Annotated in this window: 40 protein-coding genes and 1 pseudogene; 17 read left to right on the top strand and 24 right to left on the bottom strand. The window is 45.2% G+C overall.

Annotated elements, in window-relative coordinates; genetic code table 11:
• Nucleotides 1–3,177 (top strand): Ig-like domain-containing protein (locus tag QUA47_RS01035; protein ID WP_445302473.1); only part of this gene is annotated, 3,177 nt, incomplete at its 5' end.
• 657 nt (nucleotides 3,178–3,834) lie between these two features.
• Here the strand turns inward: QUA47_RS01035 and QUA47_RS01030 are convergent.
• On the bottom strand, nucleotides 3,835–4,458 hold the full coding sequence (locus tag QUA47_RS01030; RefSeq protein ID WP_333287781.1) for a GNAT family N-acetyltransferase: 624 nt from the start codon (nucleotides 4,456–4,458) through the stop codon (nucleotides 3,835–3,837).
• Between the two features lie 1,713 nt (nucleotides 4,459–6,171).
• On the opposite strand from QUA47_RS01030, the gene QUA47_RS01025 reads away from it, so the two are divergent.
• Both QUA47_RS01025 and QUA47_RS01020 read left to right on the top strand, forming a co-directional pair.
• Entirely contained in the window at nucleotides 6,172–9,693 is a 3,522-nt protein-coding gene (locus tag QUA47_RS01025; protein WP_190663390.1) for a response regulator, read from the top strand.
• 563 nt (nucleotides 9,694–10,256) lie between these two features.
• On the top strand, nucleotides 10,257–10,727 hold the full coding sequence (locus QUA47_RS01020) for a hypothetical protein (protein ID WP_333429363.1): 471 nt from the start codon (nucleotides 10,257–10,259) through the stop codon (nucleotides 10,725–10,727).
• A gap of 219 nt (nucleotides 10,728–10,946) precedes the next feature.
• On the opposite strand, the gene pheS is transcribed toward QUA47_RS01020, so the two are convergent.
• A complete protein-coding gene (pheS, locus tag QUA47_RS01015) occupies nucleotides 10,947–11,951 on the bottom strand; it encodes a phenylalanine--tRNA ligase subunit alpha (protein ID WP_015177077.1) in 1,005 nt (334 codons plus the stop codon).
• Between the two features lie 222 nt (nucleotides 11,952–12,173).
• On the opposite strand from pheS, the gene surE reads away from it, so the two are divergent.
• Both surE and QUA47_RS01005 read left to right on the top strand, forming a co-directional pair.
• On the top strand, nucleotides 12,174–12,980 hold the full coding sequence (gene surE, locus QUA47_RS01010) for a 5'/3'-nucleotidase SurE (protein WP_333429362.1): 807 nt from the start codon (nucleotides 12,174–12,176) through the stop codon (nucleotides 12,978–12,980).
• 125 nt (nucleotides 12,981–13,105) lie between these two features.
• Nucleotides 13,106–13,504 carry a hypothetical protein gene (locus QUA47_RS01005; RefSeq protein WP_190738972.1) on the top strand — a complete coding sequence of 133 codons (399 nt, stop codon included), beginning with the start codon at nucleotides 13,106–13,108 and terminating at the stop codon, nucleotides 13,502–13,504.
• 252 nt (nucleotides 13,505–13,756) lie between these two features.
• Here the strand turns inward: QUA47_RS01005 and QUA47_RS01000 are convergent, their stop codons facing one another.
• Nucleotides 13,757–14,974 (bottom strand): LL-diaminopimelate aminotransferase, encoded by a 1,218-nt coding sequence (locus tag QUA47_RS01000; RefSeq protein WP_333429361.1) that lies wholly within the window; start codon nucleotides 14,972–14,974, stop codon nucleotides 13,757–13,759.
• A gap of 234 nt (nucleotides 14,975–15,208) precedes the next feature.
• Nucleotides 15,209–15,535: a thioredoxin domain-containing protein gene (locus tag QUA47_RS00995; protein ID WP_190663385.1), complete on the bottom strand. Its 327-nt coding sequence runs from the start codon at nucleotides 15,533–15,535 to the stop codon at nucleotides 15,209–15,211.
• A 144-nt stretch (nucleotides 15,536–15,679) separates the two neighbouring features.
• On the opposite strand from QUA47_RS00995, the gene QUA47_RS00990 reads away from it, so the two are divergent.
• Nucleotides 15,680–16,432, top strand: a complete 753-nt coding sequence (locus QUA47_RS00990) for a biotin/lipoate A/B protein ligase family protein (protein WP_333429360.1) — start codon at nucleotides 15,680–15,682, stop codon at nucleotides 16,430–16,432.
• 200 nt (nucleotides 16,433–16,632) lie between these two features.
• Here QUA47_RS00990 and QUA47_RS00985 read toward each other — a convergent pair whose 3' ends face one another.
• The 4 genes from QUA47_RS00985 to psaK form a co-directional block, all read right to left on the bottom strand.
• Nucleotides 16,633–17,415 carry a DUF928 domain-containing protein gene (locus QUA47_RS00985; RefSeq protein WP_333429359.1) on the bottom strand — a complete coding sequence of 261 codons (783 nt, stop codon included), beginning with the start codon at nucleotides 17,413–17,415 and terminating at the stop codon, nucleotides 16,633–16,635.
• Nucleotides 17,416–17,432: 17 nt separating this feature from the next.
• Nucleotides 17,433–19,409: an adenylate/guanylate cyclase domain-containing protein gene (locus tag QUA47_RS00980; protein ID WP_333429358.1), complete on the bottom strand. Its 1,977-nt coding sequence runs from the start codon at nucleotides 19,407–19,409 to the stop codon at nucleotides 17,433–17,435.
• A 70-nt stretch (nucleotides 19,410–19,479) separates the two neighbouring features.
• Complete coding sequence (locus tag QUA47_RS00975; protein ID WP_333429357.1) at nucleotides 19,480–20,676, bottom strand: site-2 protease family protein; 1,197 nt, start codon at nucleotides 20,674–20,676, stop codon at nucleotides 19,480–19,482.
• Nucleotides 20,677–20,756: 80 nt separating this feature from the next.
• Complete coding sequence (gene psaK / locus QUA47_RS00970) at nucleotides 20,757–21,041, bottom strand: photosystem I reaction center subunit PsaK (RefSeq protein WP_333047772.1); 285 nt, start codon at nucleotides 21,039–21,041, stop codon at nucleotides 20,757–20,759.
• A gap of 133 nt (nucleotides 21,042–21,174) precedes the next feature.
• Between psaK and QUA47_RS00965 the strand changes: the two genes are divergently transcribed.
• A complete protein-coding gene (locus QUA47_RS00965) occupies nucleotides 21,175–21,822 on the top strand; it encodes a phosphoribosylanthranilate isomerase (protein ID WP_333429356.1) in 648 nt (215 codons plus the stop codon).
• A 133-nt stretch (nucleotides 21,823–21,955) separates the two neighbouring features.
• Here QUA47_RS00965 and QUA47_RS00960 read toward each other — a convergent pair whose 3' ends face one another.
• Nucleotides 21,956–22,291: an acylphosphatase gene (locus QUA47_RS00960; RefSeq protein ID WP_333429355.1), complete on the bottom strand. Its 336-nt coding sequence runs from the start codon at nucleotides 22,289–22,291 to the stop codon at nucleotides 21,956–21,958.
• Nucleotides 22,292–22,350: 59 nt separating this feature from the next.
• On the opposite strand from QUA47_RS00960, the gene QUA47_RS00955 reads away from it, so the two are divergent.
• From QUA47_RS00955 to QUA47_RS00945, 3 genes are all read left to right on the top strand, one after another.
• Nucleotides 22,351–22,926, top strand: a complete 576-nt coding sequence (locus QUA47_RS00955) for a CPBP family glutamic-type intramembrane protease (RefSeq protein ID WP_333429354.1) — start codon at nucleotides 22,351–22,353, stop codon at nucleotides 22,924–22,926.
• Between the two features lie 45 nt (nucleotides 22,927–22,971).
• The gene (locus QUA47_RS00950) at nucleotides 22,972–24,306 is read left to right on the top strand and encodes a HEAT repeat domain-containing protein (RefSeq protein ID WP_333429353.1); all 1,335 of its coding nucleotides are present in this window, start codon (nucleotides 22,972–22,974) and stop codon (nucleotides 24,304–24,306) included.
• A 64-nt stretch (nucleotides 24,307–24,370) separates the two neighbouring features.
• Nucleotides 24,371–24,607 carry a hypothetical protein gene (locus QUA47_RS00945; protein ID WP_333287757.1) on the top strand — a complete coding sequence of 79 codons (237 nt, stop codon included), beginning with the start codon at nucleotides 24,371–24,373 and terminating at the stop codon, nucleotides 24,605–24,607.
• Between the two features lie 15 nt (nucleotides 24,608–24,622).
• Here QUA47_RS00945 and QUA47_RS00940 read toward each other — a convergent pair whose 3' ends face one another.
• Together QUA47_RS00940 and QUA47_RS00935 are read right to left on the bottom strand one after the other, a co-directional pair.
• Nucleotides 24,623–26,473: a BamA/TamA family outer membrane protein gene (locus QUA47_RS00940; protein ID WP_445302472.1), complete on the bottom strand. Its 1,851-nt coding sequence runs from the start codon at nucleotides 26,471–26,473 to the stop codon at nucleotides 24,623–24,625.
• 147 nt (nucleotides 26,474–26,620) lie between these two features.
• A complete protein-coding gene (locus QUA47_RS00935; RefSeq protein ID WP_006634481.1) occupies nucleotides 26,621–26,821 on the bottom strand; it encodes a hypothetical protein in 201 nt (66 codons plus the stop codon).
• Nucleotides 26,822–26,979: 158 nt separating this feature from the next.
• Between QUA47_RS00935 and QUA47_RS00930 the strand changes: the two genes are divergently transcribed.
• Both QUA47_RS00930 and QUA47_RS00925 read left to right on the top strand, forming a co-directional pair.
• The gene (locus QUA47_RS00930) at nucleotides 26,980–27,810 is read left to right on the top strand and encodes an alpha/beta hydrolase (protein ID WP_333429351.1); all 831 of its coding nucleotides are present in this window, start codon (nucleotides 26,980–26,982) and stop codon (nucleotides 27,808–27,810) included.
• A gap of 129 nt (nucleotides 27,811–27,939) precedes the next feature.
• On the top strand, nucleotides 27,940–29,421 hold the full coding sequence (locus QUA47_RS00925) for an ATP-binding protein (protein ID WP_333429350.1): 1,482 nt from the start codon (nucleotides 27,940–27,942) through the stop codon (nucleotides 29,419–29,421).
• Between the two features lie 121 nt (nucleotides 29,422–29,542).
• Here the strand turns inward: QUA47_RS00925 and QUA47_RS00920 are convergent, their stop codons facing one another.
• The 6 genes from QUA47_RS00920 to QUA47_RS00895 form a co-directional block, all read right to left on the bottom strand.
• Nucleotides 29,543–29,896: a slr1659 superfamily regulator gene (locus QUA47_RS00920; RefSeq protein ID WP_190663374.1), complete on the bottom strand. Its 354-nt coding sequence runs from the start codon at nucleotides 29,894–29,896 to the stop codon at nucleotides 29,543–29,545.
• Nucleotides 29,897–29,962: 66 nt separating this feature from the next.
• Nucleotides 29,963–30,574, bottom strand: coding sequence for a DUF6272 family protein (locus QUA47_RS00915; RefSeq protein ID WP_190663373.1), 612 nt, complete (start codon nucleotides 30,572–30,574; stop codon nucleotides 29,963–29,965).
• A gap of 31 nt (nucleotides 30,575–30,605) precedes the next feature.
• Entirely contained in the window at nucleotides 30,606–31,841 is a 1,236-nt protein-coding gene (locus QUA47_RS00910; RefSeq protein WP_333429349.1) for an adenylate/guanylate cyclase domain-containing protein, read from the bottom strand.
• A gap of 156 nt (nucleotides 31,842–31,997) precedes the next feature.
• Nucleotides 31,998–37,448, bottom strand: coding sequence for a SpoIIE family protein phosphatase (locus QUA47_RS00905; protein WP_333429348.1), 5,451 nt, complete (start codon nucleotides 37,446–37,448; stop codon nucleotides 31,998–32,000).
• 457 nt (nucleotides 37,449–37,905) lie between these two features.
• Nucleotides 37,906–38,202 (bottom strand): hypothetical protein, encoded by a 297-nt coding sequence (locus QUA47_RS00900; protein WP_333429347.1) that lies wholly within the window; start codon nucleotides 38,200–38,202, stop codon nucleotides 37,906–37,908.
• Between the two features lie 54 nt (nucleotides 38,203–38,256).
• A complete protein-coding gene (locus QUA47_RS00895; RefSeq protein ID WP_333429346.1) occupies nucleotides 38,257–38,403 on the bottom strand; it encodes a hypothetical protein in 147 nt (48 codons plus the stop codon).
• Between the two features lie 222 nt (nucleotides 38,404–38,625).
• Here QUA47_RS00895 and QUA47_RS00890 point away from each other — a divergent pair, with 222 nt between their 5' ends.
• Nucleotides 38,626–39,852 (top strand): IS4 family transposase, encoded by a 1,227-nt coding sequence (locus tag QUA47_RS00890; protein ID WP_333429345.1) that lies wholly within the window; start codon nucleotides 38,626–38,628, stop codon nucleotides 39,850–39,852.
• 173 nt (nucleotides 39,853–40,025) lie between these two features.
• Here the strand turns inward: QUA47_RS00890 and QUA47_RS00885 are convergent, their stop codons facing one another.
• The 4 genes from QUA47_RS00885 to QUA47_RS00870 all read right to left on the bottom strand — a co-directional run bounded on the left by QUA47_RS00885 (nucleotide 40,026) and on the right by QUA47_RS00870 (nucleotide 43,380).
• Nucleotides 40,026–40,334 carry a hypothetical protein gene (locus QUA47_RS00885; protein WP_333429344.1) on the bottom strand — a complete coding sequence of 103 codons (309 nt, stop codon included), beginning with the start codon at nucleotides 40,332–40,334 and terminating at the stop codon, nucleotides 40,026–40,028.
• 39 nt (nucleotides 40,335–40,373) lie between these two features.
• Nucleotides 40,374–40,730, bottom strand: a complete 357-nt coding sequence (locus QUA47_RS00880; protein WP_333429343.1) for a hypothetical protein — start codon at nucleotides 40,728–40,730, stop codon at nucleotides 40,374–40,376.
• A 169-nt stretch (nucleotides 40,731–40,899) separates the two neighbouring features.
• On the bottom strand, nucleotides 40,900–43,026 hold the full coding sequence (locus QUA47_RS00875; RefSeq protein WP_333429342.1) for a SpoIIE family protein phosphatase: 2,127 nt from the start codon (nucleotides 43,024–43,026) through the stop codon (nucleotides 40,900–40,902).
• A 150-nt stretch (nucleotides 43,027–43,176) separates the two neighbouring features.
• A complete protein-coding gene (locus tag QUA47_RS00870; RefSeq protein ID WP_333429439.1) occupies nucleotides 43,177–43,380 on the bottom strand; it encodes an SDR family NAD(P)-dependent oxidoreductase in 204 nt (67 codons plus the stop codon).
• Between the two features lie 310 nt (nucleotides 43,381–43,690).
• Here QUA47_RS00870 and QUA47_RS00865 point away from each other — a divergent pair, with 310 nt between their 5' ends.
• Complete coding sequence (locus tag QUA47_RS00865) at nucleotides 43,691–44,050, top strand: VOC family protein (protein ID WP_333429341.1); 360 nt, start codon at nucleotides 43,691–43,693, stop codon at nucleotides 44,048–44,050.
• 3 nt (nucleotides 44,051–44,053) lie between these two features.
• Nucleotides 44,054–45,334, top strand: a complete 1,281-nt coding sequence (locus QUA47_RS00860) for a recombinase family protein (RefSeq protein ID WP_333429340.1) — start codon at nucleotides 44,054–44,056, stop codon at nucleotides 45,332–45,334.
• 49 nt (nucleotides 45,335–45,383) lie between these two features.
• On the opposite strand, the gene QUA47_RS00855 is transcribed toward QUA47_RS00860, so the two are convergent.
• The 3 genes from QUA47_RS00855 to QUA47_RS00845 all read right to left on the bottom strand — a co-directional run bounded on the left by QUA47_RS00855 (nucleotide 45,384) and on the right by QUA47_RS00845 (nucleotide 52,124).
• Nucleotides 45,384–46,601, bottom strand: a complete 1,218-nt coding sequence (locus QUA47_RS00855; RefSeq protein ID WP_333429339.1) for an adenylate/guanylate cyclase domain-containing protein — start codon at nucleotides 46,599–46,601, stop codon at nucleotides 45,384–45,386.
• A gap of 175 nt (nucleotides 46,602–46,776) precedes the next feature.
• Nucleotides 46,777–50,475 carry a GAF domain-containing protein gene (locus QUA47_RS00850; protein WP_333429338.1) on the bottom strand — a complete coding sequence of 1,233 codons (3,699 nt, stop codon included), beginning with the start codon at nucleotides 50,473–50,475 and terminating at the stop codon, nucleotides 46,777–46,779.
• Between the two features lie 107 nt (nucleotides 50,476–50,582).
• A complete protein-coding gene (locus tag QUA47_RS00845; RefSeq protein WP_333429337.1) occupies nucleotides 50,583–52,124 on the bottom strand; it encodes an ATP-binding protein in 1,542 nt (513 codons plus the stop codon).
• A gap of 590 nt (nucleotides 52,125–52,714) precedes the next feature.
• On the opposite strand from QUA47_RS00845, the gene QUA47_RS00840 reads away from it, so the two are divergent.
• Entirely contained in the window at nucleotides 52,715–54,037 is a 1,323-nt protein-coding gene (locus tag QUA47_RS00840; protein ID WP_333429336.1) for an AAA-like domain-containing protein, read from the top strand.
• Between the two features lie 115 nt (nucleotides 54,038–54,152).
• Nucleotides 54,153–54,602: pseudogene (locus QUA47_RS00835) on the top strand (AAA-like domain-containing protein); the annotation flags it as partial.
• Nucleotides 54,603–54,660 lie beyond the last annotated feature (58 nt).

The following is a 54,660-nucleotide window of genomic DNA, read 5'->3' as shown; positions in this document are numbered from 1 at the left end:
CCAGCGGCCCAAGGAATCCTGTTTTTAGGAGATCCAGCCAACGGCGGAGTAGCCGTGACACCGGGTCAAGTTTTGACACCGGAACAAATAGGACAACTGTTTTTCCAATCCACAGGTAGCTTTACCGGTGCCAATTTTACCTACAGCGCCACAGATAACAGCGGCGCAGTTAGCCCCCCAGCTAACGCGAATCTCGGTTTAACAGGAACGACACCCCCGCCGACTCCAGCACCAGTACCAACGCCCACTCCCACACCATTACCAATACCGATTCCAGCACCAACACCAACTCCAACACCAACTCCCACACCGACTCCCAACGAACCGCCAGCAGCCAACAATACTAACCTCACCCTAGAGCCCAACAGCACCGCGCAAATTCCGGGATTGGGAAAAAGTGACCCCGATGGGTCGATCGCCTCTTACACCATCAACACCCTGCCGCCAGCGGCCCAAGGAGTCCTGTTTTTAGGAGATCCAGCCAACGGTGGTGTACCAGTCACACCAGGTCAAGTCCTGACACCGGAACAGCTAGGACAACTATTTTTCCAATCCACAGGTAGGTTTACCGGAGCAACTTTCAGCTACAGCGCCACAGATAGCAACGGCGCTACCAGTTCCCTGGCTACCGCTACTCTCGGTTCCACAGGAGCAACTCCCACACCAAATCCCCTAAACTTACCGCCAGTAACCAACAATGCTAATTTCACGGTAGACCCCAACAGCAGCGCGCGGGTGCCGCGATTGGGAGGAAGTGACCCCGATGGGTCGATCGTCTCTTACACCATCAACACCCTGCCCCCAGCAGACCAAGCCGTCCTGTTTTTAGGAGATCCAGCCAACGGCGGCGTACCAGTCACACCAGGCCAAGTCCTGACTCCAGAACAGTTACAGCAACTATTTTTCCAATCCACAGGTAGCTTTACCGGTGCCAATTTTACCTACAGCGCCACAGACAACAGCGGCGCCACCAGTCCCGCTGTCGCTACTGTTGCGGCCATACTTCCAACTGACAACCAACCACCAGTTGCCAACAATGCGAACTCCAGCCTAGGGCCCAACAGCAGCCAGTTAGTCACCGGATTGGGAGGCAGCGACCCCGACGGGTCGATCGTCTCTTACACGATCAACACCCCCCCCTCACCAGACCAAGCAGTCCTGTTTTTAGGAGATCCAGCCAACGGTGGTTTACCAGTGACACCAGCCCAAGTCCTGACTCCTCAACAGTTGCAGCAACTATTTTTCTTCACGACAGGTAACTTTACAGGAGCCAATTTCACCTACAGCGCCACAGACAACAGCGGCGCCACCAGTCCCGCACCCGCTACTGTTGTCGCTATCTTGCGGCCGGTTGCGCCAACTCCCACACCAACGCCGGCATCCCCGATCCTCTCAAATCCGATCGGAGAACCAGCTACCGACTGTTTGTGTCAGCCCATTATTGAAAAACCGGGAATTAACTTTGCGCCCCCGCAGCAACCACCCGCAGTTGGATTTGTCCGGCCTATTTCACAATTTTCAGAGGGACAAACCACCAAAGGAACCGGCGGCGATGACTTCATCGTAGACACCAAAGGCAACCAAAAAATTGTCGGTTTTGAAGGCAACGACCTGCTTTTAGGTGAAGACGGCGCGGACGAAATTTACGGCAACGAAGACAATGACACGATTTTTGGGGGCATTGACACCGATATTGTTTACGGAGACGAGGGCAACGATATCGTATTCGCAGGCAAACAGAACGACTGGATTGCCGGCGACTTAGGCTCTGACAACCTGTTTGGAGATCGAGGTGCGGATACGATTCTCGGAGACACCGGCCAGAACAACTCCCAGAGTCCTGAGGATGCTCGCGATTTGATTTTTGGAGGCGAGGGTGCAGACCTCATTAACGGCAACGAGGGCGACGATACCATCCATACCGGCAAAGGTGACGATATTGCCCTTGGAGGTAAAGAAAATGACCTGATTTGGGGCGAACTCGGCTCCGATACGTTGTTTGGTGGCATCGGCTCCGACAGCTTGTTTGGGGGCATCCGCGATCGAAGAGCCAGCGACTCCCAGGGACGCGATTTGCTGTACGGAGGCTTCGGTAACGACTTCCTCAACGGCCAACAAGCCAACGATACGCTGGTTGCAGGCAAAGATAACGATCGCGCTTACGGAGGTAAAGGCAATGACATCATCTACGGTCAATTAGGCTCCGATACCCTCTACGGCGGCGAAGGAGCTGATACTCTGCTCGGCGACAGTGGCAGTTCCCAGTCCATCGGGGATCTCGGCGAACAAGACTTAATCTTTGCCGACGGCGGCAACGACATCATCGGCGGCGGCCACGGTAATGATACCGTGCAAGCAGGTAAAGGCAATGATTGTGTTTGGGGTGGCAAAGATAATGACCTGATTTGGGGCGAACTCGGCTCAGATACCCTTGTGGGCGACAGCGGCGACGACACCATGTACGGCGGTGCTCGAAGTCGAGCTAATGATGTTGGCGGTCAGGACTTGCTCTTTGGGGGCATCGGTGCTGATGTGCTGTTCGGCGATGAGGGTGACGATACCATCAGTGGCGGTCAAGACAACGACTTGATTTACGGCGGTAAAGCTAACGACCTCATACACGGAGATCTGGGCGACGACTTGATTTACGGCGGTGACGGCAGCGATGAACTCTGCGGTGGCGAGGGTAACGATACCATCTATGGCGATCGGGCTGATAACCGGGCTTTGTCGGTGGGCGCAAACGACCAGCAAGACTGCATCAACGGCGGTGACGGCGATGACTTGCTTTACGGCAACGAAGGCCAAGATACTATCAACGGAGATGCGGGCAGCGATACCCTGATTGGTGGTAAAGATAACGACCTGCTCAATGGGGGCGCTGGAGACGATTGGTTGTTTGGCGACTTGGGCGACGATACTTTAATTGGAGGTATTGGGAGGGATGGATTTGTGTTGAATGGTGAGGGCGGCACTGATACTGTGATTAACTTCGAGGTAGGCGTCGATAAGTTTGTTTTGAGTGGTGGGGTGAGTTTCCAGCAGTTGCAATTTAGCGCCACTCCCAACGGTACGTTGCTGCGAGTAGCAGGAACCGATCGGATTTTAGCAAATCTGGTTGGGGTTAACGGGGCGATCGGCTCCTCGGATTTCCTACCAAATCTCTCTGAACTCTAGAATTGGCGGCGAAAGCCTCCTGTTCTGGCGAACAAAACGCCGCAGCAGATCAGAACTTCTGCGGCGTTCCTCACAACACTCAATCCGGATTAGAAACTTTATAGCACTCGACGCTTGAAACCGCTCTTACACTTGCCTTTCGTCCCTCTCTAAAATGCTAAAAAATAAAGGTGTATTCAAGCCTGATTTGGTATAATATCCAATCTGTTAGCCTCGGGATTATTCATAAATCTATTATTTTTATCGGCCTGAAATAGCGTCAATCCCTTGTTAGATACGGTTAAAAAATTATATTTTTTTCACCGCATATACAGGCAGATAAACACACATTAACGCAGATTAGTTATATCAATTTCTGTTGCACCATCCGTGATTCTGGACGGGTTTTTACGCCCGACGAGGCTACCGGAGTTGATATAACTGTGTATGGGGTTTTTCAGGTGTTCCCAGGTACACAAGGGTTGGTAGCTCAAGTGTTTACTATCAACTAATTTTAGTGTGTTGTGCGATCGGGCTTAAGAGCAAACTAAAATTCATCACTAATTCCCGATTCCCATTCTATTGATTCACAATTCGGAAGTTAAAGATACACGGATAGCTGTTTTTTCCTTTTTCCTGTTTCGCCCCAATTCCCCACGATCAATTCAAATACTTAACTTAGGATAGCGAAATCTGCTTGCGTAAAAACAGGCGGCGCGGCTGGCCGAACAGCCTACCAGTCAAATTCCAATCCACCTGTTGCAAGCGATAGCCGGCCTGATAGTACAACTGTCGCGCCGGGTGATTATTTTCCAGAACGTGGAGGTAAATCTCAGAAAATCCCCATTCTCTGGCTGTCTCCTCGCAGTTGCTGAGCAGTTGTTGAGCAACGCCCTGTCGCCGATAGTCCGGGTGAACGGCTAAATTCGACAAATAAGGATAGTCAGAACTCGGTATTTGCCAAGGAAAGCGAGAACGCAGAGCCATTTCTACTGTTCCTGCCATGCGCTGAGATCGGTGCGATCTATAATTCTGCGTTCCCTCCTCGCGCGAGACTAGCTCAGCAACCAGACAAATGTAATGTTCTGCCTTAGAACGCAATCGATTTTTTAAATCTTCGTAAATGCCCAAACGCAACACCGGATACACCCATTCTACAAACCCCTCGCGAGAGTGAAAGCTCATGGCTAAAATATCAGCTAGCTGGGTTAAGTCGTTGGGTGCAGCGACCCGGATCGAAAAACCAGAAAGTCCGGGAGTTTGTTGTTGGTGAGATGGTGAGGAAAAAAATGAAGGATTCACAATGCCAGGCCACTATATTAATTTTTTTACGCGGGTTTCTAAGCTACCATCTTAGAAAATTCACTGATGTTATACTGCTATTCTAACGTAACTTATAGGCATAATTTATTAGCCATATTAAATTACATTTATTGTGCTTGACTTTAAGGAGTATGTGAGGTAAATGGAAAATTTTTAGCATTTAATACTCGAGTTATGAAAAAATAAAACTCATCCCCTAATACTAGATTGGTGGATAAGCTATTTGGCCTTTAAATTGAAGCTTGATCCCTGGCTTTCGACCGGCATCACAAGAGTTTAAGTAAACAGTAGCTTACAAATTAAATGCGCGACAGCTTAGCGGGCAAGGTATTAAAAACAATCACAAAGGTTTTAACGTCAGGTTCCCGGAATCTTACCGCTCTCTGCTTACGGAAATACCCGAGCGAATATAATTTATCCGTCAGGCGGTAGTTGAAAAACTCAACGACTAGATCTGACTAACACCGGGCGCGCTGGGGCGTCGGATGTTCCCCGCCGCCCCCCGGGCTGGCACCCCAGCTTTCAGCAGTTGTGGGCAATCCATCGCCCGCCCCCGAGCGAACCGGCCTTACCTGTTGAGCTAGTGGGTACTTTTCCAACCTCCAATTTAAATTTGGATGCCTGGAAACAGTCTGCAGGGGTTTTCCCCGTCGGTTCGATACTCTGCTGCGCGCGAGCGAGACCTTCAAAACCTCGATCGAGCTGATTGACCCCGCCCAACAACCGATATCCGCCACCGACACTGGTCGTGGAGAGATCAAAATTTTAGACTCTAGTTCAAGCTCCGCGATTCATCTGTGGAGTAAATCTAAAATCTAAAATCTAAAATCTAAAATCGACCGATCGGTTTCCACAGAGTACATCCCTAGCTAAGATTAACAGATGGATGCTCGAGCTTGCGGTGTTTCGCCGCAGTAATTGGCTTGTCGAAGGTCTGCAGGAGGCACAAAAAATGCCGAGATCGGGGAAAAAAGTGCAAGTCTAACTAAAATGGTACAGCAATTGCGTCACTCCCACAGACACCTCTGTGGTCTGTCAGCCACCCCCGAATATCAGTCAGGGGCTCGGCGCCGGATTGTGGTCGGTATCCTTGGCTGACTGTTAAAGTTGCTGTTACTTGTGGGAAAAAACACAGGCGAAGATGTTGGTTGTCTATTGTATCTTGCTGCGGGCAGCTTTCACATACCAAATAAAACAGTCCCAGGAGCCAGGACAAAACATAAAATTGGCAAATCAACTCACAATCAGGACGGTTATTCCTATGTATTCTGAGATATCCAGACGGCAGTTAAAATGGCCAGATTAGTGTTTGCTCTCCTGCTGCATAAAGGTAAGGGGTGAAATAAAATTATCGGGAGACGAGTTTATGTGAATATCATTAAATAATAAAATTGGGGTGCACGACAGATAACTGTGGCTCAGAAGAATTCCGCATTGAAAACCCAGACATCAAAAATCAAGGTTGATGCTTGCCTCGCACACTCACAACAACTTCAAATCCACGAATTATTGTGATACCATTTTCCCAAAATAATGGCACTGTCGGCAAAATCCCAACCCTTATGTCATCAGTCATTCGCAATCGAAAATCCAAAATCGAAAATGGTATGACTTCAGCAATTTAAATCGGCGAATTCTTCCTTTGATCAGACTTATTAAATCGAACAGCCCCGGGGCACAGGAGAACGGTGCATGAATTCCCAAGAAAATCCTAAGCTAAAAATTCTGATCGTCGATGACGAACCGGATAACCTCGACTTGCTTTACCGCACCTTCCATCGAGACTACAAAGTGCTCAGAGCCGAATCTGGCCCCGCTGCTCTCGAAATTTTGGCAAAAGAGGGAGAAGTGGCGGTGATTATCTCGGATCAGCGAATGCCCAAAATGAGCGGTACGGAGTTTCTCAGCCTGACGGCGGCTCAGTACCCCGACGTGATCCGAATTATTTTAACTGGCTATACGGATGTTGAAGATTTAGTTGAAGCTATTAACGCTGGCAAAGTATTCAAATACGTTACCAAGCCTTGGGATGCTCAAGAGCTGATAAATCTTGTCAGTCAAGCTGTTGAGACTCACAATCTTCTGAAAACGCGCACCAATGAACTGCGCCGTGCTTTGAGCCAAGAATCGCTGCTTTATGCCGTTACCAATACTATCCGATCGGCTCTCAATTACCAGCAAATGCTGCAAAGAATTGTGGAAAGTGTCGGGCAGATGTTTGAGGTGAGTTGCTGTCTGCTGCGGCCGTTCCAAGACGGCCGAGTGGCTGATGAGTGGTTCGTTTACCAGAAGGCAGAAACTAAAGAGTTGGGGGGCGATGAGGAAGCGATGCCCGGAGATGCTTCTGCTGCCGAACTCTCCCCAGATTTGCTGCCGGATTTGGTTTGGGAAACTCTGGATGTGGAGGTGATTCAAGATGCCCAAACTGACGATCGAGTTTTAAACTGGGATAATCAGCAGCGACAGCAGGCTTACGAAGCTGCGAATATTCGATCGAGCTTGATCGTACCCCTGTTTTACAAAATGGAACTGATGGCAGTCTTGGCGCTGCACCAGTTCGATCGACCGCGCCAGTGGCAAGACCACGAGGTACAGTTGGTAATTACGGTGGCAGACCAAGCGGCTTTGGCGCTTTCTCAAGCCCGGGCTTACGAACAGGTGCGGGCGCTGGCCAAGCGCGAGGCATTAGTCAATACTATTACTACGGCAATTCGATCGAGTCTCGATCCCCAAAATATTTTTGCAGCCATTACTCAACAACTCGGCCAAGCTTTGCAAGTTGACGGCTGCGCCCTATCTCTGTGGACAGAAGATGATGAATACGTCCAATGCGTGGGGCTATACGACACAAATAGAGATACGGTGGCTGTAGAAGAGGGTTTTAACCCTCCAGAGGTAGTTGCGAACCCTCTTGGCCCTGAGACGATTTCTGCCGATGCTGTTGGCAACGCTCCCGCCTGGGTTTTTGCCCATCCTTCCCTGCCACAGTCTTTGGTGCCGATTCGGGGCAATCCGGTGTTGCTGCAAGTTATGGTATCAAAAGAGCCGGTGGCGATCGAAGATCTCGACGAACACCCCGAGTTAAATGTTACAGAACTGCAAGTTCGATCGCCAGCCCGCGCCCTGTTAGTCGTTCCCTTACTCTCAGAAGGCAAAATCATCGGCAGCATTTCCCTGCGCCAAAATCACAGCATCCGCCGCTGGAACATCTCAGACATTGACCTGGCTCAAATAGTCGCAACTCAAGCGGCTCTAGCCGTGCAGCAGTCGCGCCTCTACCAGACTACCAGACAGCAGGCAGAACGGCTTCTGGAAGCCGATCGGCTCAAAACCGAATTTTTCCAAAATATCTCCCACGAGTTCCGCACGCCTCTAACTCTCACAATCGGCCCTCTGGAATCAGCTTGCGGCCGCAAAGAAGACTTGCCCTACGAACAAGCCGTAATCGCTTTGCGTAATTCCCGCCGCCTGCTGCGCTTGGTAAATCAACTGCTGGACTTGCAGCGCCTCGATGCCGGACGGATGCAGCCGAGTTTTCGCCCCTGCGATTTAGTCGGTTTCTGTTACTCTACCGCAGAGTCATTCCGGGCCTACTGCGAGAAAAAAGGACTGCAGTTAATTACCCAACTGCAAGAATGTCCTTTACTTTATTTGGATCTTGAAAGATTTGACAAAGTTATTTACAACCTGCTGTCAAATGCTGTCAAATTCACCCCAGAAGGCGGAACTATCACCCTGAAAGTTGAATCTGCCGGCGCTCACTGCTTGTTGCAAGTAAAAGACACTGGTATCGGCATTCGCACGGAACAAATTCCCTATTTATTCGAGCGGTTTCACCAAGCCGAAGGTTCAGCTAGCCGTTCCTATGAAGGCAGCGGCTTAGGTTTGGCACTTGTCAAAGAATTAGTCGAACTCCACGGCGGTCAAATTTCAGTTGAGTCAGTTTACGGCGAAGGCACTACTTTTACAGTTTGGCTCCACTTCGGTTCGACTCACTTACCCCCGGAACAGGTACTAGAAATACCAGCAGAGTTTCACTCATCCAAAGCTGCGGTGGAACTGGCAGATGTGGAGGCGGATTTGTCGGAAAATGAGGCAGAAGATCATAACTTTGAGGCGCTCGAACCGGTCAGATCGGAAACGGTAGTGGGAACGGTTTTGGTGGTTGACGACAATCCCGATTTGCGCTTTTATGTGTCGGCAATTCTGCGAGAGTCCGGCTTTGCAGTTTTGCTCGCCCGCAATGGACAAGAAGGATTTGCCGTGGCAAAAAAACGCCGCCCTAATTTAATTGTAACGGATTTGATGATGCCTTTGATCTCGGGTTTGGATTTGATTCGGATGATTCGAGAGGATGAGGAATTGCAGGGAACTCCGGTAATTTTGCTGACTGCTAAAGCCGACGAAGATACTCGAATTGAAGGAGTAGAACGGGGTGCTGATGCTTATTTGTCGAAGCCTTTTAACGATCGAGAATTGTTGGCGGAAGTGCGGAATTTGCTCGCCCTCAAACAAAACGAGCGCCGAGTGCAGGAGTTGAACAGTTATTTAACTGAGTCGGTGCTGCGCCGATTTTTACCGCCGGCGATGGTGAAGGCTGCAGCGGCTGGAGATTTGGCCCTGGATTTGCGCCCGGAACCGCGATTGATTACTATTTTGTTTAGCGATATTGTCGGTTTTACTCAAATGGCAAATACGCTGCGCTCGCGCCGGGTAGCTGAGCTTTTGAATGAATATTTGGCGGCAATGACTAAGGCTATTTTTGACAGTGGCGGTACGGTGGACAAGTTTGTTGGAGATGCGGTAATGGCTTTCTTTGGTGCGCCGGAGGAACTAACGCCTAACGAGCAAGTACGTCGCGCTGTGGCTGCTGCGGGGCAAATGCTGCGAGCTCTCAAGGAGCTTAACAAGGGCTGGTTGGAGCAGGGAATTGTTGGGGAAAATGGCGTGCCTCCGGTGCGGTTTCGCTGCGGAATTCACCAGGGTACTGCGGTGGTGGGAATGTTTGGCGGCCCCGATCGAGCGGATTATACTGCGATCGGGCCGAGCGTGAATATTGCCGCCCGCTTGCAAGAGGTGACGGAACCAAACACGGTGCTAATTTCGGCGGCGGTGGCAGATTATGTTGAGGAAAATCGCATTGTTAAATATAAGCCTTTGAAACTAAAGGGAATTGATGAAACGGTATTGACTTTTTTACTAAATTGTGATTAGTCATTTGAAGTATTATATGTTGATCTCCCACGCACAATTTTGGGAACAACCTATTCCTAAATAAGTAGATGAGCGGCAAAATATCTATGTAGTCCAAAGCGATAGTCACTCCGTGAAACGCTCTTTAGAAGCGATATTTTATGCAAACAATCGCCCGATTGATGATAGCTTGATAGTGGGTGACATACTAAAGTTTATTTGCACCTACTTACTGGCCGTAAACAATGTGTTAAATTTAACTTGAATCACGCTAGTTAATGTTTCTTTACACAAACATAGTTTTTTCCGCCTACATACTTAAGCGCACGGATCTGCGCTCCGGCTGTGGAGTCAATTGTTTAATCTTTAATCTTTAATCGACTCACCAAAGTTCAAGCTTCCTAATGGCGGCTGGGGAGTCAACTCTAAAACCTAAAATCTAAAATCTAAAATCTAAAATCTAAAAGTGACTGAAATTCCTTGCTTGAATCTATCAAAAGAGTGAACTTTTTTAACCGCTCGCCGGCGGATAACCTCTATCTAGAGAACGGTTACGCCGATCGCTCTGATCGAGTAAAAATAGAATGTCATTTCTTTTGTATTCTATGAAACTGAATTATTTTACGAAACGGCTTTCGACTTTAGGGCGCTTGATGGCTGCAACTGTGCTTTGCGTGTCAGCGATGGCCTTCGTTTGGTCTGGTGCGTTCTTCTCGAACACCGCAGCAATGGCTTCTCCTGCTGTAAACTCGATGGCAGCAGACGCAGATGCGGGCGATGCGGTTCAAGAAAAAGCCAGCAAAGATGCTGGACGAGCCAAGAACTTCATCCGAGATACAGAAGAGAAGGTTAAGGAAACTGCCAAGACAAATGCTGCTAAAGTCGATCGCTCATCGGAGGATGGTAGTGTAGTAGAGCGCAAAGCTAAGAAAGATGCGGCCACAATTGAGAAAAGAGCATCGGAAGATTCAGCTCGGACTCAGAAAGCAGTAGATAATACCAAGAATGCTGTCGAGAGCGCTGTTGACAGCATCAAGGGTGTTTTTGGCAAGTAGACAATAAATAAGTAGGTAAGCGCAAAAAAACAATAATATCTTGCAGGGGCTTGTAGGGGCGGCTTTAGGGCTTATCTACAGTAAGGGTGAGTCGATCGTTGCAGAACCCGCCCTCTCCCCAAGTAATGTTTATTTGTACTTACTTACTTCAAACTGAAAGATTGATGTACATTGACCAAGACCTCTAGACGGCTGGTGTAAGCGACCCCAAGCCATTGTTTAAAATTGCCGCAAAAAGCGCAAGTCGCTAGCATAAACCCGGCGAATATCGTCGATTTCATAAAGTACCATTGCGAACCGCTCGACACCAAAACCGGCCGCAAACCCAGTATATTTTTCTGGATCTAAACCGACTCCTTTAAGAACATTCGGATCGACAGTTCCGCAGCCCAAAACTTCCAGCCATTTGCCGTTCCACTGCAAATCAACTTCGGCAGAAGGTTCCGTAAACGGAAAGTAACTCGTGCGGAAACGGATAGGCAAATCTTGCCCGAACATTTGCCGCAAAAACTCTTTAATTGTGCCTTTCAAGTCAGTAAATGTCAGACCTTCATCAATTGCTAATAGTTCAATTTGGTGGAAGACTGCTGCGTGAGTAGCATCGACAGTATCGCGGCGGTAAACGCGGCCGGGAGAGACAATCCGAATCGGCGGTTTGTGCTGTTCCATGTAGCGAATTTGCACTGATGATGTCTGAGTCCGCAGCAAGTCGCCGCCTGGTAGGTAAAATGTATCTTGCATATCCCGCGCCGGATGGTCTGGCGGTGTGTTCAGCGCCTCGAAGTTATAATAATCTGTTTCCATTTCCGGGCCGTTGGCGACGGTGTAGCCGAGGCCGACAAAGATATCGAGAGCGCGGTCTATGACGGCGTTTAAGGGGTGAACGCGACCTTGGGGGCGAAAAATCCCCGGCATGGTAACATCGATGGTTTCTGAGGCGAGTTTGGCTTGGATTTGGGCGGTTTGGAGGGCGGCGCGCTTGTCTTCTAAATCGGCTTGCAGGGCTTCTTTGACTGTATTGGCGATCGCACCTACTTTGGGTCGCTGGTCTGGCGACAGTTTGCCCATCATGCCTAAAATTTGAGAAAGTTGGCCTTTTTTGCCGAGGTAGCCGACGCGCAACTGTTCGAGTTGTTCGAGGGTATTGGCAGTGGCGATCGCACTTTTGGACTCTTGACCGAGGGTTTCTAGTTGAGTTTCAATGTCGCTTAGCTGGACAGTCATTTTGATTTTAGATTTTAGATTTTAGATTTTAGATTGATGGCTGTTTTGGGCCAAGTTGAGTTTAGCGCAATTTTGGCTCTTCAGCTTGTTGATTTTAGATTTTAGATTTTAGATTTTAGATTTTCGCCAGTTACGGATAATTTGTAATAGGTAATTCGATGTTAGAGCGATCGCCGTAGTTGAATCTAGTTTAGTATTGTTATAAGGCCTATAAAAATTTCAATGAAACTTTTAATTAGCAACGACGACGGCATCTTTGCACAAGGCATCCGCAGCCTCGCCAACGCTCTCGCCGACGCTGGCCACGACGTGAGCGTAGTTTGTCCCGACAGAGAGCGCTCCGCTACCGGCCACGGCCTTACCCTGCACCAACCCATCCGCGCCGAGATTGTCGAATCTATTTTTGATCCTGCAGTCCAAGCTTGGGCCTGTTCGGGCACTCCCGCCGACTGCGTGAAACTTGCTTTGTGGGCTTTACTTGACAAACCGCCGGATTTTGTTCTTTCCGGTATCAACCACGGGCCCAATCTAGGCACGGATATCATCTGTTCGGGTACGGTTTCGGCAGCAATGGAGGGAATTATGGAAGGCATTCCCAGCATTGCTTTTAGCCTCGCCAGCTTTACTTCGCAGGAATTTGGGCCGGCGGTGGATTTCGCTGTCACCTTGCTGGCACAGTTGGAAAAACAGCCAATGGCGAAACCGATGCTGTTGAATGTCAACATACCAGCAGTCCCACAAGCAGAAATTACCGGAGTTGCGATCGCCCGTCAAGGCATTCGCCGCTATTTCGACATATTTCAAAAGCGCACCGATCCGCGCGGCAAAACTTATTATTGGCTGGCTGGGGAATTGTTAGAAGATGTAGAAGAAATCGCCGATTCGGCGGTGCCGCACGATATTCCTACGGACGTACAAGCTATCCGCGACAACAGAATAACGGTAACTCCTTTGCAATATAATCTCACCTGTGCTCCAGACTTGCACTCGTTGCGGGATTGGCAAGTTGAAGGTTTTCCCAAGCAGTGAGCTCCGATCGACCCGATCGGAGCGGTAAACTAGGAATTAAGGAAAAGTGCCTCTAAAGGTCTATGCCTTAGGCGTTAACACAGGCTCCCCATTAGTTATTGGTTTTTTACTCAAGAAAAACAGTTATGAACGCTCCCACCTATAACACTCATTCTGTCACTTGCCCGATCTGCAACCGTTCCAGCGTCGTAGGCCCAGTCGGGATGGTCAGTGGACTATTCACTTGTCCCCACTGCCATTCTCATATGGTAATTAGCTGGAGCGGTCATTTTGTGCGCGATCCTTTTAGTCTCAAACAACTGACGGTGGGAAAGATGCTCAGGCGCGAGAGCAGACCGTTAGCTCGCCTTCAGCGGGACTTTGGGCTGGGTAAGCCTTTTCCGCTGATTGCAATTTTGGGCAGTGTGGTGTTTTTCGGGTGTGCGCTAGCCGCTACGGAACAATCGCTACCCCGAGAGAATTCACTTCAAGGACTTTTAGAGTGGGTGAGCGGAACTGGTAATTCCCAAGATGTCTCACGTTAACATTTCTTAAAAGAAATTGTGACAGATACTGCGTGCAAATATCTATTCCTTTAGGTAGAAATCACACTATTTTAGCAATTGCATCCATCTTGAGCTACGGGTAAGCACTTAAACGCCGTGTCCTTCATCCTGTGCCCAAAAACTTCAAAACCCCAGTGCGGCAGGGGTTTTAACCCCTGCCTCAAAGCTCAAGTCTGGTGGGCTTAAGTCTCACGAGGGTGTTTCGAGTTAAGTTGACACATATCACTTTGCTCAATTTAGAAACTCAGCAATTTTTCTAACTGCTGTTTCCAAAATTGCTGGCGACTCGACTAAGGCAAATCGCACGTAGCCTTCTCCTGATTTCCCGAAACCGGCACCGGGGGAAGCTGCGACTCCTGTACTCTGTACTAGCTGAGTGCAAAATTTCACGGAATCTTGGGCCCAAGGTTCCGGCAGTTTCGCCCAGACGTACATGGTGGCGGGGGGTACGGGTACTTGCCAGCCGATGCCCTGTAGCGCGTTTACAAAGGCATCCCGCCGTTTTCTGAAGGTTTCTACGCTGGTTCTGACGGTATCTTGAGGGCCGGTTAATGCGGAGATCGCTCCGTTCAAAATCCCTCGGTATTGGTTGAAGTCCACTGCGGCTTTTACCTGCCGCAGCGCTGCAATTAGTTCGGAATTGCCGATCGCGTATCCGACTCGAAAACCTCCCATACTGTAGGATTTGGATAGTGTAAAAAACTCGATCGCCACACTCTTATCTCGATCCGCCTGAAATATTGACGGCGCCATCAATTTTCGATATTCTTCCTCGTTACCAGGCTCTGCCTCTATGAGAGAATTGCGATCGTCAAACACCAAATCCACATAAGGGAAATCGTGAACTAAAACAAGTTGATGTTCCCGACAAAAAGCCACAGCTTTCTCAAAAAAAGCAACCGGGGCGATCGCAGTTGTAGGATTGTGAGGATAGCTCAAAACCATCATCTTCGACTGAGCCAGCACTGCTGCCGGAATATCTTCAAATATCGGCAAAAACGCATTTTCTGCTAATAGCGGCATCGGATAAATTTGACCGCCGGCTAAATGCACACCGCCTGCGTGGGAAGGATAGCCCGGATCGAGCAACAAAGCAAAATCTCCCGGGTTGAGTACAGCTAAAGGCATATGCGCCGTGCCTTCTTGGGAACCAATTAACGGCAGCACTTCTGTTTCTGGATTGACTGCAATCCCAAATTTTTGCTCGTACCAAATAGCTGCTGCTTCCCGAAAATCTCTTGTGCCGTTAAATAGCAAATAGCCGTGAGTGCTGGTGTCGGACAGAGAATGTGCGATCGCATCTGTAATGTGAGCAGCCGCCGGCAAATCCGAAGAACCCAGAGACAAGTCAATCACATTTTGCCCCGCTGCTCTAGCTTGAGCTTTTGCCCGATCCATATCGGCAAATACATTAAATTGCAGTGGATCTAAACGTTTAGCAAATTGCATATTTTCTGTATTTTTGGGGAATTTTAAGGAATATTTTTATACTAGCTAAATTATTATTTTTTATATTGCATTTTTCTTGAGTTTGTGAATTATTTCTTTTGACTAACCGCAGAGACCGCAGAGGGCGTAGAGTCAAAAAGGAATATCGAGGATAAAAGAGAGATATTAAAAAAATATTTGCGATTGCTATAATTGTAAGTTGGGAGTTGGAAACTCCCGAATCATTTCCAAAGTTTATAAGTGAGCGTCGAGCAAACCGATCAAAGTTTGTTTAGTAATAGCTCCCTCGTGAGAAAGCACTACTTCGGCATTTTTAAAGAGCCTGAGAGCTGGGACTCCTTCTACTTTATACTGCTTGACAGTATTAGGATTGGGGTCAATTTCCATTTTAACCACTTTCAGCCGATCGCTGTAGTTGGCAGCCACCCAGTCTACCGAAGGCGCGATCAGTTTGCAAGGCCCGCACCAAGTAGCCCAAAAATAGGCAAGCACTGGTTGCTCAGCTTTCAGGACTTCTGTTTCAAATTTTTCGTCGTTAATGACAATTACACTGTTACTCATGGTTCTGCGATTATTTTTTCTATTTATTTCTAAAGCACCGGCGGGCGTGAAACTTGCACCAACTTAGAAGACAGGCCCAAAAAACTGTTACTAATTTTAAAACATTCTGCGAATTATTGAGTAGAAACTCAGGACTCGGGACGGATGGCTAATTCTGTTTGGCGTTTAATTCCACTGCTGTCGGCGTCTGGTAGCGTGCAGATGGCGATCGACCAATGGCTGCTGGAACAGCATCTAGCGGGCAAACATCCGCCAACTCTGCGATTTTACACTTGGCAACCGGCGGCAATTTCCTTGGGCTACCACCAGCGCAGGTGGCCGGAGTTTTGGCAGCATTTGTCTTGGCAGGGAATGCCTGTGGAGTTGGTGAGGAGGCCCAGCGGCGGCCGCGCCGTACTTCACCAAGGGGATTTAACTTATGCAGTTGTGGCATCGGGATTTGCCAGCAGCCGTATGAAAGCTTATCAGACTATTTGCGAGTTTTTGATTGAGGGTTGGAGGGCGATGGGTTTGGATTTGCAATACGGGGAAGCTGGAAGGGGTTATATTCACAATCCGAATTGTTTTGGTACTGCGACGGGTGCGGATTTAGTTACACTTGATGGCTGCAAGTTAATTGGTAGCGCGCAATTGCGACGGGGTGATGCTATTTTGCAGCACGGTTCGATGCGTTTGCAGCCGGATGTTAGTTTGTTTTCTCAAGTGTTTGGGGAGGAATTAATTCCTGTGCAATTACCTCTATCTGAAGGGGGAAATGATTTGATTGCAACTGTAATTGATGTTTTGAGTGCGGCGGCTTGTCGCTGTTTTGAGATTGATTTGGAGGTGCAGCCGCTGTCGGATCAGGAATGGCATGATATTTTGAAATTAACAAGTAATAAGCTGTTTGACATTTAATCTGCATATTTGGGGGCGGGCTTTCCGGCAACTTTTCGGAACAGCCATCTTGGCTGTTCTACAATAAAAATTATTGGTTGGGGAACGACCATATTGGCTGTTACTAATACAATTTAAAAACTGGTCACTTATTGTATTAAAACTTTTCTGGCCCGTTGCTGTAACGCCACCAGAAAAGTTAAATTTAAATGCAGTACAGCTTATGGTTGTGGCTTAGTTTGAACGATCGGCTCTTTGGCAATTTTGCCCAAGGTCACTGAATCCAGCAAGCTTTCCCAATCAGCCTTGAGCGCTGTATCATTAGGCTGATCGCGGCGAGCGGCAGCTAGGGTGCTGAGGGCATCTAGCCAAATCCCATTTTCAGCATAAATAACGGTTTTCTGGCGCGGATCTGCCTGATCTAATTGACGGCGGATATCTGCACTGATTTCAACTCGCCGTACAGTACCGCTTTCGATCTGATCGCTCGATCTGTCTTGAGAGTCGCAAATCACTGTAAAATTCCAAGTGTAACTTTTGCCTACTTCTAAGGGTGGCACATTTTGGCTAGCGGGGATACTAACCCCGATCACCCCTGATAAATTGCTAATTGTGACATCCTGTTTATAAATCGGGTTGCCGTTTTGATCTTGTAGGATAAATTCGGCTAATTCTGCCTCTGTTTGAGGCAAGTAGAAAAAGAAAGTTGGATAGTCGGAAACAGTCCGTCCGATCTTATTTTTAGGCACTAAGGCTGTGAGACCTAGCTGACTAATGCTCGCGCAGCCACCGCGCACAGGCCGTCTCGGTTGAGTGGGGGGCCGATCATCTATATCTTCAGTAGGCTGAATGAAGCGCGGCCCTCCCGGTACAGTGGGTGGCTTGCCATCTACTTCTGGAATAGGCTGTCCCACAACTGCTAATTGGGAAGCATTAAGTGTTGCTATCAATACTATTGAGCCAACTGAGGTCAGAGTGATGAGAAACTTGGTAACTTTTTTCATATTGACTCCATGAATTTTTAGGGATAGATTCTCTCTTTTTCTTTCTTTTTTCTTCCCAAAATCCGGTAGACATTAACTTTTCGTTCCCTGCCTTTTAAAGGCAAAGGTCCCCAAGATTCTACCTCAAATTTGTCTGCCAGATGCAGAAAGGTTTCTTCTGCAATCAATATCCGGCAAGTGTCCTCTTGCCGCTCCTTTTCGCAGCTTTCTAGCCGAGAAGCAATATTTACACTGTCGCCGATCACTCCATATTCTAAACGGGTTGTGCCTCCCAGACTACCCACCATCACAGGCCCTGTAAAGATTCCTACTCGCATTTTTGCGGTCGGTAAACCGCGCGCGAGCCAATTTTGATTCATTTCTGGCAAGCGGGAACTGATGGCTAAAGCGCAAGATACGGCAAGGCGAGCATCTTCGGCAATTTCTTCTGGAGTGGTGCGGGGAATGGGTACGCCAAATACTGCCAGCATTCCATCTCCGGTAAATTTATTAATCACGCCTTGATGTTCTTGGACTTCTTGCGCCATTGCTGATAAATACTCATTTAACCAACTCATTACCACTTCTGGTGGTAGTTTTTCGGAGATTGTACTAAAACCCTGCAAGTCGGTGAGGATGATCGTAGCAGTAACTTTTTGCCCTGGCAATAACCCTGATTCGAGCAGATGGACGCGCTCTTTCCACAAGGCATTTGCGATCGCAGGTGATGTTTGTTGTCCTAATAACTTCATCACAATCCCTTGCTGCTGCCTCGATTGCTCGTATTTATAGGTGACTGCGACTCCTGCGGTGATTAAAAGTGCCATAGCAGGGGAAATTAGAGGTATCCACCCCTGTTGCATGAAGAGGAAAAAGGTGAATCCGAATAATGAGCCGCAAGCTACGATCGCGATCGCAATCAAATTCAGGGATTTTTCTAGTCGCCAAGCTAAACCGCCGCCCACTACACTCCAAACAGCGATCCAGAGAATTTCTTGCCATTCTTCCCAATACCAAAATAGCCCTTTGCCGTCTAAAACTGCACTGAGAACTTGGCTGGTGGCTGATGCGTGAATTAATACCCCAGGCGTCGGGATATTACCGTTTTTAGTAGCGCTGTAAGGGGTAGAAAAAATATCTTTTACAGTTGGGGCTGTAACGCCGATTAAGACTATTTTACCCTTCACCAATTTAGGCTCAACTTTGCGCTGCAAAACTTGAGTTAGTGTCACGCTCTTTGCTATTTTTTCCGCAGAGCGGTAATTGAGTAGAACTTGATAGCCTTGGGCATTAATGTTTTGATAACCTCCTGAGTTCGAGCGCAATTTTGAAAATACTATTTTATTTGCCTGGATTTCTTTTTTTTCTGTTAATTTAGAATCTATTTTTTTGCTATCTAAATAGGCAAAAGCTAGCCGCATTGATAATGAAGTCATTGTCGTTTTACCATTCTTGGCAAACATCAAATTGCGACGCACTATACCGTCGGGATCGAAGACTAAATCGTTAAATCCTACCCGCTTCTCTGGTATGTTAGGATTTGGTGGCACTTGCTGGTACTTTGATTGGCCAAGGAAGGTAATCGGAAATACTTTTGAGTTTTTAAATTGAGTTGCTAATTCTGCATTCCCCGGCTCGTAGGGAATGTCGCGAATTATATCGATGCCAATAGCTGTGGGTTCAAGACGCGCTATTTCTGCGATCGCTTTTGCTAAAGTGCGATCGGAAATTGGCCATTTTTCAATAGTATTAATATCCTGCTCTGTGACTTCAACTATTAGCAACCTGGGGTCAGGGCCCGGATCGGGCCGCAACTGCACCATGAGGTCGTAAGCATTTAATTCTAGTGGCTGCAACCCGCCTAAATGCCGCACTCCCAATAGAGTTCCGGTCACGACAATCCAGATAATAGCAAGAGGTTGCAAGTCAGCGAAGGGGAAGGAATGAGTTAAGTTGTTCCAACTCCACCCTCTCTCCTTCCACTGACGATGAAATTGATGAAAGAATTTGGGCATATTAATAATTGTTGGTTTCAACAATCTAACATTGGCGTGTTCCTAAATGCCCCTTACTGATGCCAAAATTTTAGTGTTCTTGTGCGGTTTTGGCGATCGCACTTAACTGCAATCCCTGCGGATAGCTGTTTTCTTCTTTGCTGCGCTTGATGTCAGCCATTGAAATCTGGGGTTTGAGGTATTTTGCTAAAACTTTAACCACGTCGCCCCGATCGATCGTCCCCGCTACTGAACCAATCGGCGAGAGGACGATGATTCGGGGGAGTTGACGGGCTTCCATGCTGTTAATTACTTCTGCGATGGATGCTTTTTCGGAAACTGTGGGGGTTTTTCCGAGGGGTTTCAAAATGTTGTGCAAAGTCTGAATTGGCCATTGACTGCGTTCTGTGAAGCGGATATCGTCGATCGACACTAAGCCCAAATCCCGGCCGTTGGTCGCAGCAATGTAAAATGGAAACGGATTGACTTCTAACAAATAGCGATCGGCAAATTCTCGCAAAGTCAAATCTGCATCTACAACTCGAAACTCGCGGCTCATCGCATCGCTGGCTTTTATTTTAACCAAGGCTTCTTGCAGTGAAGTCAATCTGCTATAAGCAGTGGCATTGCGAATGCCAAACCAGCCGATCAGCGCCATCCACAAGCCGCCGTAGTCGCGCGCTAAAAAGCATAGGCTCAGACCCAAAGCAACAGCAAGCCAACCTAAAACTTGTCCTGTTTTTGCCGCCCAGCGAACGCCGGTAAATCGAGAGCCGGTGATTTTCCAAATTGCTGCTTTTAAAACTTGTCCTCCATCCAAAGGCAGACCGGGAATTAAGTTAAATAATCCCAAAACAAGATTGATTAGTGCTACCCTTTCGGTGACAATTGCCAGCAAACTTTTTGGGGGAAGAACTTGAGAACCCAAACCGAGGATTAAAAACAGCGAAAAGCTGACTAGAGGACCGGCAATGGCTACTTGAAAAGCTTGACCGGGAGTTTTTGATTCCGAGTCGATTGATGCCATTCCACCAAATAAAAATAAGGTAATAGAATTAACTTTAATACCTTGCGATATCGCCGCCAAGCTGTGTCCGAGTTCGTGCAAGAGCACGGAAGCAAACAGCAGCAGAGCTATTGCCAACCCCCCACTCCAGGACAGCGCATGCCCCCACACACGGTAACTGCTGGCGTATTCGCGGGTTACTAAGGCTAAAATTATAAACCACGAATAATCTATAAGTAGGGGGATGCCAAATAAAGAGCCGATTCGCCAACCTGTCTGCATGAAGTTTCCTGGGAAAGGAGAGCAAGAAAGAGTTTCTATTATATCTTTTCTACCCCTTGCCTTTGCCTTTCCCCTGATTTTTACAGAACTCCGGCGTTACCCAAGCCCAAGATTACTCCGGCTCCCAGCAAGTGGCCGAAGCTGGCTGTTGCCAGCAATTCTGGTACGCCGAAGCCTTTGAACATTCCAGGGAGTGCAACGGGTAAAGCTGGACCCTTGCCTCGGTTTTGCTTGGAGATGCCGTAGTAGCCGATCGTGATCGCCAGCAAATTACATAAAATCATTGTCAGTCCTACCATTGGCGACCACTCGGGTGTTGAGGGAGCGGTAGATTGTACGGCTAACAGCAAAGATGAGTTGATCACGTTTTTATCTCCTGATTTCACAGATAAATTGATTTCCACGATTATAAAAAGCGGTTTGCATTAAACTAAGATTTGTTTTAATAGTTAACAATTCGTTGATATTTTGATACAACTGCGGAACCGAGGAGGAAGAGTGCGGGTTAAAATTTGCGGAATCACTAAATTAGACCAAGGAATTGCGATCGCCCGCTTGGGAGCCCAAGCTTTGGGATTTATCTGCGTGCCGGCTTCCCCGCGCTATGTCAGCCCAGAAACAATTCGCCTGATTGTCGAGCAGTTGCCGGAAAAAGTCGATCGCATCGGCGTTTTTGCCAACACCACAATAGAAAATATCTGTCAAGTAGCGGCAGAGTCAAATTTAAGCGGGGTGCAGTTGCATGGAGATGAAACAGCGGAATATTGCGATCGACTGCGGGAGTTTTTGCCGGGAATTGAAATTATCAAAGCCCTGAGAGTTAAGACTCCTGAAACTTTAGCCACCGCTGCTGTTTATGCTGTTCGTGTCGATACTTTACTGCTGGATGCTTACCATCCAGAGCAATTGGGCGGTACGGGAAAAACGATCGACTGGAGGATGTTATCAGAGTTTAGACCGCAGTGTCCTTGGCTGCTGGCGGGCGGTTTAACACCTGATAATATTTTAAATGCAATTGATAGCGCGATCGGCAATAACTTCAACGGTGTTGACCTTTCTAGCGGCGTAGAAATAGCGCCGGGAGATAAAGATTTGACCAAAGTTGCTCAGTTGTTTGCTAATTTAAGTCAACTTGCTCATCATTGATAAATTGGCAATACCAAATTCGCGCTTTTTATGCGATTCATTCTTTAGTCTGCCTGAGCGAAGCCTGCCTTATACAAGGCAGACATCGTTTCTACAGTAGCAATTTCAACCGCAGATTATTCCCTTTATTGTTTTATCGGCGGATCTCAAAAGTGCGTGAAGCAGAGCTATCTTCCCGCAGGGGTTCGGTGAAGGGTAGGGAATCGCCCTCCGGGTCTTCGTATTCCAAAACCAACTCACTAACCGTAGCACCGGTGGGGCCGCGGCGGCACCAACTAATCATTTCTTCCACAGCTTTTTGGTCGCCTTCAAAGACAGCCTCGACGCGCCCATCGGGGAGATTTCTTACCCAGCCGCCCAGGCCGAAATACTTTGCTTGATTCCTCGTTGAATATCGGTATCCTACTCCTTGAACTAATCCGGAAACAAAAACGCGGACTCTGACGGGCGGCAATGATTGGTTTTGCATAATAAACGGCTCAACTTACTGCTAACATCTGTTTGAAAATTTTAAGGATCAGTTTGATTATGTTAAATTTTAGTGCGATTCCCTTCGGGATAGCTCCGCTTCACGCATTGCCGGGATTCCTGATACGCCGCGTCACCCAAGCTTTTTCAACTATTCCCGATTTCACTGATTGGCTGGTTGCAGCTATGCTCGCGCTGGTTTACACTTCGATCGCTCTTTCCGTGGGTTTTTGGTCGGGATTTCTAAAAGTAGACGTGCAAACCTCTCGGCGTACAATTGTGGGAGTGCTCATTGGCTGTTTGTTAAGTCCGGGCATCACCGAGGAATTATTGTTCCGCGTGTTAATGCTGCCACATCCGTTAGAGAATGCTTCTGGCTTAATGCTGTGGTTTTGGGGATGCGCGAGTTTGGCGGTTTTTGTAGTTTACCACCCGCTGAACGCGCTGACTTTTTACCCGGTTGGTCGATCGACCTTTATGAATCCAGTGTTTTTGCTACTGGCGGCAATTTTGGGAGTTGCGTGCTCCATCGCATACCTGCAAAGCGGTTCTATCTGGCCTGCGGTGGCGGTTCACTGGGTGGCAGTGACAGGCTGGCTGTTGCTACTGGGCGGTTACAGGAGGCTGTATGGTTAAATGTAAAAAGTCCAGCATCACTATTTTGTCGGGAGGATCTCAGTTGTGGGTATCATAGGAGCGATCGTAGGTTTTTTGGCAGGGGTAGCAGTTGCTTACTGGTTAGTGGAAAAGCGCTTAAACAAGCAAAAACAAGAATACTTGCAGCAAACTAGCAGAATTAGTGAAGAAATAGAATTAGCTCAGATGTCTCGGGTGCGACAAGCTGTCGAATCTCAGCAACAAGAACGCGAAAATCAGCTTAGAAAAGCTACTATCGAACACGAAAATTTACTCAGACAAGTTACTACCCAATACGAAAACCAGCTCAAACAAGTTGCAGCTCAATATGAAAATCAGCTCCAACAAGTTCGGGCAGAACGTGACAGTCAGCTCCAACAAGTTTTGGCCGAACGCGACACTCAGGTCCAACCAGTTGCCAGCGTAGACGAGTACGAGCTGCGGCGACAAATCAGCGAGGAATTAGAAGCCGCTAACAATGCTAGGATGCAGCAAAATATCCAATCTTTGCAAGCAGAACACGAACATCATTTACTCAGAGTTGCTGACGAATTGCATATAAATTATCAAGCTCAGATGGAGCAACATTTGCAAAACCTGCAAGATGAACACGAAATTCGATTGAGGCAAATTGCCGAGGAATATGAGAACCGAGAGGTTGAGATGCAGTTAAATATGGAGGCTTTGCAAGAGCAATACGAGAGTCAGTTGCAAGCCGCTCACGAGCAGTTGAGAGAGCACGAAGCTCAGATGCAAGCTACTATCAGGTCTTTGCAAGAGCAGTACGAGAGTAATGTACAACAACAAGAAGTCCCCGAGGAGCAGTTCAGTCAGTTAAATCCCACAGAATTTGGAGATTATTTACCACAAGAAGAAGTTTGGCAGGAACAGTCAAGTGAGTTAAATCAAACAGAAGTTCAAGAAGAGTTAAATTACACAGATTTTTCGGAACCACAACCAATTGATTTACATCAACCAGCAGTCGAACAGCAGGTTCCAATTACCAGACAAGCACCAAGCTATTCCCTACCGCAGTTGATGGGATGTGTTCAAAGTCAGGACAAAGAAACCCGCAAGTTTGCAGCGTCTGCTTTAGGTAAAATGGCTGCTGCTAATGCTGTGAGAGCCGAAGGTCAGCGAGCAATAGAAACCTTGGGAAAATTAGCTCAAGATATTCAGCCGGAGGTGCGCCAAGCTGCTGTGGAAGCACTAGCAATGATTAAGTCTGAAAAAGTGATTCCGCTGCTACAAAAAGCTTTGCGAGATATAGATAGCGGTGTGGCTAAATCGGCAAGTGCTGCGCTCAATAAGTTTAAGTTTTATCCGCGCACTCCGGCGGCTAAGCCGAAAACTGTTGATGTAAAGAAACCAAAGCGTTAAGCATTTACGAGCCTAAATAAATATAGCAATTGTCAATTGCCTACAACACAGTAGGGATACAACATTGTTGTGTCCTTACCGAGGTGCTGTATTTCACTCAATTTCGATTACTACCACAAACTTTGGAGGTTGGGTTGAGCAAAGAAATCCAACTCAATTATTCGATCGACAACTAGCCCAATCCTTAGCAGCAATTACCGACACCCCGCCAGCCGAGGCCGATAGGTTTGATGATGCCCTGGTAACGGCTTTGGCGGCAATTGAGTCGCGCAAAATCTGTTTAAGATTGTGGTTTAACTGATCTGTTGCACTATTCTTAAAATCGCTGCTTTGTACCGAGTATAAATTTGAGGTCGCCAGAGTCGCTAACACCCACATCTAAGCGAATTAATCCAAAGCGCGATCGCACCCTCACACCCACCCCAACACCCGCCCCAGTCCCCGGTTTGTCCCTGACTACCGCCGGTTTTCCGAGTACGCTATCTCCTGTGCCCAAATCCGACGCAAAATCAACAAATAGCACGCCGCCGACATCCCTGCCGACCGGAAACCGATATTCGCCGGAAGCTAAAAAATAACTCCGACCACTGCCAATATCCCCGCTATCGTAACCCCGCACGGAATTGCGACCGCCGAGGCGAAAAGCTTCTGTTGGTGGCAAATCTCCGATTACCGTACCCCCTTGCAAGTTAAAAGCCAGCATTTCGGGCAAGGCTTCGGACTCGCTGATGCCCAACAAAGTTACTGGCACATACTGTATATAATTCGCTAACAGCCTGTTACTCACAATGTTACCTCGCCCCAGAGGTATCGACTGCTCGGTGCTGAGGCTGAGAATCGAGCCTCTGGTTGGGTCGAAGGGATTGTCCCGCCGATCGAGCATCGCACCAAAGGAAACAGTGTATAACTCGTCAACGCCGCTGCCACTGAATGTGAGAGGATTGCCGAGTTCGTCGCGGCGGGCGATATTTAAGTTGCGATCGCGCGTGCTGATATTTGTATAATTCAGTCCCAAAGTCCCTCGCCAATCGCCCAAAGGTCTGGTAAACCTGAGATTTCCCCCCACCCGAATTTCCCGAACTCGGTTCCCGTTGGGCAAATCAATATCTTTGTTGAAAATTTCCGAGATTCTGCGATCGCCAAAAGCTCTCACACTGTATCCCAAACGGTCTTCGGCGGCAACGTAAGGGCTGACAAACTCGACATCGTACTGGATACCTCGGAGGCTGGGTTCAAGTTCCACCGCTAGCCGCTGCGGGTTTCGGCCGAAAGTTCGATCGGTATATGAAAGAGGAACAGCAACGCCAACATCATCACTAAGACTGGCACTCACGCTAAAAGAGCGAGCCGATCGCTCTTGAACGTTGTAGATTACATTAACATCCGTGCCAACTTCTTCGATCGAAACCGTCACTTTGTCAAACAATCCCAATTGCTGCAACTGCTGCAAATCCGATCGTACAACTTCCCGGCTGTAGTTATCCCCCGCCTTGAGTTTGAGTTCGCCTCGGATAAAATCTTCCGAAATTCTGCCCTCAACCGGATTCCCTTTTTTATCAACAGCTTCGCCTCGGGAATTGACAAAGCGAATTTTCACCTCTGCAACGTAAACGCCTTCAGCATTGCCCGCTTGACTGATTTGTAGATCACCGCCTAGCTGTCGGGCGTTGCTGTTTGCTGCTTCGGGGATTTCGGCTTGTGCCGCGACCGTCGCCGGAGTTTTTAACAGAGATGTAAAATCTTTATTGTGGCTGGACTTGAGAGAGAGAGAGCCCCTAGGGGATAGCTGGGCCGCGCTTAGTTCTCCAGAAGCTGCAAGCTCATCCGATGCCTGCAAATCCTGCACAGTTGGGTTCACCTGAGATGTTGCACCATTCTCAATCAGCTTTTTATGAACAGGCAAGATGCCTGTTCCGCAAAACAATTCATCTCTTGTGGAACGGGCATCTTGCCCGTTCTTGAGAATGGTGCCAGATGTGAGACTCACCTCATCCTCCTGCCTCTGTGTCCTTGTGGGACAGGCGTCTCGCGTGTCAATTTCTGGGGTTCCCTCTCTAAACTCCGCCTCAGTCGGTGCGGCACTCGGATCGATCGCCCGCGCTGCCAATTCGCCGCCAGCCAGCGCAGCCAAAGTCAAAAATGCAATAATCGGAATTCGCATAGACATTAAATTTAAAGCACACCCAACGCATATTACCCAAAACCGGGCCCCCTGCATAATTAGCCGAAAAGAAACCCGGTATTTTTGAGGCTACCGGGTTTCTGGGATTCTGAAAGGTGGGAAAGTTCGATCGCGGGCGATCGTTAAATTTGTTTAAATAGCTTGTCGAGAAACTCGTTTCTCAAAATGAGCCTGGGTCTGCTGCAACAGTTGTTCGCGACTGTCCTTAGCGGTGGTAATGGTAGGGAGCAAGTTGCGAGCTTGTAACGTCATGTGAAGCTGTAGGTGTGCTACGTACTCACTGACATCTTCCCGAAGAGAGCAAGCCGGGTACTGTTTTAAAGTAGAGTTCAAAGTGTTCTCCTGCTTTGAGTTTGTAGTATTTTCTAATAATCATAGAGAATATCACGGTCTATTTCTAAGTGCGTACTCCGTAATGAAGTTTAACGTTTGGACTGCTTTTTTGTTACAATTCTTTACAAAGATTTCTTACCTATCAGGAGTCGATCCCCATGCAGTCTCAAGCACTTGTAGGACAAATGCACACATTAAGTACATTTGTCAATAGCACTACCCAAACAGCCGCCTACCTGGACATCGGGTGCGGCCGACCCTTATTGATGCTGCATGGTTTCTTCGGAGAAAAGACTTGCTGGCTGCCATTAATTGAGTTATTGCAATCTCAGTTTCGGTGCATCAGTTTAGATATGTTAGGTTTTGGAGAATCCAGCAAACCAGAAATCCGCTATGACGTAGCTGTAGAAGTTGATTTGGTCCGGCAAGTTGTAGAACAACTAAATATTGAACCTTGCTGCATTATCGGACATTCTTTTGGCGGTTGGGTAGCATCTGCATATTCCCTCAAATATCCTAATTCTGTTAGCAGTTTAGTGTTAGCAGCACCGGCAGGTATTCGGGACGACACTTTTTGTGGTCAATATGATGCTTTGCGGCCGCTGTTGTGGGAAACCCCAGCCGTGGATTGGGCCTTGCAGTTGGCAAAACCTTTTGCTAGTTTAGCTGGAAAAAGTGAGAAATTGCGGCAAATTTCCGGGTGGCGCAGGGAGTTAATGTCTCAACCAGTAGCAAGGTCATTTTTAATGAGCCGGATGCGGCCAGAAGATGCAGTTGATACAGTAGAAAAAGAAATTCACCAATTGCAAGTTCCTACCTTAGTCATCGCAGCAGATAGTGACGAAACAATTCCTTTATGGCACTGTCAAACCTACGCTAACGAGATACCGGGGGCCGAGTTAGCAATTATTCCCAATGCTGCTCACGGCTTGCCGCAAACTCAAGCTCAAATCATGGCGAAGTTGATTTGTAATTTTTTGAATAATTAAGAAAAACTGTGCAACAAGCCGAATCATAAAAATTGTGATACTCGACCCTACAAAATAATTGTGTTTTAGTATACTACTTTAGTAATAAATACAGAATATATTGCTTAGTGTATTGTACAATTTTTTATTATGGCTCTTAAATCTTGTGTCCGCAGGAGCTACAGACATTTAGTGGAGTCGGGGGTATTACCAATGGCGGCAATGAAGAACTATTTTAATCTGGAAGAAATTACGACAGCCAGAAAAATTAGTGCTGCGGTAATTAATATTAGCGGCCGTCAGCGAATGCTTTCCCAACGAACGGCTTTTTTTTGCATGAGGTTAGTGTGTTCTCAGAATGGGGTAGAAAAAGCCAAATTGCGGGGAAATTTGTTAGAGGCGATCGAGCTTATGGAAAAATCGCACCGCGACTTAATTAATATTGGCAGCAGCATCAACTTAGGCAGTCCCCCTTCAGCCACCCTCAAGGCAATGTATTTTGAGCCGCCGCTGTATTTAGACAAACAAGTGCGCGCATATATCGATCGAATAAAAGCATTCGTGCAAGTTCCTGATGCCGAACTCATGCTGGAAAATCCCCATCTGCTGTACATTATCGAAGCAGCGGGCGGCGACTTGCTAGAAGCTTTCGATGCCGTGGTGAGTCAATACCAGCAAGAAAGCGAAATAGAACAATTTGAAATCGACCTCAAACAGGTTGAACTTTATCAAGAAAGTTGTGCTGCTACCGCGAAAGCAGAAGCTCAAGCTGCCGAGATCGATCGCGCACTTTACGAACTCAAACAAACTCAAGCTCAACTCCTCCACAGCGAAAAAATGTCTTCGCTGGGGGCGCTAATGGCTAGTATAGTCCACGAAATTAATAACCCAGTTAGTTTTATTTACGGCAACTTGAGCCATGCTGCAATTTATACTCAAGATTTGTTGCACCTGCTGTGTCTCTATCAAGAATGCTATCCCAATCCCTGTCCCGAAATCACAGCTAAAATCGAAGAGATAGATCTTGATTTTCTAGTTGAAGACTTGCCTAAAGTTATCTCTTCCATGCAAATGGGTTCCAATCGCATTCGCGAAATTGTCAAATCTATGGGCAACTTTTCGCGAACCGATAACAGTAACATGACCATGTGCGATTTGCACGACAGCATTGACAGCACCGTGTTAATTTTGCGAAACCGTCTCAATTCTCAAATAGACCGTCGCGACATTCAAGTACTTAAAAATTATGGAAAATTGCCTCCTGTAGAGTGTTATTCGGGACAGCTCAATCAAGTATTTATGAATCTAATTACCAACGCGATCGATGCTTTGGACGAGGCATCACAAAATCAGCCCTATGCTGCGCTAAAAATTTTGATCACCACAGAATTAGCTGGGCAAGATCGCGTGAGAGTGCGGATTGCTGACACGGGAACCGGAATGACACCACAGATAAAAGAGCGAATGTTCGAGCAGTTTTTCACCACCAAGGAAGTTGGTAAAGGTACCGGTTTAGGATTGTCTATTGTCTACAAAATCTTAGTAGAAAATCACCGAGGATCGCTTCGGTGCGAGTCGGAACCTTGCAAGGGAACCGAGTTTATCCTTGAACTGCCGATCCAGCAAACTTAAGCAATTTACTAACCATCCAAATTTATCTATGTTAAGTGTGGCACGGGCGTCCCGCCTGTGTTAACTGTGTGTGGCACGGGCGTCCCGCCTATGTTAACTGTACTTAAAATTTACACATATCCTAGCCTAGTTCTAGCTTCAAACTTGGCAACAGCTTTTCTAAATTTCTGAGAGATTTCTGTTGCCAAGGAATATCATTTGAACCCAATACCAAAAGTTGAATCGTTTTCTTTTTCCGGACGCTAATGACAAATTTAGACAGCATACTGATACCAGAACTGTTAACAAATTCCAATTGTTTTAGGTTCAAGGTAATAGTAGGAGGTTCGCCCTTGGCGACCTCATCTAACAATTCGGCTATTGGTGCATACTCTGCTGGACCGCTCAGGCTGAGTTCGCCTTGGAAAGTGACTGTGACTGATTCTGCATCGTACTGAATGCTGTAATCTTCACCTTTAATTTCTTGAATGCCCATTGTGATTTTGTGTCCTGACTAAAATATTGCAATCGCACAAGAGAGTAAATATTGAAATGCTAGAAACTAGACCCTAATTTGAACCACAGTCGTAACAATGATGGTATCACTATCTGGTCTGCGATCGAATTTCCAACCTATCTTAGCTGAATAGTCATTAATCATCGTCAGCAATCCCAATCCCGATGTGTCGTCACTTTCCGATTCCGCATTCTTTTCAAGCTGCTGCAAATAAAGTTCATTTGGATCGGAATCCATAATTTCTTGAATAAACTCCTTCAACTTACTTGCCCCTTGTGGATTCACACTATTACTGGCAAAAATTACCGCCGTTACCTCTATTTCACCAATAAAATGTATACCAAATCTGACCTTGTAATTAGCATCATCGTTGTTAAATTTTATCGCATTTTCTAACAGTTCGTTGGCTACGTAGCTCACAGCTCCCTTGCTTTCTTTTATCCGTTTCTCGCTGCTAGCATCCTCCTCATCCACCGGTAGAAAGCTAGACAAATAATCGGCTACAAAATGAGCTGAAAGCCTGTTATTGCGCCAGCGCTGTTTGATGGGGCGAGAACTGGGGGTAAATGTAAGTTCTAGGCAGTCGTGTTCAGGAGGAAATTCTTCAATGAATTCTCCAAATATTTGTGTCATTGTTTTTAAGCTTCCAGATGTCATGATTTCTCTCCCTCCAATAGATGTATTAATGTCACTTCTGGGTGAATTTCCACACGCCATCCCAGTTAGCAGGAATACTATTTTCTAACAGCGATTGGATGCGTTTTAGGTAAAGTTGACTGGGCTTGTCATCTGGATTTAGGGCTACTATTTGTTCAAAACAAGCTCTGGCCTTAGCAAAATTTCCCTGACAATATTCTTGGAGTCCCTCCTCAAATATAGGCAAAGTGTGAATTTTGAGCGATCGCACTGGTTCTACTTCAACATCTAACACCTCACAAACTGTAATGGCTTCTTGTCTACCTTTGACAATAGCCCGATCCAAAAAACGGATATGATACTTTTCGGGTTGACTCAAACGTTGTACCACATCTCCAGAAATTAATAAAGATACGCCATAATACTTAGTCAAACCTTCCAGACGAGCGGTGAGATTGACATGATCGGAGAGCGCATCTGCTTGCATCCGATTCGCGTCTCCAATAATCCCAACCATCGTATCACCCACATGGATACCAATGCCAATCTTCAGCGGTATATCCCCATTTATTTTACGGCTGTGATTGTATTTCTGCAACTGCTCCAATTTCACAATTCCTGCCTGAATAGCATCATCCACGCCATCAGGAAAAACTGCCATCACTCCATCTCCAATATACTTGACAATAAAACCGTTGTGCTTACGGATTTCGGGACTAATTTGCTGTAAATAGTTATTGATGAAGTCAAAGTTTTCTTGAGGAGTCATTTGCTCCGCCATCGTGGTGAACGAACGCATATCGGAAAACATAATTGCCATCTCTTTGCTCACGTGATCTCCAAGCTGGAAATCAACCATGCTCTGCTTGCCGAGAAATTGGAGAAATTCATCGGGAACGAAACGTCCGTAAGCCTGCAAAAGTTTCTCTAATTCTTGTTCCCGCGCTTTCACTGTTTGCACCATATGGGAAAATACCTGTGCCAGTTCTCCCAGTGCATCACTGCGCGCTGCCACATCTGACAATATCTGGGGTTGAAAACTATTGTTTTTTACAGCAATAGCTGCATCTATAACCTTTTTTACCTGCTCGATGTAAGTCTGCATCTCTCGGTTTTTATGACGGATCTGGTTTTCCAGATCGGTGGAGTGTTGTGTAATAATTTCTACTAAGGTTTCATAGCTATTTTTTTCATCCTCGACTTCCTCAAGTTTTTGGCTCAACTCCTGTAGCTGGATATGGAGTTCTTCGGGAGATTTAGATGGTGCTAAATTTATTTTTGGTTTCATAATTTATACTTCCGAATCTGGAAGCGCAAAATTGTTTGACTTCCTCGCTATAAATTATTATAACTTACAGGCGCGGAACTCGAAATCCTGTTTCTGCTTCGATGCTTGAGCACTAAATCCAAGACCTCTTGTAGACACCGGGTTGGCGACCGTCAATCATAAATTCTGCACAATATTTCCCTGTTGCTTCAATACTAGCAAAGTAATGTCATCAAAAACCTTTTGTTTTCCAATAAATTTTCGCAAATCATCGATGGTGGCTTCCTTGATTTGTTCTGCGCTCAAATGCCAGTTTTGAGAAACCACTTCACAGAGTCTTTCAATACCGTAGAATTTTTTGTGCATATTCCTAGCTTCGGGGATGCCGTCAGTATAAAGCACCACCCCGTCCCCCGGTTCTAAGTCTACTAAAACATGACTAATCCAACCGGAAATATCCTCATCTAAGCCGATCGGAAATCCCAAATTTATTGTGTCTATCCGCTGGATTTGACCGCCTTTCCTGACCACAATAGTTTCCTCGTGTTGACCGCTGATACTAATTGTGCTATCGGCGTAGTTGAGCAAAGCTAGGGTCATATTTTTGTCCGAGTTCATCCGCTGGATATTTTTATAAATAGTGCGGTTGAGGGTATCTAAAAAGCGAACGGGCTCTATTTCTTGAACTTCTTTCAAAGCGCGAACAGCAGCTTGAGTCATTACCATCAAAATTCCGCTTTCTAGTCCGTGTCCGGTGACATCACCAATGCAGAGCGTAACCACCCCGTCAGTACAAAGTACGTCGTAGTAATCGCCACCAACTTCATCTGCTGGTTCCATAAAGCCAGCGATATCTAACTCTGCAATTGCAGCTAATTCCGCAGGTTTGGGCAGAATTAACTGCTGCATTTGTTTGAGGATATCGAGTTCGGCACTCATCCGCAGATTTTCGTTTTTGAGGCGTTGGTTGAGGGCAGAAATTGCCTGATTCGCTTGGGCTAGTTGGGCTGTACGTTCTTCAACTTTATCTTCTAGAGTTTGATATAGCAGAGCATTCTCCAGCGAAATTGCTGCTTGGGAAGAGAGAATTTTTAAGACTTCCAACCTGTCAGGAGTAAATGCACCTGGGGCGAGACTATTTTCTAAGTACAAAATGCCGATCGCTTTACCTTGGTTAACTATGGGAGTACACAATACAGATTTAGGTTGGTGCTGAATAATGTAGGGGTCAGCCGCAAAGATGTTTTCAGTAGCAATATCATTAATTACCAAGGTTTCTCTGGTACGCCAGACGTAGTTAATGGCAGTGATGGGAAGATTTTGACTTTGAGAAAGGGGAATATTGGGTAAATAGCAGCGCTCGTCTAAGCATTTAGCAACAATCGATAATTGGCTAGCTCTTTCTAAGATGATAGAGCCTTTTGAGGCTCCCGCATTTTGGGTCAAAATTCCGATCAAAGTTGATAGCAATTCCTCGACGTTTATTTCTCCAGATATGGCTTGAGAAGCTTTAATAACTGTTGCCAGATCCAGCATATTGCCAATATTATTGCCCGTAGAGGTGAGGGGTTCGACTAGAGTTTGATCGATTGTATCTGCCGCATACAAACTTGTTTTCTGTTCGAGAACCTGGTAGAGTAATTGGGGATATTTTTGTTCTAAATCATGAATTTTTGCTGGAGATCCCCAGCGAGCATAAGCGTAGTAAGCGTCCGTTAGATAGACGCGGGCAATTTTATATTTGCCTAATTCAAGGTAGAATTTAGCTGCCAATTCACCTGCTAGTGCTTCTTCTTGGAGGTATTGGTTTTCTTTTGCCGTAGCAATGGCGCGATCGTACAAATCCATTGCTTCGAGCCTGTGTCCCAATACTCGTGCTATTTCTGCGGCTACTAAGTCATACTTGTGCTGATAATTCATGGGTGCATGGAATGCCCAAGTTTGCATTTTTTCCTGATTGGCTGCAACTTGGTTCAAGTATTGTTCTTGAGCGCTCGAATCAGCATGGGGATACAGTGCCACCAGGGCGAGGGAATGGTAAAAATTGTACTGGGGAACCATCATCAACGAGCCGACACCCGCGACATATTGCTCTGCTAGCTGGGCATTTTCCACAGCCCGATCGCGATCGCCAAACAAATAATTCACAACCAATTTAGCAAAATAAACCCCAAAGAGGGAAGAGACATTATTTGCTGCCAGCAAAACTGGTAACATTTCATCTTCATTAAAACTCTCGCCAACTAACCGACAATTGTCCTCAGCTAATCCTTGTAAGTTAAATGTAAGTTGTCGCCATATTTTAGTATAATAAGTCTGATATTCTTGTTGGTAATTCAGCATTAGCTCGAGATACTGCTCGTATTTTGTATCTACCGCTCTTAAGTTTTCACCGCTAAAAAAGCTGTAGATGCAAAGATACATAGCCGAATAGCAAGCATACTCGATATCGCCAGTTTCTAAACCGCTTTGGACTGCTGATACCAAAGACGCTATGCTCGATCGACTGGGTTCTTTCCAATGTCTCACGCAAGCATTGTACACCATCAGAACTTTCGAGTGAAATTCTTGGGATGGGAATTTATCTAATACCTGCAAAGATAGTTTGCCGTATTGATAGCCTAATTCAATTTCTCCGATTACTTCACAGATTAAACTGCAACAAGCATAGGCATAACTAGCCGGCGCAGAGTTCCCATATTTGCTACAAATATGTGCCATTGTAAACACAACGGCTGGGTAAAGTTCTGGACTAGCTAGATAAGCGGCAGAAGCGATCGAACATAAAATCCTCAAAGCAGCAATTTTATAAGGATTATTAATTTGAGGCAAATTAGCTAAGGCAGATATCTCTACTTTAGTAGGAAGTTCTGTTTCCAAAGAAACACCCAGCATTCCCAAAACTTGCAATCCAGTATCTACTGCCGATTTCATCTGATTTTGAGCAATATAAGACTGAATTTGCGCTTCGTAAACTCTGAATTGATCGAGGAGATTGTGCGCTCGACATAGAACTATTTCCGCCAGTTGGTGCGACAAATCGAAATTGGTATTCAAATATTCGGCTTCAACCGCTTCTACATAAAGATCGATCGTCAAGTCGTATAAATTTGTCCAGCTATCATCGGCTAGCAGTTTTCTGCCGATCCTTAAATAATCCACAGCAGCAGCATAAGCTGTAGAATTTTTAGCTTTACATCCCGCAATTAAGTTCAAGGAAGCTAGTTGATTTCTTTCGGTGCGATCGACAATTAATTCCACTCCAATATTCAAGTGGTTGACAATATCAAATATCCGATCTTCTTTTTCATCATCTGGGGTATTCCTCAACAACAATCTGCCAATTTTTAGGTGAGTTGACTGTTTTGCCTCATCGGGAATCAAAGAATAAGAAGCTTGTTGAACGCGATCGTGCAAAAATTTGTAACTGGGCAATTGACAATCGGCAACAGCTAATGGTGCAGACTCCCCATCACCTGCAAAAAATTTGTAAACTTCACTTTGCGGTAAAATTAGACCTTCTTGCAATGCTTTCCATAAATCAGCCGCAGTGTCTATTTGAGATTTTTCACAAACAACAGCTAAGGTTTCTAAATCAAATTGACTGCCAATACAAGCAGCTATTTTTAAAATGTTTTGAGTATTTAGCGGCAATTTTTGCAATTGATTAGCCATAAATTCGACGACATCATCGCTGACTGCCACTTCTCTAATTTTAGCAATATCGCACTGCCACCCCCCCCTTTCTCCCCCATCCAACGGGGTAAAATCGAAATAGATTAACTTATCTTCATGCAGCTTTCTGAGAAATTGATTGCTAAAAAAAGGATTGCCTTTAGTTTTTTGAAAAATCAATTCTGTTAAAGAAATCGAGCGATAGGGCGGACAACTTAAAGCATCAGCAACTAGACGATTTAAGTCAATTTTTGAAAGTGGCGCGAGAGTAATTTGATTAATTATAGGGGCTGGGCGATCGATACTGCGATTTGGTAGATTGCGAATCTCTGATAAAGTCAGCATTAATGGATGAACGCTGGAAACTTCATTATCTCGATAAGCGCCAATTAGCAGCAAATGTTGACCTTCTGATTCGCCGAGCAACAATTGCATTAGTTTCAGAGATGCTGCATCTGCCCATTGCAAATCATCTAAGAAGATCACTAAGGGGTGATTTTTGGTAGCAAAGACACGAATGAACTTTTGAAATAACAGATTGAAACAAATTTGTGCAGGATTGGGTTCTAATTCCTGGACAGCAGGTTGCTTGCCAATCAGCAGTTCTAATTCTGGGATAACATCAATAATTACCTGAGCCTTATCGCCTAAAGCGGACAAGATTTGGGCTTGCCACTGCTGAACTTGAGTAACACTTTCTGTCAGTAATTGCTGCAGGAAACTTTGCAAAGCTTGTACCCATGCTGAGAATGGAATATCGCGCCTGAATTGATCGAATTTCCCTTTGATAAAGTATCCCCGCTGCTGGACGATTGGCTTGTGAACTTCGTTCACCACAGCGGTTTTGCCAATCCCGGAAAAGCCTGCTACCAACATGATTTCGGTAGTAGCTCTAGGGGGGAATTTCTGAGGCTCTCGGCTGCTACTAGGGGAAACCTCCAAATCGGCGGCTGCGGAATTTTCTTGGGGACAGGCGACGCGGTGGAAGGCTGCTAATAGAGCCAAAACTTCGGTTTCTCTGCCGTAAAGTTTTTCGGGAATGACAAAGCGTTCGGGAATGTCTCTGCTTCCTAATTCAAACAGTTGAATAGTGCCACGCTCTGAGTATTCTTTTAAGCATTTTTCTAAATCGTGTTTGATGCCACCAACTGTTTGATAGCGTGCTTCGGCTGTTTTCGCCATCAGTTTGAGCACTATGTCATTCAATACTTGGGGGATGGCAGGATTGAGGGCGATGGGGTGAATTGGCTGGCGAGCAATGTGAGAGTGAACCAATTCCATCGGCTCGTTAGATTGGAATGGCAATTGTCCTGTCAACAGTTCGTAAAAAGTTACTCCAAGCGAGTAAAAATCGGTGCGGTAGTCAATCCCACGATTCATTCTTCCAGTTTGTTCGGGAGACATATAAGCTAATGTCCCTTCTAAGATGTTGGGATTTTTAATTTCTGGATTTTCTCGAGGCAAAAGCGAGGAAATACTAAAGTCTATTATTTTAACTTCTTGAGTTGTAGGGTTAATTATAATGTTCTGGGGTTTGATATCTTTGTGAATAACTTTGTTGTTATATATTGATTCTAAACAAGAGCAAATTTTCAGGGCAATTTCTAAAAAATTTTCTATGGTATTGGTAATTTTGTCCTTGAGGTTCCAAGTCTCATTGGTGATGTATTCGGCTAGAGAAATTCCGCCAAAATCCTCCATCACTAAGGCAAAACCGTTACGGTATACTTCCAGACTTAAGTGTTTGACAATACCGGAATTTTCAATATTTTTGGCAATGGTGTACTGATTGCGAAACTGCACCAGTTCGCTGAAAGTGGGATACTCTGATTTGAGCAGTTTGATGACGACTGGTTGATTGTCTGATTCAGAAAAACCTCGGTAAACCAAGGTTCTAGAGCCTGAGTAGAGTTGTTCGATCGCCCGGTAGCCCGGAATTGATATCAGGGTCATAGTTACTATAGTAAATCTTAAAGGAAGAAGGCAAAAATCGATGGAGCGATGCAATTGGGGGCAATGGTTTCAGCGATTCAGAACGTACTTACCACCGCTCAGGTTGCTAAATCCTAGTAAGCTTTTAGTTTAAGGAATATAAAAAAGTTTGCGGTCTTTAGTGATTAGTTTACTACAGCCGGCAAGGTTTAGGGAAGATTTGACCAAAAAACAATGATCGAGCCCTAACCGATCGCGAATCACATCAATTGTGTTAAAAACCTTTGAAGCGCTTGCTTCGTAAGATCGATCGCCTGGTAAAGTCACATTTGGGATATTCAGGTTCCTGTTGGTTGAATTCCGGACAAATTTCTTGGTACATCGCTATTTTTTTATTGTCTGAAATAGAGTTAGGGAAATTTGCGTTTGGGTTCTTGATTACTGCTGGGAATGGCGGGTATAGTTCGTCTTGCTGGACTCATGGCTGGTCGTAGAAAGCTTTGATGGCTGGTAGCGCTCGCTGGGGTGGCGTACCGCTATCTAAATCTTCGCTAAAAGCAATCCAGAGTTTGGTATCAACGCTGCTCATGTAGTCGATAAACTTGACAGCATTAGCCTGAGAATCTTGATTGTTACATCGAGAATAATTCACAGCTAAATTATCAGCAAAAACCAATGGTTTAAGTTCCCGAGCATAGGGATTTCGTGTTGCACAAAGAGGTAGCTTTTGGGTATCGGACAAGCGGATATAAAAAGAATTTTCCCAAAAGCCCATAAAGCTGCTGGCTCCTGCTAAAAAGTCCTGGTATCCCGCGTTGGGATGTTGATTTTAGTAGTTGTTGACACAGGCATTTGTACCATTGACTGCACATTCCGAAGAGATTTCTACTAAATTGTTCATTACCTGCGGATCGAGCGATTTTTCCAAAGCTTCTGTCACTTGCTCAAACCCAAACAAGTCTGTATAGCCATCCAAATAAAAGCCGATCGCATTCCAGTCACTGTTAAAATTGGCAATTCATCGCGGTTTTACGGCTGGTTTGTGAGATAATTAATTAATTTCGGCACGTATTTAACCTGCAAAATATCCCGGTCTCGCCCGAATAAAAAATACGAACATAGCAAACTCAATACGGTTCAGTTAAGGCTAAAATAGTGGTAAAATAGGTAGGGTGTCCAAAAAGGGAGAGCAAGTAAGGTGCATCTCAAAGAATTCTCATTAGTATCTCCCAAAATCCCAAGTAGGGAGATATTCAAAGCAATAGAAATGGCGATTCCTGCAAGTGCAATCGAACAGGCGATTACTAAAACAAAGGTTGAAGAGAAACGTCATCGTGCCCTGCCAGCACAACTGGTAGTGTGTCTGGTAATAGCAATGAGTCTGTGGTCAAAAGATTCAATGCGGGATGTCTTAAAAAATTTAATTGATGGTCTTAATGAAGCATGGGTGAAAATTGGTAAATATTGGCGGTTTCCCTGTAAATCGGCAATTACTCAAGCCAGACAAAGATTAGGAGCGGGCGTGATGAGACAGTTGTTTCATTCCTTAGTGCGACCAATGGCTACAGTTGAAACAGTAGGAGCTTTTATTAGCGAACTCAGGGTCGTAGTGATAGATGGAACCTGCTTAGATCTCCCAGATAGTGATGAAAATGCCCGGGTTTTTGGTCGTCCGGGAAGTCGTCCAGGTACAAAAGCAGCGTTTCCGAAAGCTAGATTAGTTATTTTATTAGAGGCGGGAACACATTTAATATTTGACGCCTTAATGTGTCCATATAAAATGGGAGAAAGAGTAAGAGCGTTAAAGTTGTTACGCTCAGTAACGCCGGGAATGCTATTGATGTGGGATAGAGGTTTACATTCTTATGCGATGGTAGAAGCCACAGTCAGTAAAGGTTGTGAGTATTTGGGGCGAATTCCATGCAACGTTAAATTCTTAAACGAAACACAATTAGATGATGGTTCGTATGTGAGTTGGATTCATCCATCCGGCAAATTAAGAAAAAAAGGATTTCAGCCCATACAGGTAAGAGTAATTGAATACATGATTGAGGCTCCCGAACGCCCAGAAGCACAAAGTAGATATCGTTTAATTACGAGCTTATTGTCAGCAGAAAAATTTCCAGCGCACTTACTTGCCCGTGAATATCATCAACGTTGGGAAGTGGAGAATACGATTGATGAACTGAAAGTACATTTATTAGGACGAAAAACTCATATTCGTTCTCAAAGACCAAAGGAGGTGGTACAAGAAATTTATGGTTTACTACTAGGACATTGGGCTGTACGGTCATTAATTTTTCAAGCAGCAAGCAACGCCAGCATTTCACCCTTGCGTCTTTCTTTTACTGGAACATTACGAGTTGTTCGTCGTGCGCTCCCCAAATTTCAGCGGTTACAACCACAAGAACTTCCCTTTTTTTGAGTTGGTTAACTGGGGAAGTTATCGCTCAAATTATACCGGAAAGAGTTCAGAGAAACAACCCAAGAGTTGTCAAAAAGCCTGTTTCAAAATTTCGCTCTAAACAAGTTAAACACAGAGGTACTGGAATCATAATGAATCCTCCTGTATTTATTGTTTTAAGCACTGCATAGCCCTTAACTGAACCGTATTGATAGCAAACTCGGAAAACCGTAGAGTTGATTTTTGTAAGTTGATGCTTCTAGGTCTACTTGCCAAAAGTTTGAAGTTGATATTGCTGGAGAAGCTGGAAGAATCAAATGATTATCGACTGCATCACCTAACATTAAGGTATCAAGTTCAACTAAATCAAATCCCTTTTGACCCAGAAGATTCGGTAAAGTGCTGTAGGTATAGGTGTCATATTCTAATTCTTGAGTCATTACTGCATTGAGCAAAATTTGGGGATTTTTCTGTTGCAACTCATTAACAATCCGCTGTACCATCGGCTGAAAATTTGCTTCTGGCGTTGTCGGTAAATAGGGCTACAACAATACCGATAAAGTCTGCTGGACTTGATCGGTGAAAGATAAATAGCGATCGCGACTATTTGCGGTGACGTTCAGATTGTCCGCATTGTATCCCGCACACTCCACGCGATCGATCTTTTGCGTCGAAAAATCCTGTGGGTTGAGTGCAAGAGTTTCGCCTTGTGAGAGGGCGATCGTCTGTGTATTTTGGTTAACCGTGTGGCGAATCTCGCCAGCAGCATAACAGGTAATTGGCTGGTTAGTAGAATTGTGAAGGGAAATCTGACCTGCTGCATTAGCAACTCCGGGAAACAGAGTTATTACTGCGATAGTTAAGAAGATTGACAGTAGTCGAAAGATGCTGTTTGTCATTTATTTATAGAGCAGAATAGAGCTTTAATTACTAAGGCGGTATCTCCAGCATTTTATAAAATTTTATTCATATATTTTTTACGAAAAACACAGCCGTTTATACTGCTAAATATCGGTTTTTAGAAAAGCAGCTATCTGTGAATAAAGCAAGAATCCCAACAGACAAAACTTAATCTTTTTTCTTGATAACAAGCAAGGTAATGTCATCAAATACTTTTTGTTTTCCAATAAATTGTCGCCAATCATCGATGGCGGCTTCCTTAATTTGTTCTGCGCTTAAATGCCAGTTTTGAGAAACAATTTCACAGAGTCTTTCCATACCGTAGAATTTTTTATGTATGTTTCTAGCTTCGGGGATGCCGTCCGTATAAAGCACCACGCCGTCCCCAGGTTCTAAGTCTACTAAAACATGGCTGATCCAATCGGAAATATTCTCATCTAACCCGAGCGGAAATCCTAAATTTATGGTGTCTATCCGCTGGATTTGACCACCTTTCCTGACCACAATAGTTTCCTCATGTTGACCGCTGATACTAATTGTGCAATCCGCATAGTTGAGCAAAGCTAGTGTCATATTTTTGTCGGAGTTCATGCGCTGGACATTTTTATAAATAGTGCGGTTGAGGGTATCTAAAAAACGCACCGGGTTGGATTCTTGCATTTCCTGAAGAGTGCGGACAGCAGCTTGAGTCATCACCATCAAAATGCCGCTTTCTAATCCGTGTCCGGTGACATCACCAATGCAAATCGTGACAACCCCGTTCGTACAAAGTACGTCGTAGTAATCACCGCCTACTTCCGAGGCTGGCTCCATAAATCCCGCAATATCTAAATCTTCAATGGCTGCAAGTTCAGCAGGTTTTGGCAGAATCAACTGCTGCATTTGTTTGAGCATATCGAGCTCGGAGCTCATGCGGAGGTTTTCCGCTTTCAGGCGCTGGTTGAGAGCAGCAATTTGTTTAGTGGCTGTAGCGAGTTCAGAGGTACGTTCTTTGACTTTATATTCTAGCGTTTCAAAGGATTCTTGCTGTTGTCTCGCCATGCTGTTAAAGGAATTTGTTAAGGTTTCAATTTCCCAAATCCGACTGGAATCAACGTTCTGGTTGAGAGCACCACCTGCTAGATATTGTGAAGCTTGAGCAATTTTATTCAGGGGGCGAGTAATCCAGCTAGCGGTGAAAATACCCACTCCAACAGAGACAACTAGAGCCACAATACACAGCAAAATGGTGTGGCGAGTGTTAGCATAAATTTGCGCCATAAAGTCGGCTTCAGGAACTACTACTACAATCAGCCAATTGAGACCGTACTTGTCAGTTAGCGGAGAAACTTGGATGAATTGCCGCTCACCGTTCAGCTTAAAGTCAAGTTGAACAGTTTGATGGATGTCTTCCAAACGCTTGAAGCGATCGAGCAGCTCAAACACACTTTGACGCATCAGCGGGTTGCTGCTTTCCTGTGCTTTGATCCGCTTTGTATCTTTGCCTGTTCCCACCGAAAGAGGCTGTTCTTTAACCGAGGTGGCTATTAATTCACCCTGGGGTTCAATGATAAATACTTGACCGGAATTACCCACCCTTAAGGTTTGCAGGAAGTGGCGAATTTGATCGAGTCCCATCTGGCAAGTCAGCAGGCCAATTAGTTGGCCTTTGGCATCGTAATAGGGTAGACTCGCATTAATTTGCAGCGTACCATAACCAAAATTAATATAAACTTCACTCCAAGCTGCCTGTTTCTTCTCGACAACAACTCTGTAAAAAGGGCGCGTGCGAACGTCGTAATTGGGCGTGGTTTTGTCAATTTTTGTCGGGTTTCCATCAGCGTCAAGGTTGTAAAATATCAAGTCGCCACTCCCGGGAATTAGTTGCTGGGCAAGCTGAGGTTGTTCAAGTCCAACCAGCCGATTTACCCAACCCACACGCAGGTACTGACCTTTTTCGTTGGCAATTCCCGCGTAACCGATCGAATTAAATTGCAGAACTTGTTTCCAAAAATAGGGTCGAGCTTGCTCTAAATCGTCAAAGTTCAACACCCCCAGACGTAAAGCATCGTAATTGATCTGATTCACGAGTGGCGGATCTTCCAGATAGGTTTGGACACGTTCGTAAACTCTCGCACTCACTTCCTGCCGCAACTGATTAACAATATCGTTGACTATCTGCTCTCCGTTTCTGTAAGAGAGATAGCCAACGCAGCCAACAGCAGCCAAAATTTGGAGTACAAAGGGAACTACCAAGACATTGCGGAGACGGAATTTGCCCGATCTGGAGCCGATCGCACTTTTTTCTGAAACCATTGTTAAAAACACTCCCAGCGGGCAGTTTACAGTAGGTTGATTAAATTTTCAAATGCTGCCCTAAATCGGAATAACGACGCCGCGAACATCGTCGGCAGCTTCCGAACCAAAAAAGTAAATTACTTGAGCTAGAGATTCAGGTTTCACCCATTAGTGAGCCTTTTCCGAACCCATTAACGATGGATTTGTCGGAGTATCAATCACACGGGGGAGGACAGTATTAGCAGTGATATTAGTACCTTTTGTTTCATCTGCGAGCGCCTTTGTGAGCGCCACCATTCCAGCTTTAGCAGCACAGTAAGCCACCCATTGCCCAATCGGCTGTTCGCCCCCACGCGAAGCGACAGTCACAATCCCCCCATTCCGCCAGTCAAAAATACTTGTTTGCTATTCATGATTTATAAGTAAGTAGGTACAAATAAATATAACATGGGGAGAGTGCGGGTTTTGCAGTAGTAAACTCGCTGCTGCCATAGATTCTAACTAAACGCGCCCCTACAATTTCCGATTTTATATTCAGGTTTTTTCCGATGACCTATTTACCTTTTTGGATAGGTTAAGAGCCAGTGACAATGTTATCATATGCAAAACTGAACAAACATCAACCAATCTGCGTTCATCAGCCTGCATCAGCGGTTAAAATAAAAAAAAATACCAAACAAAAATGAAAATTACTCAATCCCTGCACAGCGCCATACTCATCTCCAACCTGGAAAAATCCCAACACTTTTACAGCACCGTACTAAGACTGCCAAAAATCGATCGAGACTTAAAATTTCCCGGAATCTGGTATCAAATCGGCGACTTCCAGCTCCACTTAATTTTAGGTGCAACAATTATCCCAGATGCCGTAGACCATGCCAAATGGGGACGCAACCGACATCTAGCATTTTCTGTTGCTAACTTAGAGGCAGCCAAACAGCAGTTAATCGCTCACAATTGCCCGTTCCAAATGAGCGCGTCAGGTCGAGCGGCATTATTTACCCAAGATCCCGACGGCAACATCATCGAACTCAGCGAGTAACAGATGAAAATCATCGCTTATTCTTACACCGAACCGCTACTGGAAGCAGCACCCGCACCGGAAATTTGGGGTCAAGAAGTCGATCGCACCTATCAAGACTTAGGAGGGCGGCAACAACTTCAGCAACTCCTCAAAGACTGCCAAACAGAACCAGTCAAATACTTATTAATTCAGCGCTTTGAAGAACTCGGCGACACTGTACAGCAAGTGTGTTCGCACCTCTGGCAACTCGAAAACCTCGGCGTCGAAATCATCGTACAAGCAGAAACAGAACCGCGAAACCGCAAAAACTTGCTGCAAATACTCGCAGAAATCCAGCGCAGCCAACACAGCCGGAGTATTCGCAAAGGACACGCGCGCAACCGCATCAAATCCCGCATTCCACCGGGTAAGGCTCCCTACGGCTACCGGCGCGGCAAAGATTGTTATACGATCGATAAAACCACCGCCCCCACCGTCAAAGACTTTTTTGAACACTTTTTAATTTACGGTTCCTTGCGAGGTTCCGTGCGGTATTTAGCCAAGAAATACAACAAAAAAATTTCTGTAAGTACCGGCCGCCGCTGGCTGACAAATCCCGCCTACCGAGGCGATTTGGAATATCAAAACGGCCAAGTAATTTCTAACACCCACGTCCCGATTATTTCCAGAGAAGAAGCTGCCCAAATAGACAGGTTACTGCGCCGCAACCGCTGCCTTTCTCCTCGCAGCGCTAGCGCCCCACGTTCCCTCGCAGGTTTAGCAATTTGTGCAGAATGCAAATCGCCCATGACAGTTGCCAAAGTCACCTCCTACCGCAAAGAAAAAGAATACCTTTATTTGCGACCGATTAACTGTCCAAAACAGCCTAAATGTAGCGGCCTTTCCTACGATGAAGTATTGCAATTAACCATCGCCGGTATTTGTCGGGATTTACCCGATGCTGTTGCTGGGTTGCAAATGCCGAATATGAATGGAGTTAAAGCAGGAATTGTCAGGGCGATCGCATCAAAACAAGAAATCCTAGAGCAACTTCCCGCCCTGATTGACAGCGGCATTTTAGACACGGAAACGGCAGAGTTTAGATCCTACAAAATCCGCACCGAAATTGCAGAACTGCAAAGCAAATTAGCGCAACTACCCCCAGTAAATTTGCGAGAAACTGCCCAAACAGTTTCCTTTCCCCAATTTTGGCTCGATTTATCAGAATCAGAACGCAGGTTTTACTTTCGAGAATTTATCGATCGCATTGAAATCGTCCGGGAAAATACAAATTGGAAACTGCAAATTATTTTCATTTTTTAAGGATTAGCTCGACGTTCATCCGTAGCTCCTAGGTTAGATGCCCGACTTTTTAAAGAAGTGGAATATTTGGGTAATCTATTAGTTCGCTAGGAGTGGAATTCGTTTGAGAAACATCGGTTTCTACCGCTGAATTATCTTTTTTACCTTTTAGCCAATAGACAGTCATCTCTCCTTTTCCTTTAACCGCGATCGCACCTCTTTCCTCAAATAAATACCGCTCTTTTAACAGTGCGTAAATAGCCGTAGTAACTTGAATATATCCCGGTAATCCTTGACATTCCATCCGAGAAGCAACATTAACCGTATCTCCCCACAAGTCATAGATAAATTTTTTAGTGCCAATTACTCCAGCAACTACGGGCCCTGTATGAATGCCAATCCGAATTTGAAAGGGTTCGCCTCTGTCAGTTTGAAAATCAGCGATCGCTTTTTGCATATCCAAAGCCATATTCGCGATCGCTTCTACATGATCTGCCCTCGGCACAGGCAACCCACCCGCTACCATATAAGCATCTCCAATTGTTTTAATTTTTTCCAAACCGTGTTTTTCAGTTAGTTGGTCAAACCTGGAAAAAATCTGGTTCAGTACATTTACCAATTCTAGAGGTAACATTCTAGCAGCAATAGACGTAAAATCGACAATATCGGCAAAAAGCACTGTTGCTGAATCAAACCTCTGGGCAGGAGAACCCTCGCCCTTTTTCAAATTTTCAACAATCGCGGCTGGTAAAATATTCAGCAATAAATGATCCGACTTTGTTTGAGCAAGCCGTAAAGCTACCTCCACCCCCTGCCGATCTTTAATTTCGTTTTGCAAACGTTCGACAAGTTCTTGGTATTGCTTTGTTTGCTCTTGAAGTAACTGTTGTTGATTTTGAATTGTTAACTGATTTGCCACTCGTGCCAATACTTCTTTAGCGTGAAAAGGTTTAGTAATATAGTCAACTCCTCCCACCTCAAAGGCTTTCACCTTATCTAAAACGTCATCTAAGGCGCTTAAGAAAATCACGGGAATAGACCTGGTTTTTGGTGAAGCTTTCAACTTTGCACATACCTCATATCCATTCATGTCTGGCATCATCACGTCCAGCAAAATTAGAGTTGGCGGAAACTCCAGCACTGTAGCGATCGCCCTTTGACCGTTCAGCGCTTTACGAACCTGATACCCTTGTTCGGTCAAAATTGTAGATAAAAGCCGCACGTTATCGGGCTTATCATCAACTACTAAAATGTTGGCTTGAATGGTAGGATATTGATTGCTTTCCATGCGAGGGTTCACGGTTGTTTTTTAAGCTCAAAGATATTAACCCTTAATAATTCGCTCTCCATCCAAACGCAACAGTATAAATTTTGATTTTTTCTCCTACAATAGAGAGGGCAGGGAGAGGTTGCGGGGGTTAAGGTTAAGTCTTTTTTAAATAGGAGATGCTCCTAAGTAGAGATTAGTTGGAAACTGGTACTCTAATCGTCGTAAGTGCTGATTGCGCTAGCTCTATAATATCGTCAAACAGGAAATCCTCCACTAAAGTAGTTAAAACTTGTGCCGCTACAGCAAATTCTCTAGGCAATTCCTCAATCAACTTGATAATTTTATTGTCGCAACATTCATGAGCAGCCTGAGATATCTTCTCGACCCACTCATGAGGCATTTGACCGAGTTGTGACTCGACAGATTGATTGCTAGTCACTCCGCTAATTTCGCTTTCCTTTTCTAGCGGTGCATCAACAGATTCCTCGTAAATGTAGCGCACTCCTAAAAATTTTTCCATCTTCGCAAATAATATCTTTGCCTCGAAGGGTTTACGCATGAAATCATCGCAGCCTGCTCCTAAAATAGTTTGTCGTTCCTCTTCAAAAGCGCTAGCAGTAAGAGCAACTATTACAGTTTGTTTTCCGAGAGGATGAGCTTTAATTTTTCTGGTGGCTTCATAGCCATCCATGACAGGCATCTGCATATCCATCCAGATCAGGTGCGGTTGCCAATCTTCCCATACCGCAATAGCTTCTTGACCATCTCTAGCTTCTCGCACGAGGATGCCTAGTGGTGACAATAATCTTTCTATTACTAGGCAGTTATCGGCGCGATCGTCAACAACCAAAATCCGGTATTCTGGTTGATTCGGGGCTAAACCCATGACTTTTTTCTGCGGTTTAAGGATGTTAATCTCGCTTGCAGTGGCCAGGTTAATTTGAATATCAAATGCAAACTTACTTCCCAACTCTGGTGTACTGCTGACAGTAATATCTCCTCCCATCATTTGTACAAATTTGCGGCTAATTGGTAAACCTAATCCAGTCCCCTGTTGAGATTTTTGGCCGGTTTTTGTTTGCTCAAAAGGTTCAAATAACTTATTCATTTCTTCTGCGGCAATGCCAAGGCCGGTATCTTCAATTTCAAACTGAAGGCGTAACAATTCCGGGTGAAGGTCATGCGCGTCTGCACAATCACAGTCCGCCAAGTTTTTGGAATGATTAAAACCAGTGCACCATCCGGGTTTTCTTTGTATAGCTGCGGTTTCAACCGCTAAGCTTTCGCAATGTTCACAACCCGCGCCGATAAGTTTTGTTTGTGTGTCCGAAAACTCTGCGGTTTCAGCCCCTAAACTTTCTTCTACCTTCTTTTTAACTCGCAAAGTAACGCTACCAATCTCTGTAAACTTGAGCGCATTTCCTACAAGATTAATCAAAATTTGGCGCAATTTACCTTCATCTCCACTAACAAAGTCCGGTACACCGTCACCCACTTCAAGATTTAGCTGCAATTTCTTAGATTTAGCTTTTAAGCGAAACATTTCTTCTAAGGTTTTTAGCAAGCGCATTAAATTAAAACTGCTTTCATTAAGCTGACTTCGGCCGGCTTCAATTTTGGACATTTCCAAAATGTCATTAATTAGGGCAAGCAAGTGTTCACCGGCGCGATTAATAATTTCTAGGTGCTGTTGGTGTTGATTGTTGAGAGATGGATCGCGCACCATCACCTGACTAAATCCGAGAATTGCATTCAGGGGAGTCCGCAGTTCGTGGCTCATAGAAGAAAGGAATTCGCTCTTGGCGCGGTTAGCTGTATCAGCAGCTACGACAGCTTTTTGTAATGCTATTTCTGCTAATTTGCGTTCCGCAATTTCTGTTTTGGCTTGTTCAAAAAGGGTGCATTGCTGGATAGCAATTGTTAGCTGCACGGAAATTTGCTTGAGAGATTCTATCTCTGAAGAGTTCCAATGCCTATGACTGCGGCAGTGATGAGCAATGAGTAGCCCCCACAGTTTTTCACCTTGCAAAAGGGGAACCACGAGGTTAGCTTTAATTTCAAACTCGCTCAGTAAATTAACGTGGCACTCTGAAATACCTGCCGTGTAAATATTGTCGATCGCGCGAATGTGTCCCTGCTCGTAAAAAGAGACGTAGCCTTCTCGAAAGCAAGGGTCATTAATGTCAATTCCCAAAATTGGCATCGTACCGACGGCTACCGACTCGACGGCTACCACTCCACTCCAATCTGGGTTAAATCGGTAAATAATAGTCCTGTCTGTGGACAAAAACTGGCGGACTTCTTCCACAGCCATTCTCAGCACTTCTTCTAAGTTAAGAGAGGAACGAATTCGCTCTTGAATGGAATTCACGAGCCGCTCCCTTTTTACTTGTTGCTGCAAAGCTGCTTCCGCCTGTTTGCGAGCAGTAATATCTACTCCATAACCAACGCACTCCACAGGTATGCCAGCAGCATTTTTGACTAACTTGATCTCATCGTATATCCAGCGATAACTACCGTCTTTGTGCCGTTCGCGGTATTCGTAAGAAATCGTTTCTTTTTCCAAAAGTTGAGCGAATGAAGTAGCAACAATTTCTCTATCTTCTGGGTGAACCAGGCTGTGCCAATCAAGGGAACCATCAAGAAATTCTCGCGCTTCGTAACCAATCATTGAAACAATATTATCGCTGACAAATGTTACGTCATAATTTCCCCCTAATTTGCAGCTAAAAATCACCGCCGGAGTAGTCGCCAGCAAATATTGCAAGCGTTCGGTGACAGAGCGCAAGTTTAACTCAGCTTGCTTGCGATCGCGAGCTTCCATTGCTAAAGCTGCAATCTGTGCCACATAGCTAGCGAAGCTTTGTTCGTCGAGCGTCCAATTCCTCGTCGTTCCCTGATGTTCTAAACAAATTACACCCGCAAGTTGTCCTTGATGGCTAATAGGAACATCTAGCATCGACGAGATGTTTAAAGGCATCAAATAAGATTCGCTAAATTCTCGGGTGCGCGGATCGGTTTTGGCATCAACCGCTGCGAGTACCTGTTCTGTATTCAAAGCTTGGAAATAGCTAGGATAGTCAGCAACTTTCAGTTCTACACCCTCGCTGTGTTGATTGGCCGTCAGTTCGTAGAGTTCGGCACACCACATTATGGATTTATTTTGCTTATAAAACCAAATACTTCCCCGATCGACATTCAGGGTACGGGTTGCCATTTGTGTAATTTCTCTCAACGCCTCGCTGATATTTCCCTCGTATATACTAGAATTTTTGGCTAATTCTAGCAATCCATTTTGTTGTTCTGTTAACCTAGTTTCTCGTTCGCGCAAAGCAGATTCAGCAGCTATTCTTTCTCTAATTTCCGCTTCTAAATAACCGTTGATTTCTCTCAACTCTGCGGTGCGCTCTTGCACTTTCATTTCTAAGTCATCATAAGCACAGCGCAAAGCTAATTCTGCATCTTCACGCACGGCGATTTCACACTGCAACTTGCGATTTATTGCCTCTAATTCTTGTGGGGTTTTTAAAGATAAAAACTGTGGCAATAGTGTTACCATCGAGGCGGCTGTGTAGCAGGAAACCAGTGCAGTAATTCCTTTCTCAATTCCCGACAGCCAATAGGCAGAATGCCACAAGGTCCAAATTTCTAGCAAGTGACCCGTGCCGCAGAGAATGATAAATGCACCGAATAAAGCGAATATTCCTAAAAAAGGAACATCGCGCCGCTTGAAGATAAAATAAATTAGCATCGCCGGAATTGAATAGTAGGCGATCGCGATTAAAAAGTCCCCAGTTACGTGCAGCCACACTAAAGGCGTTTGCCAAAGATAGCAATGGCCGTGAGGCATATACTGAGTTGGGGAAAAGATATTTTTGAGTGCTTCCCACATAATATTTGCTATTTGCAGATAATGTTGATGTGAACGATGAGTAAGCTAGGAAAAAAAGTAAAATAGATTCAAAATTGTAGCGGGATGCGGAATGAGTTATTAACGCCTCAACCCAGCTTGTTCATAACAACTTGCTTGTGAGCCAGGTGGCAATCGCATTGGCCAAGTTGCGATTGCAAAGGAATTTCAATGATAAACTCAGTACCTCTCCCAACCTCGGAAGTGCAGCGCAAATAACCTTCATGGGCTTGAATAATCTGATAAGAAATTGCCAAACCCAGGCCGGTACCAGAACCGATAGGTTTCGTCGTATAAAACGGATCGTAAATTTTAGCGATCGCGTCATAGTCTATGCCCGTGCCATTATCAGCAATGCGAATTTGCACCCACTTGCCATCAACTAAAAGCGTGCGGATACGAATTGTTAGCAGGTGGCAATAGGTATATTGGAAGTGTTCATAGAAATTATTTTCCCAATAGCCTTTAGGGGAATCCCCCTGCTGTGCAATCTGTTCTAAAGCATCAATAGCATTAGATAAAATGTTCATAAATACTTGGTTAATCTGTCCAGCATAGCATTCCAATAGTGGCAACTCTCCATACTCTTTAATCACTTGAATCGGCGGACGATTTGTTTGTTCTTTCAAGCGGTGCTGCAAAATCATTAAAGTGCTATCGAGTCCTTCATGAATATTTACCTTTTTCATGTCGGCTTCGTCTAACCGGGAGAAATTGCGTAAAGATTTAACAATGTCCTTAATTCGTTCTGCTCCTATTTTAAGCGAACCAAAAAGTTTTTGCAGGTCTTTTAAAATAAAATCGAGTTCGATAGTGTGAATCTTGTCTGCAATTTCCGGCGCCGGATTGGGGTAATAAACTTGATAAGCCTGAATCAATCCCAAAATATCTTTAATGTATTCCTCAGCCGGAATCAAATTGCCATAAATGAAGTTAACAGGGTTATTGATTTCGTGAGCAACCCCAGCTACCATTTGCCCCAAAGAAGACATTTTTTCAGTTTGCACGAGTTGAGTTTGGGCTTCTTTGAGTTGTTGCAGAGTTTCCTCTAGCTGCTGAGTTCGTTCAAGTAGTTTCGCTTCCGAGTGCCGCAAGGAATTTTCAGCCAAAGAGCGATCGCGATTTTCCTGTTGCAAAAGTTCATTGGTTAATTCTAAAGCGATCGTCCTCTCCATCACCCGTTTTTCCAATTCTAGCATTAATTCCGAGAGTGCTTCTTGAGCTTGTTTGCGATCGCCAATCTCATTTTGTAAAGCTAAATTTGCCACCGCTAATTGAGCGGGACTGGGGATAGCCAAAATTTTTGGGATTAGTTCCACCAGCACTGCTGCTGTAGATAGCGAAATCAGCGCTGTAATCCCTTTAAGAAAACCCGAGAACCAATAATTAGGATGCCACAGCGTCCATATTTCCATAATATGGGTAATACCGCAGCAGATAATAAAAGAGCCAAACAGCATGAAAACCCAGTCAAAAGGCACATCTTTTCGCTTTTGGACAATATAAATGAGGGTCAGGGGTATCAAAAAATAAGCGACGGCTATCAAACCATCGGACAAAACGTGTAGCCCTACTAATCCAGGCTTCCACAAGTAGCAATGACCGTGAGGAATAAAATAATTTGGAAACATTGTATGAACCATTTGCGGTATCAATCCTCTTATTTTATAAGATGCTTTTGACGGATGACAGTATGGTTAAAAAACCTGCTTCCACAAAAAGAAGAATTAGGGTTGTGTGCTTAACACTTGCGATCTGGAGATGCAAATACCTGAAAATAGCTTTAATTAAATTAGCATAAATTAACTAAACTTTAGCCATGTCAACGCACTTGTGATGAGGAGATACAGCGACCTGAAAATAGCTTTAATTAAATTAGCATAAATTAACTAAACTTTAGCAATCTCAAGTGTCACATCTTTAAATTGTACTTTCACGACCAAATGTGACACCTGCATGACATTTTGGCAAACGAGCGAGAAAAACTGAACACTGCTACCTGAAAAACCCCGCTAGCAGCTCTTGAAATTGGGTTAGAGCGCTCAGTGACCCATGAATCCTTTATTGATATTGGTGCGCTGCGGTGAGATTTAACAGATTTGACCAGCTAGTCCCTGAGAAATGTCGCGACAGAATCGTGTCGCAATCCAATAGGCGATCGGCTTTACAGTCAATCATAAGTGATAATATCAACGATACACTTAGATGGTAATTGCCGGTTATGACAATAGATGAGGTACTACAGCTAACTCGTGTGCGATCGCAAAAAGATTTATATCCCGTACAAGAAATCATACTCCGCCAAGTTTGGGAAGGAAAGACTTATACAAGCATCGCCTCTACCTCTCATTACGGAGAGCATTACCTGAGAAACATCGCCTCGTCCTTGTGGCAATCTCTCTCTGAAATCTTGCAGACACCTATTAGCAAATCTAATTTTCGCTCCTCAGTAGAATCGCGTTCCCTGACCGCAGACGAACGAGAATTAATTGAAGAATTCACCCGCAGCCAATGCCTAGCAACACCTTTAGAATATCCCGGCTCTCCAGTACCCATCGGTTCTCCATTTTATATCCATCACCCGCTAATAGAAGAACTCGCCTATCGAGAAATTGCCAAACCAGGAAGTGTTCTGCGGATTAAAGCTCCCAGAAAGATGGGAAAAAGTTCTCTCCTGCTACGGATTTTAGATCGCGCTAATTCTCTTGGGTGCCGAACTGTAAGTTTAGATTTTCAGCAAGCCGAGGAAGCTGTTTTAGACAACCTCGATAAATTTTTACGGTGGTTTTGTGCCAACATCAGCCGTCACCTAGAATTGCCACCTCTATTAGAGGATTATTGGGATGAAGACATGGGTAGCAAAGTAAGCTGTGCTATCTATTTACAGCAATATATTTTAGACCAAATAAATAGTCCGCTTGTCTTAGCTTTAAATGAAGTCAATAGGATTTTTGAGTATCCAAAAATTGCCAGAGAATTTTTCCCGCTGCTGCGAAGCTGGCATGAAGAAGCAAAGCGGATTAAAACCATGGAAAAACTGCGGTTAATCGTTCTTCACTCCACAGAAATTTATATTCCTTTAAGGCTCACTGAATCGCCTTTTAATGTCGGTTTACCGCTGCAATTGCCCTATTTTACAGAAGAGCAGATACTTGCTTTAGCCCAGCGTCACGGACTGGATTGGACAGATGGCCCCGATGCCGATCGACTCATGGCAATGGTGGGGGGACATCCTTATCTGGTGCGCCTAGCTCTTTACCACCTCTGTCAAAACAGTTTAACGCTAGATCGGCTACTACAAGAAGCTCCCACCATAGCCGGAATTTATAAAGATTACTTGCGGAGTTTTTGGGTGACATTCCAAGAGTATCCCGAACTTGCGGTTGCACTTAAACAAGTGGTAAAATCGGAACGCGGAGTGGAATTAGATCCAATAGTAGCTTCTAAATTAGTTAGTATGGGGCTGATCCATATCGATAATAACCGCTGTACGCTGAGCTGTGAGTTGTATCGCCTATATTTTGCTTTGCACAACTTTATTTAGATCGAGGTTTGAGAGTTTATTTGCCTAAATTATTTTAGAATCAAGCGATCGCATCACATCCTTACCTCTCAATAAACTCACTAAATACTTACATTTAAATTAATCCCTAAACGGCATGACCAAGGTTACATACCAAATTGGTGGCAGTCTCGCCAGTGATGCGCCTACCTATGTCGAAAGACAAGCAGATATCGAACTTTATGAAGCCTTAAAACGAGGCGAGTTTTGCTACGTCCTCAACTCCCGACAAATGGGCAAATCTTCCCTTCTCGTTCGCACCCTGCACCGACTGCAAGCCGAAGGATTTCTATGCAGCGCGATCGACATGACTCGCATCGGTAGCGAAAACATTACTCCTTTACAGTGGTACAAAGGAATCGTTGGGGATTTGTGGCGCAGCTTTAATTTATTAGGAAAAGTTAATTTAAAAACTTGGTGGCAAGAACAAGAAGAAGTTTCTCTCCTGCAAAGATTGAGTCAGTTTATTGAAGATATTTTATTAGCCGGATTTGCGGAGAAGCAAATTATTATATTTGTCGATGAGATTGATATAGCAATTCCATTTGAGATGTAAATATGAATTTCTATGGTAAAATAGGAAAGTTTGATAATAAATGAAAGGG

The organism is Microcoleus sp. MON2_D5 (assembly GCF_036701905.1).
GTDB lineage: Bacteria > Cyanobacteriota > Cyanobacteriia > Cyanobacteriales > Microcoleaceae > Microcoleus.
Note: the sequence above shows the minus strand (reverse complement) of the source record. Positions and strands in the feature narration are given on the sequence as shown.

Coding starts and splice junctions, on each gene's coding strand:
- QUA47_RS01025 (WP_190663390.1), top strand. CDS start 6,172: ATGAATTCCCAAGAAAATCCTAAGCTAAAAATTCTGATCGTCGATGAC.
- QUA47_RS01020 (WP_333429363.1), top strand. CDS start 10,257: ATGTCATTTCTTTTGTATTCTATGAAACTGAATTATTTTACGAAACGG.
- pheS (WP_015177077.1), bottom strand. CDS start 11,951: ATGACTGTCCAGCTAAGCGACATTGAAACTCAACTAGAAACCCTCGGT.
- surE (WP_333429362.1), top strand. CDS start 12,174: ATGAAACTTTTAATTAGCAACGACGACGGCATCTTTGCACAAGGCATC.
- QUA47_RS01005 (WP_190738972.1), top strand. CDS start 13,106: ATGAACGCTCCCACCTATAACACTCATTCTGTCACTTGCCCGATCTGC.
- QUA47_RS01000 (WP_333429361.1), bottom strand. CDS start 14,974: ATGCAATTTGCTAAACGTTTAGATCCACTGCAATTTAATGTATTTGCC.
- QUA47_RS00995 (WP_190663385.1), bottom strand. CDS start 15,535: ATGAGTAACAGTGTAATTGTCATTAACGACGAAAAATTTGAAACAGAA.
- QUA47_RS00990 (WP_333429360.1), top strand. CDS start 15,680: ATGGCTAATTCTGTTTGGCGTTTAATTCCACTGCTGTCGGCGTCTGGT.
- QUA47_RS00985 (WP_333429359.1), bottom strand. CDS start 17,415: ATGAAAAAAGTTACCAAGTTTCTCATCACTCTGACCTCAGTTGGCTCA.
- QUA47_RS00980 (WP_333429358.1), bottom strand. CDS start 19,409: ATGCCCAAATTCTTTCATCAATTTCATCGTCAGTGGAAGGAGAGAGGG.
- QUA47_RS00975 (WP_333429357.1), bottom strand. CDS start 20,676: ATGCAGACAGGTTGGCGAATCGGCTCTTTATTTGGCATCCCCCTACTT.
- QUA47_RS00960 (WP_333429355.1), bottom strand. CDS start 22,291: ATGCAAAACCAATCATTGCCGCCCGTCAGAGTCCGCGTTTTTGTTTCC.
- QUA47_RS00955 (WP_333429354.1), top strand. CDS start 22,351: ATGTTAAATTTTAGTGCGATTCCCTTCGGGATAGCTCCGCTTCACGCA.
- QUA47_RS00940 (WP_445302472.1), bottom strand. CDS start 26,473: ATGTCTATGCGAATTCCGATTATTGCATTTTTGACTTTGGCTGCGCTG.
- QUA47_RS00930 (WP_333429351.1), top strand. CDS start 26,980: ATGCAGTCTCAAGCACTTGTAGGACAAATGCACACATTAAGTACATTT.
- QUA47_RS00925 (WP_333429350.1), top strand. CDS start 27,940: ATGGCTCTTAAATCTTGTGTCCGCAGGAGCTACAGACATTTAGTGGAG.
- QUA47_RS00920 (WP_190663374.1), bottom strand. CDS start 29,896: ATGGGCATTCAAGAAATTAAAGGTGAAGATTACAGCATTCAGTACGAT.
- QUA47_RS00915 (WP_190663373.1), bottom strand. CDS start 30,574: ATGACATCTGGAAGCTTAAAAACAATGACACAAATATTTGGAGAATTC.
- QUA47_RS00910 (WP_333429349.1), bottom strand. CDS start 31,841: ATGAAACCAAAAATAAATTTAGCACCATCTAAATCTCCCGAAGAACTC.
- QUA47_RS00905 (WP_333429348.1), bottom strand. CDS start 37,448: ATGACCCTGATATCAATTCCGGGCTACCGGGCGATCGAACAACTCTAC.
- QUA47_RS00900 (WP_333429347.1), bottom strand. CDS start 38,202: ATGGGCTTTTGGGAAAATTCTTTTTATATCCGCTTGTCCGATACCCAA.
- QUA47_RS00885 (WP_333429344.1), bottom strand. CDS start 40,334: ATGGTACAGCGGATTGTTAATGAGTTGCAACAGAAAAATCCCCAAATT.
- QUA47_RS00880 (WP_333429343.1), bottom strand. CDS start 40,730: ATGACAAACAGCATCTTTCGACTACTGTCAATCTTCTTAACTATCGCA.
- QUA47_RS00875 (WP_333429342.1), bottom strand. CDS start 43,026: ATGGTTTCAGAAAAAAGTGCGATCGGCTCCAGATCGGGCAAATTCCGT.
- QUA47_RS00865 (WP_333429341.1), top strand. CDS start 43,691: ATGAAAATTACTCAATCCCTGCACAGCGCCATACTCATCTCCAACCTG.
- QUA47_RS00860 (WP_333429340.1), top strand. CDS start 44,054: ATGAAAATCATCGCTTATTCTTACACCGAACCGCTACTGGAAGCAGCA.
- QUA47_RS00855 (WP_333429339.1), bottom strand. CDS start 46,601: ATGGAAAGCAATCAATATCCTACCATTCAAGCCAACATTTTAGTAGTT.
- QUA47_RS00850 (WP_333429338.1), bottom strand. CDS start 50,475: ATGTGGGAAGCACTCAAAAATATCTTTTCCCCAACTCAGTATATGCCT.
- QUA47_RS00845 (WP_333429337.1), bottom strand. CDS start 52,124: ATGTTTCCAAATTATTTTATTCCTCACGGTCATTGCTACTTGTGGAAG.
- QUA47_RS00840 (WP_333429336.1), top strand. CDS start 52,715: ATGACAATAGATGAGGTACTACAGCTAACTCGTGTGCGATCGCAAAAA.